Raw genomic sequence first — 57,671 nt, 5'->3', positions numbered from 1 at the left:
ACCGCGGTGACGGCGTCGACCGTGACCCCGGACTCCTCGAGCCAGCGGCGCACGCGGCGTCCGCCGTCGTCATCGGCGAGCCGTGTGACGAGGACCGGAGCGCGGCCGAGGCGACCCAGTGTCAGGGCGACGTTCGCCGGACTGCCGCCCGACGCCTCGTCGACCGCCCCGCCGGCGCGGTGCACGATGTCGACCAGGGACTCGCCGACTACGACGACGCGCGGTGCGGCATCCGTTCTCATCCCTTCACCCCGCTCGCTGCGATGCTGCTCACGAATGCCCGCTGGAAGATCAGGAACACGATCAGCACCGGCAGCGTGATGAGCGACGTGTACGCCATCACCTCGCCCCAGGCGGTGTTGAGCTGGAAGAAGTACTGCATGCCGACCATGACGGGTCGCAGCTCCTCCTTCTGCACCACCATGAGCGGCCAGAGGTACTGGTTCCACGCGGGCAGGAAGGTGAGGATCGCGACGGTCGCGAAGGCCGGTCCCGACAGCGGCACGAGGATCCGGCGGTAGATGGTGAACCAGCTGGCCCCGTCGATCCGCGCCGCCTCGTCGAGCGACTTCGGGATCGTCGAGAAGTACTGCGTGAACAGGAAGATCGAGAACGCGTTCGCGATGAACGGCACGATCTGCACCTCGTAGGTGTTGAGCCAGCCGAAGTCGTACTTGAGCACTCCGCCTTCGATCACGAGCGTCGGCAGCTGCGCCACCCAGTAGACCATCGGCACCGCGATGGTCTCGAACGGCACGATGAGCGTCGCGATCACGATCGCGAGGACGACGATGCGCCCCTTCCACTCCAGTCGCGACAGCGCGAAGCCCGCCATCGAGTTCACGATGAGACCGAGCCCGACGGTCAGGACCGTGACGAACACGGAGTTGAACAGGAACTGTGCGACGGGCACGCGATCGAAGACGCCGAAGTAGTTGTCGAGGCTGATGTCTCCGGTCGGCAGGAACGCGTTCACCGAATCGACGTCCTGCAGGATCTGCGCATCGGGCTTGAGGCTCGAGACGAACATGAACACGAGCGGGAACAGGAACAGCATGCCGAACAGCGACATCGCGATGTACAGGAGGATCTTCCCGCGCCGTCGATGCGACTTCTCGCTGCGGACGGGGCGCGCAGGCGGCGACGGGTGACGTGCGTCGCTCGCCGTGGTGAGGGTTCGGGTCTCGGACATGGGTCAGTCCTTCTCTCGCGTCAGCCGGCGCTGGATGAGCGCGATGATCAGCACGGCGACGAAGAAGATGAGCGAGATCGCGGCGGCATAGCCGATCTCCTGCTGCTCGTAGCCCTTCCGTACGGCGTGGAAGACGATGGTGGAGGTCGAGCCCTGCGGACCGCCCTGGGTCATCACATCGATCTGCACGAAGAGGCCGAGGGCGGCGATCGTGATCGTGACGAGCACGAACACCATCGTCGGGCGAAGGCCCGGCCAGGTGACGTTCGTGAACTGGCGCCATGGGCTCGCGCCGTCCATCCTGGCGGCCTCGTAGAGCTCCTCGGGAATCGTCTGCAGACCCGAGAGCCAGATGATCATGTGGAATCCGACGGCCTGCCAGATCGACATGAAGATGATGGCGCCGAGCGCGGTCTGCGGATCGTTCAGCCAGTCGGCCCCCGACCACAGGCCGAAGGTGAGGGCGTCGATCATCGAGTTGATGAGGCCGTCCTGCTGGTACATGAACTTCCACAGGATCGACACCACGACGATCGAGGTGACGACCGGGATGAAGAAGATCACACGGAAGGCGGTGACCCCGCGCATGCGCCGGTTGACGAGCACCGCCAGCAGCAGCCCGAGAGCCGCCTGCACCGGCACGACCACCAGCGCGAAGACGGCGGTGTTGCCGACGGACTGCACGAACAGCGGGTCGGCGGTGAACGCGCGGGTGAAGTTGTCCAGCCCCACGAAGCGCGGGGGGTTGGGCGAGATGAGCCGCGCGTTCGTGAACGAGAGCGTGAACGCGAGGATCACGGGGATGATGAGGAACAGGACCAGGAGGATGCCGGCGGGGGCGATCATCCCGAGGCCGGCCCAGGTCTCGCGCCCCTTGATGGAGCGGAAACGACGGAGTTCGCGCCGAGGTTCTTCGGCGGCGACCGTCGGTGGAGTGACAGTCATGGCAGGTCTCTCTGAGGATGCGCCGGCGGGGGCATGAGGCCCCCGCCGGCGCGGCGGATCACTGGAAGCCGTACCCGTCGTTCGACGCGATGTTCGCGTCGATGTCCGACACGGCGCGATCGAGCGTCTCCTGCACGTCGGCGCCGCTCATGATGTCCTTCGCGGCGGTCTCGAACGTGGCCGAGATCACGGCGTAGGCGGGCGTCTCGGGACGCAGCACCGCGTACTCCTGCGAGAACTCGACGAACGGGCGCAGGGCGCCGTCGTCGCCGAAGTACTCCGACGCCTGCGCGGCCGCCTCGGTGGCGGGGATCACGACCTGCTTGTCGGCGAACTCGGTGATGTACTCGTCCTGGAAGCTGAACTCGAGGTACTCACGAGCGCCGTCGGCGTCGTTGCACTCCGAGGAGATGCCCCACTGCCACGAGCCGCCGCCGATCTTCGGGCCGTTGCCGAGGTCCGGCGGGGGCAGGATGAGCAGGTCGTCGCCGACAGCGTCGAGCGCGGCGACGGCGTTCCAGACACCCGTGTAGCTGAGCGCCACCTCGTCGTCGACGAACTCCTGGTTGCCGACCGTCCCGCTGTTGTCGGCGTAGCCGTCGGCGAAAAGACCGGCGAACCACTCGCCCCACGCGACCGCGTCGGGTCCGTTGAGCGCGCCGTCCGCGGTGAGCATGGTCGAGCGATCGATCAGGTCACCGCCGAAGCTCTGCAGCAACGGCGAGTACGCGTACGGCCACCATTCGCCGGTGTCCTCGGCGCCGATGTCGATCGGCGTCTCGTACCCGGCATCCTTCAGCGTCGCCAGAGCGGCGCCGAACTCGTCGGCCGTCCACGGCTCCTCCATCGTCGGGATGCGGATGCCGTTGCCCTCGAGCACCGACTCCCGCGCGAAGATGGCGAGCGCGGCATCCCAGTACCCCGCCGAGTAGATCTCGTCCTCCCACACGCCGACCGCGGTGGGCAGCAGCGAGTCGGTGAGCTCGGTGGGCAGCTCGAGCGGCTGCAGGTACCCGGCCCACGCCCAGTTGGGCATGATCGGCCCGTCGAGGTCGAGAAGGCAGGGAAGATCTCCGGATGCCGCGGCGGCGACGATCGCGTCGTTGTAGGCGCCCTGCGGGAACGACTCGTGAACGACCTCGTACTCGTCCTGCGAGTCGTTGAAGTCGGAGATGATCTGCTCGTAGACCTCGAGCTCGGCGGGGTTGCCCGCCGAATGGGTCCACATCGTCAGCTGTGTGCGGCCGTCCGCGGTCGTGGCGTCTCCTTGACCGGCTTGCCCGCAGCCGGTCAAGGCGATCGCCGTGACCAGACCCGCGGACACGAGGATCGGGGTCCTTGTGCGCATTGTTGTGGTTTCCTTTTCTTGGTGACTCACGCCCGCGTGGGTCACCGATCGGTGGCCGCCTCCGGCGGCCTCTCGGTGTGTGAAGCCCGTCGCCGGTTCGGTTTGGCGACTTGCGCCGGCGGCGGGCCTACGGAGTCTCGTCGGATGACGGGACACTCCATGAGGTGCGTGGCGTCCTCATCCCCCTCTGCGCGGACGCCGAGCGCGACCTCCATCGCCCAGCGCCCCATGGCGTAATGGGGCAGGGCGACGGTGGTGAGGGGGGGATCCTGTTCCGCGGCGATGAGCTGCTGGTCGTCGTAGCCGACGACCGAGAGGTCACGCGGAATGTCGAGGCCGCGGCGGTGGGCGGCGATGTACACGCCGGCTGCCATGCGGTCGTTGAAGCAGAAGACGGCGGTGGGGCGTCGCTCGTCGGGCAGGTCGAGCAGGAGGTCCGCCGCGGCGCGACCGCCCAGCGCGGACGTCTCGGCCCGGACGTGGAGGGTTGCATCGACCGGGATGCCGGCTTCGGCGAGCACCTCGACGTAGCCCTCATGACGCAGGGTCGAGGCGATCGGCGTTTCATCGGTGTCGATGTAGGCGATGCGACGGTGCCCGGCCGCGACGAGTTCGCGCACCGCGGCCGCCCCGCCGGCGCGGTCGTCGGGGACGACGCTGCGATGGCCGCCCGCCTCCGGCCGGCAGTCGAGGAACACGGTCTGCGCGGGGAGACCCTGTGGGACGTCGACCACCCGGTGCCACATGCAGGCATAGATCATCGCATCGACCTGCTGCGCCGTGAGCGCGCGGATCGCCTCGCGCTCGATGGTCTCGTCGCCGCCGGTGTCGAGCAGGTAGACGAGGTGTCCGTTTTCGCGGGCGGCATCCTGCGCGCCGGCGAGCATGCGACCGGCGAAGGGCGTCGTCGCGATCTGGTCGGAGATGAGGCCCACCGTGCGCGTCTGCTGGGCGCGCAGACCTCGCGCGACAGAGCTGGGTGCGTAGCCGACCGTGCGGGCGGCCTCGCGCACCCGCTGCCGTGTCTCGTCCGAGATGCGAGACTCCACGTCGTTCATGACGAGCGACACCGTCGTCACCGAGACGCCGGCTGCCGCCGCGACGTCTGAGATCCGTGCCCTTGCCATGTTTGCTCACTCCGGTGTGATAAATCGATTTATCGAACGGGTCGATTATGAACCGACGATCGGCGTCACGTCAAGCACCATGTCTCCGAAGCTCCCTGTCCCCCGAACGGCCGACATGCGCGATCCGCTTGTCCGTGTCACTATGGAGATCGGTGCAAATCGATTTGCATCATCTGATCTCGAAGGAGCTCCAGAAATGAACACTCCCCCGAAGCGCGTCAGGCGCATCCTGATCGGCGGCATCACCGCCGCCGCCGTCGCGGTATCGGCACTGGTCGGCCTGCCCGCCGCTGCCGCCGTCGGCCCGACCACCGCAGCGGCTCTGCCCGACCTGCAGGACGGACCCGAGCCGACCGTCCACACCCAGGAGGCGTATGCCCCCGAAGACGACTTCACCGCCAAGTGGACCCGCGCGGACGCGCGGCAGCTCAAGCGCCTGTCCGACCCGACCGCGGGCTCGAAGCAGAACTCGATGCCCACCGAGCTCACGATGCCTGCCGTCCCGCAGGACTTCCCCGACATGAGCAACGAGGAGGTCTGGGTCTGGGACTCGTGGCCGCTGACCGATGAGGACGCGAACCAGTACAGCGTCAACGGCCAGGAGATCATCTTCTCGCTCGTGGCCGACCGCAACCTCGTGTTCGACGAGCGGCATGTGTTCGCGAAGATCGGCTACTTCTACCGCCCCGCCGGCGTCCCCGCCGCAGAGCGGCCCGAGAACGGCGGCTGGACCTACGGCGGCCTCGTCTTCGACGAGGGCGTGACCGGTCAGATCTTCCCCGACCAGTCGTACAGCCACCAGACCCAGTGGTCGGGTTCGGCGCGCATCTCGAAGGGCGGCGAGATCAAGCTGTTCTTCACGGACGTCGCGTTCTACCGCAACGAGGACGGCAGCAACCGCAAGCCCTACGACCCGCGCATCGCGCTGAGCGTCGGCAAGGTGCACGCCAACAAGAACGGCGTGAAGCTGACTGGATTCGACGAGGTCACCGACCTGCTGCAGGCCGACGGCACGTACTACCAGACCGGCGCGCAGAACGAGTTCTTCAACTTCCGCGACCCGTTCACGTTCGAGGACCCGGCCCACCCCGGTGAGACCTTCATGGTCTTCGAAGGCAACTCCGCCATGCCGCGCGAGAGCGCGACCTGCAACGAGGAGGACCTCGGCTACCGCGAGGGAGATCCCTTCGCAGAGACGGTCGAGCAGGTGAACGCCTCGGGCGCCACGTACCAGATCGGCAACGTCGGTCTGGCGAAGGCGAAGAACGAGGAGCTCACCGAGTGGGAGTTCCTGCCGCCCATCCTGTCGGCGAACTGCGTCACGGATCAGACCGAGCGTCCGCAGATCTACATGAAGGACGGCAAGTACTACCTCTTCACCATCAGCCACCGCGGCACGTTCGCGAACGGCATCGACGGTCCTGAGGGCGTCTACGGCTTCGTCGGCGACGGCATCCGCAGCGACTACGAGCCGATGAACGCCGGCTCGGGCCTCGCTCTCGGCAACCCGACGAACCTGAACTTCGCGGGCGGACAGCCCTTCGCGCCGGACTTCAACCAGCCGATCGGGCACTTCCAGGCGTACTCGCACTACGTGATGCCCGGTGGACTGGTGCAGTCGTTCATCGACACGATCGGCACGGAGGGCGACTTCCGCCGCGGCGGCACCCTCGCCCCGACGGTCAAGATCGACATCGACGGCGCCTCGTCGGCGGTCGACTACTCGTACGGCAACGGCGGGCTCGGCGGCTACGCCGACATCCCGGCGAACATCAACATCAACCCCGGCGGCAACGAGAAGACGCTGCGCTGACCGGAACAGCAGGACGACGGATGCCTCGGCACGGCCTCGTGCCGGGGCATCCGTCCGCCGCATCCCCGCCCGATCCACAACGGAAGGATCCGTCATGCCCGAAGGCGACATCCCCTACACGCCCCGCCGCCGACGCTCCCTCGTGATCGCCGTCGCCGCCGCGCTCGCGGTGCTGGCCGTGGCAGTGGTCGCGGTGCTGGCCATCGGCCTTCCCCGGGAGCAGGACACGCAGACGGCTCCCTCGCCGACCGCGCCGTCGACCGGTGGGTCCGAGCGACCGGCGGAGTGGTCGCCGCATCGGCCGGGGATCCACATCACGCCCGGCGAGAACTGGATGAACGACCCCCAGAAGCCGTTCCTCCTCGACGGCGTGTGGCACTACTACTACCTCTACAACGCCGACTATCCCGACGGGAACGGCACGGCCTGGTACCACGCGACTTCGACCGACCTCGTGCACTGGAAGGACGAAGGGGTCGCGATCGAGAAGTACGCCAACGGCCTCGGCGACATCTGGACCGGCACGGCCGTCGTCGACGAGAAGGGCACCGCCGGCTTCGGCGCCGGCGCGGTCGTCGCCCTGGTCACGCAGCAGGTGGACGGCGTGCAGCGGCAGTCGCTGTTCTTCTCGCGCGACGACGGGTACAGCTTCGAGTCCTACGACGGCAACCCGGTGATGGACAACCCCGGCGTCGCCGACTGGCGCGATCCCCGCGTGTTCTGGGACGAGTCGGCCGGGCACTGGGTGATGGCGCTCGCCGAGCACGACCGGATCGGCCTCTACACATCGCCGAACCTGCGCGAATGGACCTACACGTCGGACTTCGCCACCACCGGGCTCGGAGTGCTCGAGTGCCCCGACCTGTTCCCCATGTCGGTGGACGGGGATCCCGACGACGTGCGATGGGTGCTCGTCGCAGGCGCCAACGGCGCCGCTGAGGGCATGACCACCGGCACCGCCTACTGGGTCGGCGAGTGGGACGGCGAGCGCTTCGTCGCCGACGGCACCGGCCACCAGTGGCTCGATCACGGACCCGACTACTACGCGGCGGTCACGTGGGACGACCCGCGGCTCGGGGAGGAGGAGCGACTCGCGACGCGCTACAGCATCGGGTGGATGAACAACTGGGCGTACGCGGGCCGGTTCCCGACCGAGGGGTGGCAGGGCGGATCCGACTCGATCGTCCGCACGATCACGCTCGGCTCCGAACGAGGGCGAGCCACCTTGCGCTCGACGCCCGCATCCGAGCTCGATGCCCTCGAGGGCGAGTCGCAGCCCATCGACGACGTGCGGCTCGCTGCCGAGAGTGCCGTGGAGCTGGAGGTGCCGGCATCCGGGGCCTACCGCGTGCGGCTCGATGCCTCGGGCGAAGCGGGCGAGCTGCGCGTCAAGGTCCAGACCGGGGACGGGAGCTTCGCAACCGTCGGCTACGACTTCGATGGGCAGGTCGCCTTCGTGACGCGGGACGCCGACGCGGTCGCGGGGAGCATGCCCGACGCGTACCGGCAGGTGCGGACGGCACGCGTCGAGCCGACGGACGGGCGGATCGAGCTCGACATCGTCGTCGACGCCGCCTCGATCGAAGTGTTCGCGGGCAGGGGCGAGGCCGCGCTCACCATGGCGACCTTCGGGACCGCGGGCGAGCGTGGGCTGCTGCTCGAGGGCGCCCGGGGTGAGGTCGTCGTGTCCGACGCGAGCCTCACGCCGCTGCGGGTCGCACCGGTCGCACGCGCACCCGAACGCGGTTAGCGGGACGGGCGGGCAGGCGGCGGGGCGACCGATTCGCGCTCGACGAGCCATCCGCGCACCAGGTGAAGGCCTTCGCCGAGGGGCGGCGCCGTGCCGTCGATCCGGTCGAGCAGGCGCGTCATCCCCCAGCGGCCCATGCCGTCGTGCGGCAGCGCGATCGTGGTGAGGCCCGGGTCGAGGGCATCGGCGACCGGATGCAGGTCGTCGATGCCGACGACCGAGAGTCCGGCAGGAACGGAGATGCCGCGCCGCGCCGCCGCCTGCATCACCCCCATCGCGATCTGGTCGTTGAAGCAGATGACGGCCGTCGGCGGCGCCGGCTGATCGACCAGCCGGCCGCCCGCCTCGCGTCCGCCCGCCGCATCCGAGGAGCAGAACTCGAGTCGGCCGTCGCCCAGAGCGATGCCCGCGTCGCCCAGGGCAGAGCGCACGCCGATCAGGCGTCCTCGGGCCGCGCGGGACTCGTCGATCGTGCCGATGTACGCGACCTCGCGGTGCCCCTCCCTCATGAGCCGCTCACACGCCAAGGTGGCGATCTGCGCCTCGTCGGGCACCACCGCGTCGACCTCCCAGCCCGGCTCCGGCGCGGCGTCGACGAGAACGACCGGCACCTCGTCCGGTACCGCTGGTCGATCGACGCGCTGGTGGTACATGCGCGCGATCAGGAGCCCGTCGACGCGCTGCGCGAGGAAGCGGGCGACGAGGTCGCGTTCCGCTTCCGCGTCACCGCCGCTCTCGGCCACCATGAGCAGCACATCCCGTTCGAGGCCGGCGCGTCGTGCGCCCTCGATGATGCGCCCCGCGAACGGCGTGGCGGCCAGGTCATCGCCGATCAGCCCCACGACGCCGGTGCGGCGCCGACGCAGTCCGCTCGCGACCCGGTCGGGGACGTACCCCAGCTCGCGTGCGACCGCCAGGATCCGTTCGCGGGTCTCGGCATTGACGGCCCGCGCGCCGCTCAGCGCGTGCGAGACGGTCGTCGGCGAGACGCCGGCTGCTGCGGCGACGTCGCTGACCCGCGCGCGTCCACTCCCGGGAGTCGCAGCTGTCGGCATGCATTCAGCCTATGGGTGCGGGTGCGCGCGCCGAGAGGGTGGATTTCCGCACCGGCCGACCACCGGCCGGCCGGAGCGGAGAAGTCATGCCGACGGATGCCGCGGCCGACGTCCGGGCGGCGAGGAGGCCGGTCCTGGACCGCCCCCTCGCCGCCGATGTCAGCCGGAGAACGGCACCACGCTGCCGAACAGCCGGAGCTCGGCGACGCCGAGGATCTGACCGTTCGCGATGCGGATGTAGCGGTACTCGGCCTGTCCCTGCACCGGCCACCGCTGCCATTCGAGCGTCTTCGCGGGAACGCCCGGAGTCAGCCGGGTCCACGTCTGGAGGTCGTTCGAGCCCTCGAGGCGCATATCCGCGATGCGGGACGTTCCGTACCCGTCCTGCCGCACGAGCAGTTCGGCGCCCGTGAGCGTCACGCGGGAGTCGGTGCCGAAGTCCCACACGTTGCCGTAGGTTCCCGCGTTCAGGCGCGTGTCGGAGTGCGTCGCCGCATCGCCGTCGAACATCTTCGCCGCGTACTGGGTCCACGCGGCATCGACGACGCCGTCTGGACGCAGCACGGTCGCGCCGCGGAACGCCTCGTCGAGCAGTCCCTCGTCGGTGGACAGGAACAGCTTCGAGCCGTCGGTGGTCGCGGCGACGGGGTCGGCCGTCCGGCCGTCCGGCGTCGTGAACGCGATCGCGAAGGTGACCGCGGCGCCTGCCTCGGCCGCAGCAGGCACGGCCGCGGAGGCCACCCACTCACCAGGCGCGGGAGACGTGACCTGTGCGGGTTCGCCGAGCAGCGTCACCTCCACCGCGGTGTTGCCCGCCGGGCCCGTCATCCGCAGCTCGACGCGGTCGCCCGCCACCACCCGACCGGCCACGCCGTCCGGCGACGACATCGTGACCGTGTCCATGGCACCGGTCGCCTCGCTGCGCACCCCGTCGATGCGGATGTCGGCGATGCTCCAGATGCCCGGGTACGCCGGATCCGACGGCACCCCCGGCTCGTCGACCTGGAACTTGAGGAACCGGAACCGCTGGTCGCGGACCTCGTCGCGCACCGGGATCCACTCCAGCGCGGCATCCTGTCCCGCATTCGGGTGCTGGGTGAGGAGCGTCCAGGTCGCGCCGTCGTCGGAGCCGTACACATTGGTGCCCTCAGCCCGGTTGGGGAACGTGTCGCGCGCCTGGATTCCGAATGCCTCGGCGGAGACGCGGAAGCCCGGCCCGAAGTCGAACGCGATGCCGGTCACACGCTGATCGCCCCACGACGTCTGGTTGTCGCCGTCTGCGAGCGCCCGGAGCTGCGAGGAGCTGAGCACCGGAGCGGTCACGATCCCGGTGTAGTCGAGCGAGCCGTCCGTCAGCCGCGGGTTGAGCAGCTGCAGCTGCGCGATCGCATCGCCCAGCCGATCCAGCAGATCGGCGAACTCGGCCGGGCTCGCGGTCTTGCGGGCCCGCTGCGCCTGTGACTGGAGATCCTCCACCGGCTGCCACGTCGCCGTCGTGTACAGCTCCGCGCCGCCCTCGATGCGCTCGAGGAGCTTGCCGATCGCCGACGCGCGGTTCGGGGCGACGGTGACCGCGACGGGAAGCGCCGTCACGGTAGTGCCATCGGACGCGGTGACGATCATGTCGGCCCTGCCGCTCTGCGACGGCGTCCAGCTGACGGTGCCACCGGCAAGGTCCGCGCCCGCGGGCGCGTTCTGCAGCTCCAGCTGCGCTTCGCCACCGCCGGTATCCGTGGTCGGGAAGGCCCGCGTCCACGCCTCGCCAGCGACGGCCATGACGTCCACGGCGGGGGCGTCGGCGAACACGGGTGGAGTGAGCACGCCGTTCGCCTGGGCCAGCACGCCCGCGACGTCGACCACGGCGTCCGATCCTGTGGCCTTCAGGAACACGATGTTGTCGCCGACGGCGCCGGGCGCCTTGTCGGCGTTCACGTCGAGCCAGACATAGCGCCACTGGCCGTCGGTGTCGGGCACCACGATCTCTTCGTACTGCTGCTCCTGGGAAGTGCGCGCCACCTGGAGCCGTGCGACCCCGTCGCTGCGGACCCTGACGCCGACCAGGGAGGTCTTCGTCCTGTCGGACCACACCGCACGCCGCACGGCGAGCTGCGCGTCGTCCGCCGCGGCGTCGAGGCGGATGAAAGAGGTGCCGTCCTCGTCCGTGGCGCGCTGCGCTCCCCCGCCGAGCGGCGTGCCGAAGCTCCCCGTCGAGAGCTCGGGGCCGTCGGCGAGCGGCGCGGCCGCGCCGGGGACGTCGGCGAGCTCGGGCGGGAACGCCACCCAGTACTCGGCAGCGGTGTAGTCCGAGCCGCGGTCGTTCCAGAAGTTCTGGACGGCGGAGCCGTAGTAGTACAGCGGTCCGTCACGGTGCGCGTAGAGCTCGGCGACGTGGGGCGCCTCGGCCTCGACGTCGACACCGGCGACATAGCGGTACTGCAGGTACGCCTCGCTCATCGGATCCTGCAGCCGGCCGCGATAGGCCTGCGAGATCGCACCCCCCTCGGTCGCGGGGATGTACGGCACCTCTTCGCCCATCATGAACGCGCCGAAGGTGTCGGCACCGGCGAGGATGCGGTTGTCGAGGAACCGGTAGGGCGACACGGCGTCGGGCGCCGACGAGACGGTGCCGGCGACGGGGTCGAGAGTCGTGCCCTGGTTGTCGACGAGGCGCGCGAGGGCGACGAAGATGTCGACGTCCCCCTGGCCGTGGGCCTGGTCGCGCAGCATCTCCATGTGCTGGACGAACGGCGCACCGGTGGTGTTCCCAGCCGCGTCGGCGGGAATCTCACGGAAGAGCGAGGCGAGGGCGCCGTTGACGTCTCCGCCGTACAGGTCGTGCTCGCTCTGGTAGCCCGCGTTGACCGTGAACCATTCCACGCGCTCCGCGTAGAGGTCGGCGTCGTCGAGGAAGATCGCGGCGGCCACCATGCCGATCACACCGTACAGGTGCTGATTCCACAGCCGGTTCTGGGAGGAGAGGAACGTGTCGAGCACAGGACGCACGAGGTTGTCCTCGAGGCGCTGCTGGTCCTCGTCGGTCCAGCGCAGGTCGTAGCCGTTCAGCGAGTCGTTCGCGGCGTCGGTGCCCCGCACCACCTCGGCGGCGATCAGCATGTAGTACAGCGGCACGCCGGTGTGGATGTGCGCGTCGGCGAAGTAGGCGTACTTGGCCGGGTCGAGGTTGCTCCAGGTGCGCAGCACGTGCAGCGCGTTCGCGCGGTACTGCTCGTCGCCGGTGACGACGTACTCGAGCGCCTGTGCCATGGCACCGAGACTGTCGCGGAGGGCGCTGGAGCGCATGCCGGCGCTCGCGTACGCGTCGTTCTTCGGAGTGTCGGTGGCGTCCTTCGCGTTCTCGGGCACGAAGGTGCGCGCGGCGTACTTGGTCTGGGTCATGGCTTCGTAGTAGCTCGCCCAGGGATCCACGCCGGCGAGCACCTGGGTACGCATGTTCTCGAGGTGGTCCGCGGTGAACCCGACACCGGGATGCGCGAAGCCGGCCTCGCTGATCGTCCGGACGATGGCGGGCACGGATGCCGGAGCCACCGGTTCTTCGGCGGCTGCGGGGCTGGCGACCGCGGGCTGCAGCGCCGTGAGGGCGCCTGCGACCGTCAGGGCCATGACCGTCAGCGCTCCGATCACGCGGCGCGCGGCTCGTCGTTGCTGGATCTTCATCGATCTCTCTTCCTGTCGCCGCGATCGACACCGGTCGCGGATGGAGGATGGATAACGTTTGCCGGTTAACGATGTCGTCCCCGGTGCATCACGTCAAGGGGCAATCAGCGCGCGGGGTCGGGCTCGAAGCGCACGGCGACGCGATCGAGGTCGGCCGTCCAGCCGCGCCCGTCGAGGTCGTCGGCGCGCACGCCGAAGAACAGCCCGGTGAAGCGGAGCCTGGGCCCGTGGTCGTCCGACAGCGTCCATGCGGGATGAACGCCGGGGACCGGCATCCACTCTTCCGAATCGGGCTCGGCCCACGCGCACCGCAGCTCCGGACCGTCGAGCGACAGCCGCAGCCGCAGCGGGCCCGAAGGCACGGAGACAGGCGCGGACCTTGTCGTGGTCGCGCCGTCGCGGCGCACTACGCGCAGGTGCCGGCCGTTGTCGTCGTCGTAGGTCAGCTGCAGCTGGATCCATCCCGACCGGTCGTACCAGGCGATCGGGCCGGCGGTCTCGCGAGGCGTGCGCGGCGCCGCGTCCAGCAGCACCTCGAGCGAGGCGCGGTGCTCCTCGACGCGCGTCAGGATCAGGGATTGGTCGAAGACGGATGCCGCGGAGTGACCGCCCCGCAGCCGCAGCCATCCGGGCCGGGCGCCGAGATCCGCGACCGCGCCGGGCAGTGCTGCCCGCAGCGCCGACCAGCGCCGCGAGTCGAGGGCGTGGGTGTCGAAGTCGTCGGTCCAGCCGCGCGGGCCGGGTGCGGCATCCGTCCCCTCCGCCACACCGGGCGCTGCGACCTCGACGCTCGCATGATGCCCGCCGTCTGCGAGCCGCAGCCAGCCGTCGTCGTCGAAGACGACGTGCTGCAGACAGGTCTCGCGACCGAGCGTGCTGTACCGCTCCCCCAGATGCAGGGTCGGGCGACTCGCCAGGTGCGCGAGCACCCAGTCGCCGCCGGGCGTCTGCACCAGTTCACCGTGCCCCGCCTTCTGGAGCGGATGCCCCGGCGCATCGCGCGTCGTGAGCACCGCTTCGCGCGGGTCGCGCTCGTAGGGTCCGAGCAGGCTGCGGGATCGCGCCATGGTGACGCCGTGGTTCCACCCGGTGCCTCCGGCGGCGATCAGCAGGTAGTACCAGTCGCCGATGCGGTAGAGGTTGGGCCCTTCGACGAGGCCGCTCTCACCGTAGATGCGCACGGCCTCGCCGCTCGTCCGGCGCTCGGCGGGCAGGTACTGCTCCACCACCAGCCCCGAGAACGACGGGAGCTCCGGCCGCTGGTCCCACTGCACGCCGACGATCCAGTGGGTGCCGTCGGGGTCGTGGAAGAACGAGAAGTCGAATCCGCGCGATCCCAGGTGGACCGGCTCGCTCCACGGACCAGTGATGGCCTCGGCGGTGACGAGGTAGTTGTCGATGTCCTTGTCGTCGCCGTCCATGCTGCGCACGATCGAGTACGCGAGCCAGAACTTCCCGTCGGCATGCGTCAGACTCGGCGCCCACACGCCGCCGGAGTCGGGGATGCCGCGCAGGTCGAAGCCGTCGTCGAGTGCGTGGCCGATCGTGGACCACTGCGCGAGGTCGCGCGAATGGTGCAGGCGGACGGCCGGGTGGTATTCGAACGTGCTCGTCGCGAGGTAGTAGTCGTGCCCGACGCGCAGGATCGACGGGTCGGGGTTGAACCCGCGCAGGACCGGGTTGTGGATCACGGGCACGATGCGCCTCCAGGGACGACGGTGTCAGGGCAGGACGGGCATCGGGTGCGCGAAGGGCGCGCCGGCGACGAAGCGTTCGATCTCGGCGAGCGCCACCTCACCCAGGCGTCGCAGTTCGTTGCCCGTCGATCCTGCGAGGTGGGGCGTGAGGAACGCGTTCGGCAGGGTGTAGAGCGGATGCCCCGGCTCGAGCACGTCCGGCTCGGTGACGTCGAGCACGGCCCGCAGCCGTCCGCGCCGGAGTTCGGCGACGAGGGCCTCCTGGTCGACCAGCGCACCTCGTGCCGTGTTGATCACCGTGGCGCCGTCCGGCAGCGCCGCCAGGACGGCAGCCGATACCATGCCGATCGTCGACGGTATCTCAGGTGCATGGATCGAGAGGATGTCGCACCGTGAGGCGAGCGCGCCGAGGTCGGGGACGAGCTCGGCCCCGAGACGCGCCGCGGTCTCGGGGGTGGCATAGGGGTCGTAGAGCAGGACGCGGACGTCGCTGCGCTGAAGCTTCTCGATGACGAGCGTGCCGATGGTCGAGGCCCCGACGATCCCGACGGTCGTGCCGTACAGCCCGGTGCGCGGCAGCTCGGCTTCGCGGTCGATGAACCGCTGCTCGGCGCTGTAGCGGCGCGAGGCCCAGAACGCGTCCTTCGCGGCGAGCGTGATCATCGCGAGGGTGAATTCTGCGACCGGGATCGCATTGGCCACGCGAGCGGTGGAGATGCGGATGCCGCGGCCCGACGCCGGGCCGTCCAGCCCGCCGTTGCCCCCACTCCAGTGCACGATCGCCCGCAGCTTCGGGAACGCGTCCAGGTCGCCGGGGCTGATCTTGGCACCCCAGCCGGCGATCAGCAGTTCGACCCCGGACGGGTCGGGGATGCCGGCGAGCGAGGTGGCGGCATCCGCGGTGTCGATCTCGAGGATCTCGCTCAGCCGCTCCCGCTCGGCGTCGCCGAACACGAACGGCACGAGCGCCGGGTCCATCAGCAATGCGGCCCTCATGCGCCGAGCTCCTCGATGCTCCACCGGTCGCGCCACTCGAGCTCCACGCCGCCATCGCGGATCCGCAGCGGGAGCCACACCGCCGGCGACTCCGCCAGCCGGGACGGATCCCAGCGGTCGCCGATGTACACGTACCCGTCGCCGACGGGCGCCACGACGCTCACCTGCGACTCGAAGGTACAGGTGCCGGGCGGCGCGATGGGTCGCCACGGATCCCACGGGCCCTCCAGCGCCGAGGCACTGGCGTACATGTTGTCGTTCATGCTCCAGCCGGTGAGGTCCGAGCCGAACAGGTAATAGCGGCCCTCGTGACGCACGAGGGTGGGCGACTCGTAGCCGATCGCCGGGTTCGCCTGCTGGCGGAGCGTCGCCACGACCGCCTCGACGCCGAGGTGATCCTCGCGGAGGCGGTAGATGTGCAGGCCGCTGTCGCGGTCCTCCGAGAGCAGGTACCCGACACCGTCCTCCTGGTAGACGCCGATGTCGCGGCTGAGATTGCCCAGCGGACGCTCGCTGCGCACGTAGGTGTAGGGACCCTCGGGGCGGTCGGCGATCGCGAAGCCGACGCGCGCGTACGCGTAGTCGCCCGCCTGCCCTTCGACCGGTCCGTCGACGTGCAGCAGCATCACCCAGCGCCCGTCGGGGCGCTGCAGCACCTTGGGACGCTCGACGACGCGGTCGGGGCCGATGTCGCCGTCAGCCTGGGTCAGTGCGTCGCCCTCGTAGTGCCACTGTGCGAGGTCTTCCGAGGAGTAGCACGCGACGGCCGTGAACCGGTCGCCCGCCGCCTTGTCCTCGCCCCACGCGAGCCACCGGTCGCCGACCCGCTGCAGGCCGATGCCGTGCAGCTGCGCCGTCCGGCCGCGGTCGTCCGTGAACACGCGTCCGGGGACGATCGCGCCGCGCTCAGCCACGGGTCACCCGCAGCACGCGTGCGCCGATCCCTGCGGGCGTCGACACCTCGAGCCCGCCGGGCCCCGCGTCGAGCCCCCACCCGGCTCCATCGGCCGGGAACAGCACCTCGGTCTCGCCCGCGACCCCGGGGATGGTGAATGCGGCGGGAGCGGCATCCCGATCCCACACGAACAGCAGGTCGGCGTCGGCGGTGCGAAGCCCCAGGCAGAGCGCCTCGTCGTCCCACGCGGGAAGCCCCAGCGGCCAGAACGGCAGGGCGGTGGTGAGCGAGTCGCGCAGGTCCTTGTGCAGCGCCACCGCCTCGGCGATGCGCGCCCGCTGGTCGGGCCGCAGCTCGTCGAGGAACCCCGACAGGTACAGCCGGCCGCTCAGCCCCGTCACGAGCGTGAACGCGGTCTCTTCGGCGCTCATGTCGCGGGCCGGGTAGGCCCAGTTGCCGCACTGCTCGGGAAGGATGGATGCCGGCGCCGACGCCGCGATCGGCGGATACAGGCGGAAGTCCTGCTGGTCGCTCGTGGACTGCAGGTGCGTGACCGCCAGCAGCGCGTAGTCGGCGCGCATCGCACCCGAGCTGCAGTTCTCGAGACGCAGCGACGGATGCCGCTCCTGCACCCGCACCAGCCAGTCGCGGAAGGCGCGGGTGTGCGCGAGCAGTCCATCCCCCGCCGTGGTGGCGTGGTGCTCGGTCCCCGCACCCGGGTTGATGTTGTAGTCGAGCTTCAGATAGCGGATGCCGAACTCCTCGACGAGGTGATCGACGGTCGCGTCCAGATGCGCGCGAGCGGCAGGATGCCGGAAGTCCAGGTGGTAGCGGCGGTCCTCCTGCACGCGCTGCCCGAACCGCTGGAAGAACGCCTCGTCGGGGAGCCGTGATGCGGCGGGGCTGTCGACGCCGACGACCTCGGGCTCGAGCCACAGTCCGGGCGCCATGCCGGCGTCGCGGATCGCGTCGATGACGCGCCGCAGCCCGCCGTCGGGGAACCGTGCGGGTGCCTCGCGCCATTCGCCGACGGTCGACCACCAGTCCCCGATCGCGGGGTCGGCGAACCATCCGGCGTCGATGCAGAACACCTCGACGCCCGCCTCGGCCGCGCGGCGCACCAGCGGCAGCAGCTCGTCGGTCGTCGGCTGCCCCATCAGCGTGTTCATGAAGTCGTTGTACACGACCGGAAGGTGCTGCGCGCCGGCCGCACCGCGCAGCCAGCGCCGGTACCGGGTGAGCTCGCCGAGCGCATCGCCTGGGCTGCCCGGACCACCGCGGCTGGCCGGACCACCAGGGCTGCCGGGACCACCGGGGCTCTTCGGCGCGACCGCCAGCACGACCGGCACGGCGGTGAACGCCTCTCCGGGCAGCAGCTCGTGCGCCCACTGGTGCTCGAGATCGGTCGGGCCGAGCAGCGACAGCACACCGCCGTCTCGCGCCTGGCAGAGATCCGCGCGCCATCCCGCACTCGTCTCGATCTGCCACGCCAGCGTCTCGCCGTCGGCGCGAGAGACGTAGCCGCACGGCACGTGCTCGCCGCTCGACCAGCCACCGTGGCTCGTGAGCCCGGCATGCCCGCGCGCGTCCTGCGCGTGGAGGGCGAGCGAGATGTCGGGCAGCAGCGTCCGCAGCGGAACCTCGCTCCACCTGTCCTCGGCGAGCCACTCGCTCGCCGCCGAGCCCCACACCATCTCGTCCAGATCGCGCGCCGAGCGGCCGAACCCGATCGTCGCCGACGAGATCGCGGCGATCACCACGGCCTCGCGTCCGGCGTTGCGGATCTCGCTCTCGATGCGCGCCGTCGAGGTGCCCGTGGGCGCCGTGACGGTGGTGCGCACCTCGATCCCGCTGACGGCGTCGCTCTGCACGACGACGGCGCGCACGGCGTCCGGCTCGGCGATGACCTGCGATCCCTGGACGCGCAGCCGCTCGCCGACGGCCGACCGCCAGTACGCCTGGCTGGTGCGGGCGCGCTGCTCGGTCGACGTGAACACCTCGACGAGACCGACGCCGGGCCGGCCGCTGTGCGTCGACGACGGCACGACCAGCGACGCCGGCGCGTCGTTCCCCCACCGCAGCTCGAACACGCCGACGCGCGCGCGGCTCGTGACCGGTGCCGGTGCAGCGGGTGCGCTCTCGCGCGGGATCAGGACGGAAGGGTGATGGACGGCTTCGGTCACGGAGTCTGTCTCGTCTCGTCGTTCAGCGGAAGACGCAGCGCGTCGTTGCAGATATGGATGCCGGCGCCCACCGTCGCGGGCAGGAAGAGGGCGATCGCGGGACCGATCAGCGGCAGCGCCGTGGCTGCCAGGCCCAGCCCGATGAGGAGGAGCCAGCTGAGCGCGATGTGCGGACGACGCGCGATGGCCTTGGCCGCGGCCGTCACCGTGTCGATCGCGCTGGCGTCGATCGTGCGGTCGGGGCGTTTCGTCTCGCTCGTTCCTCGCTCGCTCAACGACCGGAAGCCGACGACACCCGGTCGTTGAGCGGAGGGCGCTCTAGCGCCCGCAGACGAAACGCCTGCATTCACGGTGGGCGCCGCCGCGACGACGCACACCCCGATCAGCAGCACGACGGCGAGCGCCGCCGCGACCGCGGCCAGCAGCACGACCGCGTCGGCGCCGCCGAACAGGGCCAGGTCGTACTGGAGCACCACCACCACGACGCCCAGCCCGAGTGCGGCCCACCAGAGATCGCGGCATCCGCGCGCGAACGACGTCCAGAACTCCCGCCCGGCGGGCGCGTCGCCGCGTTCTGCCAGCAGCGAGCGGGCACCGCGCAGCAGCGCGTACGTCGCCGGCACGAGCGGCAGCAGCGCCGCCGCTCCCAGCCACACCGCCAGATGCGTGGCCTGCCAGCCGACCAGGGCCGTGAAGGCGAGCACAGGGACGAGGCATCCGATGAACGAGACCGACAGCACGAAGGAGCGGAACACGGTCAGCACTGTGGCCGCGAGCGGGCCATCGAGCGCGAGGAGGGTGCGCACGCGCGACGCCACACCGCCGCGCTGCGAGGTCGTGGGCGCGGCGCTCATCCCTTCACCGCCCCGACCGACATGCCCTTGATGAAGTAACGCTGGAAGGCTGCGAAGATCGCCACCGACGGGATGATCGCCAGGATCGCGCCGGTGTAGATGAGCTGCCACTGCGACGTGAGCAGCCCCACCATCCGGTTGATCGCGACGTTGATCGTGCCGGCCGAGGACGAGTCGAGGAACACCAGCGGGATGAAGAAGTCGTTCCAGAGACCGAGCGCCTGGATGATGACGAACGCCGACGTCACCGGCAGCAGCATGGGGAAGACGATCGCCCAGAACGTGCGCAGGCGCCCCGCGCCGTCCATGTTGGCCGCCTCTTCGACCTCGATCGGGATGCCCTTGATGAAGCTGCAGTAGAGCAGGATGCCGAAGCTCGCCGCCCCGCCGAGATGCACCAGCACCACGCTGGTCAGCGTGCTGTACAGGCCGACCTCGTCGAATCCCTTGACGAGCGGGATCATGCGCACCTGGAACGGGATCATGAGGCCGGCGATGAAGAGGATGTAGACGAACCGCGAGGTGCGGCCGCCGACGCGCTCGATGCCGTACGCCGCCATCGGCACGATCGCGATCAGCAGCACGACCGTGGCGAGCGTGATGATGAGCGTGTTGACGAGCGCCTCGCCGTAGTCCGTCTCCTGGAACAGCTGCACGTAGTTGTCGAGGGTGAACTGCGTGGGCAGCCCCATCGGATCCATCGTGATCTCGCCGTACGACCGGAACGAGTTCAGCAGCGCGTACAGCACGGGGCTCGCGACGATCAGCACCAGCACCGCGAGGACGACCATCACGACGACCTGGCCGGCGGTCAGCCGCTTGCGGCGTCGCGGGCGCCGGCGGCGCGTGTGCTCGGGCGTGACGAGCAGTTCCGTCTCGGTGCTCATGCCTGGATCTCCCTCTTGCGCATGTAGGCGTTCGCCGCCACGGTGCTGACGATCACCACGAGGAACAGCACGATCGCGGCCGCGCTGCCGAAGCCGGCGCGGTACTCGCCGAAGCCGACCTTGTAGATGAAGAACGCCATGGTCTCGCTGACGAAGCCGGGTCCGCCGGACGTGAGGACCATGACCTGGTCGAAGATGGTCCACCCCGCGATCATCGCGAGCGTCATGTTGACCGTGACCGCGCCCGCGAGCATCGGCCACGTGACGTGGCGGAAGACCTGGCGGCTGTTCGCGCCGTCGATCCGCGCGGCCTCGACCAGGTCCTGCGGCACGGACTGCAGGTTGGCGAGGTAGATGAGGGTGGTGTTGCCGCCGAGGGTGAAGCACGTGATGAAGAGGATGACCCACACCACGATCGAGCTGTCGCCCAGCCAGTCCCGCGCCCACTCGGGCAATCCCATGTCACGCAGGAAGACGTTCACGGCGCCGAAGTTGTAGTTGAGCAGGTACTTCCAGATCGTCGCGAGGATGAACGCGCTGACGAGCGAGGGAAGGTACACGGCGGTGCGGAACAGCCCCTGCCACCGGCCGACGTGGTCGAGCATCAGGGCCACGCCGAGCGAGATGGCGTTGATGATGACCGCGGATCCGAGACCCAGGATGAGGGTGTTCTTGACGGCGTTCCAGAACCTGCCGCTCCCGAGGATCTCCTCGTAGTTGGCGACGCCGACGTAGTCGTAGTCGGGGCTGATGCCGTCCCAGTTCGTGAAGCTCAGCTGCAGCGACTGCACCGACGGCACGATCACCATGAGCAGGTACACGACCAGCGCCGGGGCGATGAAGCCGAGCATCACCCAGCGCACTCTCCGGAAGCGGCGTATGCGGCGCCTCTCGCTCGGCGGTCCGGCCGGGACGAACGGGACGTCGTCGGCCGCACCCTCCGGCGCGCCGTCGAGCGGGCCTTCGCCGGTGAGCCGGACGGCGGCGCCGACCACCGCGGTCTGCCCCTGCAGGGCACTCTGATCAGTCATGGAGACCTCCTCGCCTCCGTTCCACGGTGCCCGGGCGGCTGCCCGGGCACCGTGTCACGTGTGGTCTCAGCCCGCTGCGACCGTCTTGTCGAACTCCGCCTGCACCTTGGCGATGGTGTCGTCGATCGACGACTGGCCGTCCTGCATCTCGATGCGCGCCTGCCGGAAGAAGGTGTTGAACGCGCTGAAGGTCGCCAGGTTCGACACGTTCTCGTACCACGCCAGGTTCGGGTTCTCGAGAAGCGCGAAGTAGTCCTTCGAGCCCGGGATAGAGGTGTTGCGCTCGATCTCGTCCGCGGCGACGATGTTCGGCGCCAGCCAGCCCTGCGACTCCATGAGGTTGGCGGTCTCCACCTGGTAGAAGTACTCCAGGAACTCCGTCGCCGACGCGTATTCGGCGTCGTCGTCGGCTGCCTGGGCCGAGATCGCCAGGCCGCCGGCGGTGTCGCCGTTGACCGCGTTCTTCAGCACGTTGATGGCGCCGTCCTCGGCGGGGATGATGAACAGGCCCGCGTTGAAGTCAGGGTCGACCTTGTTGATGTCGTTGAGACGCCCGATGCCGGCCGAAGAGGTCGCCATGACGGCCATGTCGTTCACGAGCAGCGTCGTGGTCTGCGCGTCCGCCGTGGACTGCCAGCCTTCGAGCACGTAGTCGTTGGTGATGTCGAGCAGCTCCTGCAGCGGCTCGCGCAGGTCCTCGACGGTGGCGTCGCCGTTCTGCGCAGCGGTCCAGAACCCGCCCTCGTCGCCGTACTCCGCGAAGTACGGCGCGGCGAGCGGCTTCCACAGCTGGTCGCTCGGCCACACCTCCGCCGCGGCGGTCGCCAGCGGTGCGTCGCCGTTCGCCTTGATGTCGGCGAGCAGGTCGAGGAAGTCGTCGTACGTCTCGGGCACCTCGAGGTCGTGCTCCTCGAAGTAGTCCTTGTTGTAGACGACGTTCAGGCCGATCTCGCCGTTCAGCGCGCTGTACGGCACGGTGTAGACGTTGCCGTCCTCCGCGCTGCCGAACGCCTCCGGCTGGATGAGCTCGGTCACCGAATCGGGGATCGGAGCGAGCTTGCCCGCGTTGACGTACGTGAGGGTGTCGCGCATGTCGACGACGGCCGGCCAGTTGCCGGTGGCATCCATCGTCTTCAGTGCTGTCGCGTAGTCGCTTCCCGCAGGAAGCGGATCGAGCTGCACGGTCGTCGTGTCGCTCTGGTCGTTGAAGGCCTCGACCACGTTGTCGACGACCGAGTTCCAGGTCTCGTCGCCGGTGGCGTAGAGGAAGCGGATCGTGGTCTTCTCGGTCGCCGCGCCGCCCTCGTCGCTGTCGTCCGCCGGGCTGCTGCAGCCCGTCAGCGCGAGTGCCGCGACAGCGATGCCCGCTGCGCCGGCGATCCAGGGCGAGCGGCGGCCCATACGGGCACGCATCCCTGCCCGCGTCATCGCGTCATGCATGTGATCTCCCTTGATTCGTGCCGGAACGTTTCCGTCTCGGAGAGAGTACCTCAAAGTGGACAACGTTTGCCACCTAGTTTCGTAAAGCGCTTTCCACCCTTGCGCACCGGGCCCCGCCGGCCCGCGAGGACCACGGCGGGATGCCGCTCAGGCAGGGACGAGCGGCGTGCCGTGGAGGATGGGCGTCGCGCTGAGCGCGATCGTCTCGGCAGGGTCGACGCCGTTGTCGAGCGCGAGCGCCAGCGCGAGCGCCGCGCCGCCGAAGTGCTCGAGCGGCACCTCCACCGTGCTGAATCCCGGCAGCACATCGCCGAGCATCGGCACGTGGTCGAACCCGGTCACCTCGATGTCGGCCGGCGTCGAGATGCCCAACTCGCGCAGTCGCGCGATCACGCCGACGGCCATCGCGTCACTCATCGCCGCGATCACGTCGAGCTCCCCGAGCCGGTCGCGGAGCTGCTCGACCGCGCGGTAGCCCCCGTCGCGCGAGAACTCGGTGTGCACGATGTCGCGCTCCTCGACCGCGATGCCGCGCGCTGCGAGCCCCTCGGCGAATCCCCCGACGCGTTCCAGGGCGGTCACCTCGATGTCCGGACCTGAGACCATCGCGAAGCGCCGCTTGCCGGCATCCGCGAGTCCTTCCGCGAGAAGTCGCGCGGCGTGACGGTTGTCGACGGTCACGGTCGGGAATCCCAGGTCGTTGTCGCCGATCACGACGATGCGCGCACCGTGGTCGCTCAGCACCTTCAACTGGTCCTTCACGGCGGCCTCTCGCGTAGCATCCGTCGTCCGGCTCGTCGCCATGACGACGGCCAGGTGACGCTCTCCGCGCAGCTGTGCCAGCAGGTCGATCTCGCGCGCCGAGTCGTCACGCGTCGTGCGCACCGCCACCGAGACGCCCTGCTCCTCGGCCGCGTGCATGATGCCGGCGATCATCGTCGCCGAGCCGAAGTCGTCGATGTCGCCGACGATGAACGCGACCGTGCGCGCGCGCCCGCCTTTGATCGCCTGCGCCGCCGGGCTCACCGAGTAGCCGAGGGCGCGAGCCGCCTCTTCCACGCGGCTGCGCAGTTCGGGCGACCCGCTCTGCTTGCCGCGGACGCCGCCGTTCAGCGCCCGCGACGCCGCGGGAACCGACACTCCCGCCAGTCGTGCGACGTCCGCGAGGGTGGCAGGCTTGGCGCTCTTCGACATTCGTCTCCCCGGGGCGTGCGCGTGCAGATAACGCTATCCAGTATCCCGGATCCCGACCCTGGGGTTGCGCTCGCGCAGCCCCAGGCTCGCGACGAGTGCGCGGCACCGAGGTTCAGCGCACGACGGCGGTGACGGTCGCAAGCCGGCTGAGCACGTCCTGGCTGACAGAACCGAGCAGGAAGCGTGCCAGCGCGCCGCGTCCGTGCGACCCGACCACCGCGAGGCGCGCCGAGGCTGCGAGGTCGTTGATGATCTGCGACGGATACCCCCGCTCGACACGACGCTGGATCTCGAGGTCGGGGTACTGCGAGCTGAGCCCGGCGAGCGACAGGCCGAGGGCCTCGGCGGTGAGCTTCTCCATGTTCTCGAGATACTCCGCGGGGTAGACGGCCGCCATGTTGCGCGGCGCCTCGAGCGGGGTCCACACGGCAACGGCAATCAGCGGCTCACCCAGGCGATCCGCCTCCGCGGCCGCGAACGCGATCGCCTTCTCCGACGCGGGTGAGCCGTCGACGCCCACCACCACCCCGGTGCGCTTCGACACGTCCACGTCGGGCACGACCACGACCGGGCACTGCGCCCCGGCGGCGAGCCGCTGCCCGTGCGCGCCGCGGCGTCCCCCGGATCCGCCCTGGTGATCGCTCCCGAGCACCAGCAGCGACGCGTGGGCCGAGGCATCCGTCAACACCTCGACCGGATTGCCGCGATCGACCCTCATGTACACCTTCAGACCGAGCCGAGGGAGAGCGGATGCCGTGGCCTCGACGCGTTCGCGCGCTTCCGCGACCGCGCGCTCGAGGACCTCGTCCTCGCCGATCGCGCCGACCGCGCCGCCCACGACCTCGATGAGCTTGAGGGGAAGGCGATGGGCCGACGCGCGTCTCACCGCCCATTCCACCGCCCGCAGCGCGGCGGGCGCGTCTGTGACTCCGACGACGATGGGTTCGACCACGATGTCTCCTCTCGGATGCCCTCAGAGTAGTGGTGACGAGGAGCGCGGCCGGGAGCGCCGTCTGCGCGCTGTCGAGGGAGCGCGGCCGGGTGCGCCGCCTCAGCCCTGCCCGGGCCACGGCCCCCAGGGCCAGCCATTGCCCGGGCCGGGGTCCGGTCCGGGTTCCGGTTCCGGTTCCGGTTCCGGCTCCGGCTGCGGGTCGGGCTCCGGCTGTGGGTCGGGCTGCGGCTGTGGGTCGGGCTGCGGCGACGGGGCGGACGGCGTCTGCGGCGCAGAACCCTGGTCCGGCGCGGGTGCTGGAGCCGACGTCTGGCCTGTGGACTGCTGTGACCGCTGCCGCTGCGCCGCGCGTTGCTGCTCCAGCTCGCGCAGTCGCTGCTGCTCGGCGGCGAGCCGCTCCTGCTCGCCGCGCAGCGCAGCCACCGCGCCCGCGTACGAGCCCATCGCCGCGAGGGCGCCGGCGTCCTCGCGTGCCGCCGCGGCTGCCGCCGCTGCGCCGAGCACAGCGGCTCGCAGCTCGGCCCCGGGCAGCGGGTTCTCGGCGGCGATCCGATCCGCAGAGGTCGGCAGCGTCGCGCCGAGCGCGAGGAGCGCCGCGTGCAGCGCATCGATCCGGCCCTGCAGCGCCGCGGAGCCGGCGCGAACATCGGACGCCGCAGCGACGAGGTCGGCGCGGAATCCATCGGCGTCGTCCGTGGCAGCGGCGACGGCCTCGACATCCGTCGTGTCGGCTCCCGTCCGCGCCGATGCGTCCGGGCCGGCGACGGGCGAGACGCCGCCCTCCGCGATCAGCTCGTCGAACGCCACCTGCGCTTCCTGAAGCGCCGCGTCGTCGCTGATCCCTCCGAGCTGGGCGAGGACGGGTTCGGTGGCGGCGACAGCGGCGTCGCCGGCAGCGCCGAGCGCGGCGTCCTCGACGATCGCCGCGTCGAGGTCGGCTTGCGCCGCGACGACGCCCGCTTCGGCCACGTCGAGCTCCGCGACGGCGGCCGCGAGGCGGTCGCGGGCCATGGCCGACTGCACGGTGACGGTTCCGGCGGTCGCGAGAGCTCCGACGACGATGACGGATGCCGCCACCAGCCCCCAGCGCGCGGCCGCACTCCGTCGTGCGGGGCGTCTGGTCCGGGGCGCGGTCCCGGCCGAGTTCGGCGGTGCCGGCCGCTGCGCCTCGACGAGTGGTGCGACCGCGAGCGCTGCCGTGCGCGGAGGGAGGACCTGATGGTCGACGGGGGCGGGCGCTCGGCCCTCTGGACCCATCGCGGCGAGCGCGCGGGGACTGTCCCCTGATCCGGGCGCGCTCGCCGCGGGTCCCCCAGTGGCGAGGGAATCGCCGCCGGTTTCGGCGGTTACGGCAATGGCCGCGGCGACGCCTGTCGGCAGGGTCGCAGCGACAATGGGGGGCGGAAGCGGCGGGGCCGACGTCGCCGGGCGAGCGATCGGCGTCTCGGACGATGCCGCCACGGCCGGAGCCGGCTCCGCCGGGCGAGCGCTGGGCGCCTCGGACGCCGCCACGGCCACAGCCGGCTTCACCGGGCGGACGATCTGCGCGTCGGGCGACACCGCGACGGCGGGCGCCGGCGCCGGAGCCGGCGCGACAGCCGTGACACGGGCTGGCGAGACCGCTATCAGGGCGCCCACGGTCGGCGCGGTCGCCGGAACCGACGCCGCGGCGGCACCGTGATGCGCCATGATGCGGGCGCTGGCAGCGGCGACGGCAATCGGCTGCTGCCGTTCCCCCATGCAGAGCGGGCCGAACAGTCGGGCGAGCGCCGCTTCGCGCTCGCGTTCCGCCTCGAGGTCGTCGTCGTGCTCGTCGTGTGGCCGCGACGGACCGCCCTGCGGTGCGCTGGTCTTCCCCCGAAGTCCCATGCTCACCTCCGTCCTCATCGCTGAGAGGACGCCAGTGTACGTCCGCGACGGCGCGTGCAGCATGGGGGTTTTCCCCTGGTCAGTGGGGTCACCAGATCGGGACGGTCACCCTGTCGGGTCGACCGCCCACCGCCGGCGCCGCGCCGGCGCCGCGCAGCCCCAGGAAACAAGACGAATCCCGAGAGGGTAGAGTTCCGCACCGACCGGCGGCGGAAATCTACCCTTTCGCGAATCCTCGGTTACAGGGCCAGTCGCTCCCGCACGACCTCGGCGAGCGCGTCCGCGTGGCGGCGGGCGTCGTCCTCGGACCCCGCCTCGACCATCACGCGCACCATCTCCTCCGTGCCCGACGGCCGCAGCAGCACGCGCCCCGAGAGGCCGAGCTCGGCGGTGGCGCGGGCGACGGCATCCTGGACCACGTCGTCGGAGCCCGCACGCGTGCGGTCGACCCCGCGGACGTTCACGAGCACCTGCGGGTACACGGTCATGATCGAGGCGAGCTCGGCGAGAGTCTTGCCCGTGCGGGCCATCTCGGCGACCAGGTGCAGGCCGGTGAGCACACCGTCGCCGGTGGTCGCGTACTCGCTCATGATGACGTGGCCGGACTGCTCGCCGCCGAGCGCGAAGCCGCCCTCGTTCATGCGCTCGAGCACGTAGCGGTCGCCGACGGCGGTGGTCTCGACGCGGATGCCGTGGGCCGACATGGCGCGGTGCAGGCCGAGGTTGCTCATCACGGTGGCGACGAGCGTGTCGTCGGCGAGGCGACCGCGGCTCTTCATCGACACCGCGAGGATCGCCATGATCTGGTCGCCGTCGACGATCTTGCCGTTCGCATCGACCGCGAGGCAGCGGTCGGCGTCACCGTCGTGCGCGATGCCCACGTCGGCGCCGTGCGCCACGACCGCCTTCGACAGCACGTCGAGGTGCGTCGAGCCCACGCCGTCGTTGATGTTGAAGCCGTCGGGGTCGGCGCCGATGACGGTGACCCGGGCACCCGCGTCGCGGAAGGTCTCAGGAGAGACTCCGGATGCCGCGCCGTGCGCGCAGTCCAGCACGACGTGCAGGCCGTCGAGGCGATTCGGCAGCGAGCCGAGCAGATGCACGACGTAGCGGTCTTCGGCGTCGGCGAACCGGCGGATGCGGCCGACGGCGGCGCCGGTCGGCAGCAGCTTCTGTCCGTCCATGGCGCGCTCGATGCGTGCTTCCACGATGTCGGGCAGCTTGACGCCGCCGCGCGCGAAGATCTTGATGCCGTTGTCGGCGGCGGGATTGTGGGATGCCGACACCATGACGCCGAAGTCGGCATCGATGTCGGCGATCAGGAAGGCCGCCGCGGGCGTCGGCAGCACGCCGGCGTCGTAGACGTCGACGCCCGAGGATGCGAGCCCTGCCTCGACGGCGGCCGAGAGGAACTCGCCCGACACCCGGGGGTCGCGCGCGACGACCGCGCTCAGGCGCTTGCCGGCGGCGCGACGCGCCTCGGCAGTACGGCCCTGGCCCAGGACGACGGCGGTCGCCTGGGCCAGGGACAGTGCGAGATCGGCGGTGAGGGGGCCGTTGGCCAGCCCCCTCACCCCGTCCGTGCCAAAGATCGGCATACGGAGGTGAAGCCGATCAGCGCTTCGAGTACTGCGGAGCCTTGCGGGCCTTCTTGAGACCGGCCTTCTTGCGCTCGATGACGCGGGCGTCGCGCGAGAGGAAGCCGGCCTTCTTGAGGGTCGGGCGGTTGTTCTCGGTGTCGATCTCGTTCAGCGCACGGGCGATGCCGAGACGCAGCGCGCCGGCCTGGCCCGAGGGGCCACCGCCCGAGATGCGCACGATGACGTCGTACGCGTCGGTGAGGTTGAGCACCGTGAACGGGTCGGTGATGAGCTGCTGGTGCAGCTTGTTCGGGAAGTAGTCCTCGAACGCACGGCCGTTGACGGTGATGGTGCCCGAGCCGGGGATGACGCGCACGCGGGCGATGGCCTGCTTGCGACGGCCGACGGCCGCACCCGACACCGAGAGCACGGGGCGCTCGACGGGGGTCACGGTCTCGTCGAGCGGGGTCTCGGTCGAGTAGTTGGTGGTTTCTTCTTCGATGTTCGCCATCAGTGTGTCCTTGTCTCTGCGGCGCTTACTGGGCGACCTGGTCGAAAACGTACGCGGTGGGCTTCTGCGCGGCGTGCGGGTGCTCGGCACCGCGGTACACCTTGAGCTTCGCCAGCTGGTCGCGGCCGAGCGAGTTCTTCGGGAGCATGCCGCGGACGGCCTTCTCCACGGCGCGGACGGGGTTCTTCTCGAGGAGCTCCGAGTAGGTGACCGACTTGAGGCCGCCCGGGTAGCCCGAGTGGCGGTAGGCCTTCTTCTGCTCGAGCTTCTGGCCCGTCAGGGCGACCTTCTCGGCGTTGATGATGATGACGAAGTCGCCCTGGTCGATGTGCGGGGCGAACGTCGGCTTGTGCTTGCCGCGGAGGAGGACGGCGGCGTGCGAGGCGAGACGGCCGAGAACGACGTCAGTCGCGTCGATGACCAGCCACTCGCGCTGGGCTTCGCCAGCCTTGGGGGTGTAAGTGCGCGTCACAGTAGTGCTGCTTTCTTGATTCGAACGGAGAGGTTCGTGAATCCCACTCCGGGGTGGTTCCTTGCTTCGGTCGTTGAGCGAGCGAAGCGAGACGAAACGCCTGGGAACACGCCAGTGGAGGGCTCACGTTCGTGGTGCCGGGTCAGCTGAGCAGGCACCAAAGATCCATAGTACGCCAGACGGATGCCGCAGCCAAACGCGCGCAATACCGCGGGTTCTCACCATGCGAGCAGCGCCACGCCGCTAAGGCGTCGGCTCGGTGGGTGGCGGCGGGGGTGGTGGGGCCGGCGCTGGGTCCGGGTCCGGTGCGGGCGCGGGCGCTGGGTCCGGTGCCGGGGCGGGCGCTGGGTCGGGCGCCGGTGCGGGGGCTGGGGCCGGTGCGGGTGCTGGCGCCGGGGCAGGCGCCGGCTCGGTCCTCGGCTGGGGCGCGGGCGCGGGATTCGGGGCCGTGGAACGGCGCGACGTGCCGACCTGCTCGGCACGCACCTGGTCGGCGCGCAGGGCCGTTACGGCCGCGGCATACGCGAGCAGCTCGCCATCGCCGCTGCCGCCCGCGGCTTGAGCGGCGACGACTGCGGCCGCCGCGGCGATGACGGCGTCGCGGAACGACCGCAGCGCGAGCGGATTCTCCAGACTGATGGCCTCCGCCGTCGCCGGCAGGCTCGCCCCGAGCGCGCGCTTCGCCTCGGCGAGCGCTGTGGCCTTCTGGGTCACCCCCTCGGTCGCGGCGACGACCTCCGCGGTGACGTCTTCGACGGTGGCCGCATACTCGCGCGCGTCGGACGCCGCGGCGTCGGCAGCAGTGGGGTCGTCGATCGTCTCGACGGCCGGCGGGGTGTAGTCCGCGGGCCTCTCGGGCAGCTTCGTGTTGTCGAGAAGCGCGACGAGCGCCACGTGGGCCGCTGTCGCTGCGTCGAGCGTCGGCTGATCGGCCATGCCGGCGACAGCCGCGAGCGCCGGGCCCGCGCTGTCGGCAGCAGCCCGGGCAGCGGCTGCCGTCGTCTCGTACTGGGCGTACGCAGCATCCAGCGCCGAAACGGGCTCCTTCGCGGCGTCGGCGGCGTTCTGGAACTCCACAACGGCCGCGCGCAGCTCTCCCTCCTGCGCGGGAGTGATCTGCGCGACGTAGACGCTGCCCGCGAGGAGAAGACCGACGACGGCCACCGCGACTCCGACGGCCCACCACGCCCCTCTCCTCCAGACGCCCCGGCCGTGGGGCGTCGACGCGAAGTGGCCCTCGAGCTGCGGCGTGGCGGCCGCCGACTTCGCAGCTCGCTTGCTCTGACGTTTCGTGCGCGGCGCGGAGGTCGGCTCGACGGGTGCGACGACCGCAGCCGCGACGGTGGGTCCAGTGATCGGCGGTTCCGCCGGGTCGTCCTCTTCGGCGAGCTCGCCGAACAGGGCCTGTATGTCGGCGTCAAGGAACGGATCCTCCTCGCCGTCAAGAAAGGGATCCTCCTCGCCGTCAAGGAAGGGATCCTCCTCGCGGTCAAGGAAGGGATGCTCGTGGCCGTCAAGGAACGGATCCTCGGGGCCGTGAAGGAACGGATCCTCGTCGCCGTCAAGGAACGGTTCCCCGTCGCGGTCAAGGCGGAAGAGGTCATCATCGCCGTGCGGGGCAATCAACGCGTCGACATCCTCCGGGGGAGTTCGCAGATCCTCCGGCAGCACCGCCGCTTCCGGATCCTCGACTGGGTCGACCCCGATCGACGAGTCGGGGCTCGGCACGGCGGGCCTGGCATCCCTCGACGAGTCAGGCGTCGCCACCACGTGCGCGGCATCAACCGACGGCCCGGGCGCCGGCACCGCGGGCGCGGTAACGACCGCCGAGTGAGGCTGCAGCACGGCGGCCGGCTCTTCGCGATCCGGTTCGGCAGTGCGAGCACTCAATGTCGGCGCATCAGGTTGTGCGGCTTGACCGAAGAATGCTGCGAGGCGCTCGTGGGCGTCGGCCTCTTCGACCGTGTCGGTCGGCCGCCCTGTGCTCGCGGAGGCCCCCCCGAAGAACTCATCGAGCGCGCGCCCGTTACTGTCGGCATCATCCGAGGGGATGCCGCCGTCGCGGCTCGGGCTGCCGCTCTTCGGCTTGCGGACCAACGTCGCGCGCCTTCCTTTGTCAGGGCTGGGCGGGCTAGAGTAACTGTCTCTACGCGGTACCCCACTAGCGCTTGCGGTGAGCGGCCCCATCGTGTACGAGGGCAACGACAACGGATATCGGGCGGTTTATCGCGGCCACCGTTACGCGAGATATACAGGCACCATCGGCACGACCCGAGGAGCCGCGCCCACGCGGTCTTGCGCACAGGCAGCCGCCCCACCGGACCCTGCCCGCGCACTCGCCCCGCTCCCAGGAAAGCGCCCGCCGGTGCGGTATCGTAAAGCGTTCTCACCAGGAAGGGCGATTTCTGTCGCTCACCCCGCCGAGAGTTGGGAGCCTTCGGGGAGATGATCGTCAGGTGACAGTCCGCGCACGCCGCGCATTCATGGAGCGCTGAGCCATGGCCATCGATGAGCTCCCTGCTCACGTTGAGCGGCCGTCCCTCGAGGTCCAGCAGAGGGCGGACCTTCGCGAACTCCTCTCGCCCGCCGCCCGCGTTCGGCGTTGGCAGCGCCTTTTCGCCAGGGTTCTCTCGATTACCGACACACTCGTGATCGCGATCACCGTGTCCGGCGCGCAGTTCATCCGGATCAGGTCCGACACACGTCTCGTGATCGCCGGCATCCCTGACGAGGATGTCGCCGTCGCTTACTCGGTCGTGTCGATCGTGATGGTGCTCGGGTGGGCGCTGTCCCTTCGCCTGTTTGGTACCCGCGACTACAAGGTCATCGGCACCGGAACCCTGGAGTACAAGCGGGTCACCAACGCAACCTTTGCCTTCTTCGGCGTGTTCGCGATTCTCGCCTTCGCTTTGCAGGCGCCGATCGGCCGCTCCTACCTGCTCGTTGCCCTTCCCGCGGGCTGGGTGCTTCTCATCCTCAGCCGTTGGCTGTGGCGCAAATGGCTCATCGGGCGTCGCCGGCGCGGACGACTCCTGAGCCATGCCCTGCTCGTGGGTGATCGCACGAGCTCGCTCCATGTTGCGGAGCAGATCCAGCGTGACCCCGGCTGCGGCCTCGAGATCGTCGGTGCGATCACCGAGCGCGGCACTACCTCCCACGGCCTGACCGCCGATATCCCCGTGATAGGCGGCTGGGACCACCTTCTCAGTCACGTAGACCGCGCGCGCGCCGACACCGTAATCATCACCGGAAATCACACGCTCACTCCTCGGCAGCTGCGCGAGCTCGGGTGGGGCCTTGAGGAGCGTAAGGCCAGCCTGATCGTGGCACCGGCTCTCACCGACGTCGCGGGCCCCCGCATCCATTCGACCCCCGTCGCTGGCCTCCCCCTCATCCACGTCGACTACCCCGAGCTCACCGGCATCGACCGCTTCCTCAAGCGCGCTTTCGATGTGTTCGGCGCGCTCGTCCTCATTTTGCTTGCGTCGCCGATCATGGTCGCCGTCGCGATCGCGGTGAAGTCCACGAGTCGCGGTCCCCTGTTCTACGGGCAGGAACGCATCGGCCGCCACCGCGTGCCGTTCAAGATGTGGAAGTTCCGCTCGATGATCATCGGCGCCGATGACCAGTTGAAGGGTCTGCTGGATGCACAGGGGACCTCCGACCGTCCGCTGTTCAAGGTGGCGAACGATCCTCGGATCACCCCCGTCGGTAAATTCATCCGCCGCCACTCCCTGGACGAACTCCCGCAGTTCTTCAACGTCCTCGCTGGCTCGATGAGCCTGGTAGGACCACGCCCGCAGGTTGCTGCAGAGGTGGCACTCTACGAGGACGGCGCACACCGCCGCCTCTTCATGCGACCGGGAATCAGCGGACTCTGGCAGGTCAGTGGGCGCTCGGACCTCGACTGGGATGACGCCATAAGGCTTGATCTCTACTACGTGGAGAACTGGTCTCTCACGGGCGACTTGGTCATCCTCTGGCGCACGCTGCGCGCGGTTACTGCAAAGGATGGAGCCTATTAGAGGGCAGGCGTGCCGGAAGACGATCAACTTGGTCTGGCCGTGCCAGCTGATTCTCCCATCGAACGTGATTACCAACGGGTCCAAAGCTGATTCCATTCCGCCCCGGGTCCCCGAATACTTCCCCGATTCACACCCGCAGCGTTGGGCTGGTACCGTACCTCCCGACCATCTCCAAGGAAAACTGTGACGTCGACCCCTCAGATCGACGCGACATCGATGTCGCAGGAATCTTCTCCGCCAGGTTCACCCGCTATGAAGCGCGCCCTCTTCAGGGCGGCCGGGGAGCTCGGGGTAGGAGCCCGGCAGGGGCCGCGCCAGGAAGGCAGCGTCGCTCGCGGTCCAACTGACTCCTACTGGGTCGAGAACCGGCCTCTCATCGGAGGCCTCCAGATCCTCGCGAAGACGCTAAGGGCAATCGATGCGGTCAACGAGACCATGCGACGACGGCCAGGTTTACGACACGAAATACGGAGACGGCATGACCGACTGGACTGTGGTTACGGTCACCTACAACAGCAGTAAACATCTTCTTCGGCACTGGACCGGTTCACGTGCTGAACGCGACTTCCGGTGGGTGGTCGTAGACAATGGATCCACCGACGACACGCTTCAGATCGCGATGCAATTCGCTGACGAGGTGATCAAATCTGGTGGGAATGTAGGCTTCTCGGCCGCGAACAACATCGGTCTCCGCAGCGTCGACTCCAAGTTCGTAGCCTTCGCCAACCCCGATGTGGCGGTCCCGGGCCATGGCTGGCAGGAGGATTTTGCACGCGCGATTGAACGGTCCGCCGGCGTTGTAGCCCCGCAGCTTCGCAACGCGGACGGTACGTTTCAAGCGAATGCGCGCGGTCTCCCGTTCTTCTCCTCGAAGGTACGCAACAGGTTATCCCCCAACTCTGCGACAGGACTCCAGTACGCACGCGCAGGCTTCACGCATCAGACGTACTGTGCCTGGGTAATGGGTGCTGCGGTCGGGGCCAAGACTGAAACCATTCGCGCCCTGGGCGGGTGGGACGACGAGTATTTCCTGTACTACGAGGACCACGATCTCGGCCTGAGAGCTTGGCGACAAGGCATTCCTGTCTCGGTAACGCCCGACGTTCAGTGGACACACGACTGGCAGCGAGCGACTACCAGGCTAAGTGCGCCAGCGTGGCGAGCGGAGCTTTTCTCGATGCGGAAGTTCTACGGCGATCACCCCGCATTCAGGTGGGGGACGCTCAATAGCCCGCGCGCTCTTGCGAGAGTCCGCGCCGCCGACTATGGCGAGATGACCAGCCTGCTTTGGCGTTCGTTGGACAAGGCGGAGAGAGTCGTTACATGAGGACCATCGCGTTCTATTTGCCCCAGTTCCACCAGATCCCGGAGAACGACCAGTGGTGGGGGGAAGGCTTTACCGAATGGACCAATGTAAGGAGAGCCCAGCCGCAGTTCGATGGCCACGATCACCCACGGCAAGCAGGCGCCCTTGGTGAATACGATCTCAGCAATCACGACTACCTCCGTGCGCAGGCCGAGCTCGCTCGCGACAACGGTGTGGACGGGTTCTGTCTCTACATGTATTGGTTCAACGGACATCGGCTGCTCGAGCGCCCGTTAAACGGATGGCGCGACGACGGCTCGCTGTTGCCCTACTGCATTAGTTGGGCGAATGAGAGTTGGACCCGGCGCTGGGACGGTAAGGAGCGCGACGTTCTGATGCCTCAGGACTATGCCCCGGGATTCATCGATGGTCTCGTTGCCGACCTCCTTCCGCATTTCCGAGCGCCGCACTACATGTGCCAGGGCGGTGAGCCCATTCTTCTCGTGCATCGTGCGGAACTGATTCCCGATCCCATCGAGTTCACCAGAGCACTCAGACAGCGCGTTCGTGACGCTGGCTTCCAGGGGATTCACCTTGTGGCGTCCGAAACATCCCCGGGACTTCGCCCACAATCGGTGGGATTCGATGCCGTGGCGGAGTTCCCCCCTGTGGGGGCGAACACGCTCGCGTCTGCACACATCGCTCCACTGCCCGGCATTCGTCGAGACTTTCGTGGCCGCCTCATGTCCTACGAGCGTCTTTCTCGAAGATTCTTGTCGCGCAAGCCAGTTCCCTTCGTCCGATACGCAGGAGTCGCGCCGGGATGGGACAACACAGCTCGTCGGGGCACAGCCGCCACCATCTATGTCGGTTCCACTCCCGGGCTCTACCGCGAGTGGCTAGCGCGAGCGCGAGCGAGTGAGCAAGCCGCTCGGGCCGAGCGCGGCCTCGTCTTCATTAACGCTTGGAATGAGTGGGCGGAAGGCGCCTACCTTGAACCCGACCGGTCGAATGGCGACGAATATCTTAAAGCGACAAGGATAGAGGGGAGCCCGGAGTTGATCATGTCCAATCGCAGAGGGGTCTCGCGGGCAGCCCTATGGTCCGTTCCCCACTTGCGCAGTCTCGCCCTTACCGCCGCGGCAAGCGGACTGGCAGCCAAGCGACGTGTCCAGAACTGGGCACGATGACGTTGGTGGACAAGACCGGGGGTCTTGGCGACCGCGGAAGCAGAGGGACGCCAGCTGATGTCGAGTAATCCCGATGAAGCCTCGCTCGGCCGGCATGCGGTCCGCGGTGCGTCCCACACGCTAACCGCACAGCTCGGAAGAGTGGTACTTCAGATAGCGACGACCGTGATCCTCGCTCGTTTGCTCGAAGCGGATGACTTCGGCCTTTTTGCAATGGTAAGCGCCTTCACCGGAGTCGCATTGGTCATCGGGGACTTCGGCCTATCGCTCGCCGCTGTCCAAGCTCGCGAACTGGGGCGCGCAGTTCACTCGAATCTGTTTTGGATCAATCTGTCGCTCGGTTGCGGGCTGTTCGCCGTATATTGGCTTGGCGCCTACCCGCTCGCGGCGTTCTATAACGAACCCCTCGTCGTTGCGGTGACGCAGGGGCTCGCCTTTGTGTTTCTTATCAACGGGTTCTCCGCTCAGATGCGAGTGAACGCAATACGCCAAATGCGATTTGGGCAGATAGCGCTTGTGGACTTCGGCGCGCAAATCGGAGCGCTCACTGGCGGGATCGTACTGGCGCTCGTGGGCGCTGAATATTGGGCACTGGTGGGTGCGCAGATCGCACAAGCGATTGTCGCTGCGATCGGTCTAACGATCGTAGGGCGCTGGCTACCGGGGTGGCCAAATCGCCGTGGGAGCATACGTGCCATGGCGGGCTTTGGCGCTCACACTTCAGCCGCTCAGATTCTCTCGTATGCCGCCGGGACAGTGGATAAGATCCTCATCGGCCGGTTCATCGGCCCGAGCTCACTGGGTTATTACGATCGAGCATTCCAACTTCTTCAGCTTCCGATGACGCAACTCCTTTCCCCATTAACGAACATCGCCGTCCCAATTTTGTCGAAAGTCGACGCCGATGACCAACGATTAGCTCGCACCGCTCGCTCAATTGCTCTCATTCTCAGCTACGGCTTTGGCACACTTTTGTTTCTGATAATCGCGCTAGCAACCCCAGTCGTCGAGATCGCTCTGGGGCATGACTGGTCGCCTTCTGTACCCATTCTTCAGATCCTATGCATCGGCGGCTTGTTTCAGGCTATTGGATACCTGTACTTTTGGCTATTCTTATCTCGAGGGCTGACTGCAATGCAGTTGAGATATAGCGTAATCGGGCGCTCGATCCAGATCGCGCTAATAGTCGCCTGTGTGCCGCTCGGTGTGCTGGGCGTTGCAGGCGGCGTCGTAGCTGGGCAGGCAATTAACTGGCTCATACTCACTGTCTTCGCACTGCGGCACACAGGCGTCGCCGTCAAAGTAATGCTATCTGCAATGTGGCGGCCAATAGTAGCGAATCTGGTTGTCGCCGGCGCAGTGAGCCTAGCAGGCACATTCTGGCTGTCTTCGATGCTTGCAGTTGTATGGCTTGCGATCGGGCTGGCGCTCTATACGGCCCTATTCGCGGTAATTCTGATCGTGCCCGCCTTCAGAGGCGATGTAGCTCATGTCCTTCGTATTGTTAGATCGCGCGGGGCCCAGCTCCCACGCTTTGAGGATGAGGTCTAGTGTCACCTATAGGTCTGTTCTGGTGGTCGCCGATTCATTCGCCCAAACTTCTCCGGATCGAAGCCAGAGATTGCGCACAGGCTTGGTGGAGGCTCGGAACTCGTACCGCGCGTCCATTCATGAATTTTGGGGATGAGCTCTCCCGAGTCGTTCTTTCCTATGCGACAGATCGTCCGGTAAGGTGGTCGCGCGCTCGCAATGCGGATATCGTCGGCATCGGGTCGATTCTTGAGCTTGCAATCTCCGGTCGTTCAGGAGCCTCTGTTTGGGGAACCGGCCTACGCGGACCAATCACTAAAGAAGAGGTCCCCGGTCAGAATGGATTCGCGAACTTTCTCGCGGTGAGAGGGTCACTCACCAGAGAGCAACTGAATCTTCCGTCAACGGTCCCGCTGGGGGACCCAGGGCTGATCATTTCTCAGATGGTCGACCCTCGACCGATCAGTTCCCGGCGCGGAGTCGGGCTCCTGCCGCATTTCAGAACCTGGAACACTGGCGAAGGCAGGCGGCTAATATCTGCGTACGCGGCTTCCGGATCGCACGTACTGGAGCCTTCGATGGCCCCACTCGTGTTAGCCAAGGCGATTGCTCGGTGTGAGTTTCTCATCACTTCAAGTCTTCATGGCTTCATCCTCGCGCATGCCCTCGGTGTCCCAGCTCAATTGGTGCAGGCGTCCGAGCAAGAACCGGAGTTCAAATACGCCGACTATCTCAGCGCGATGGGGACTGCTCACCAAGCGGCCAGAGCATCCGATCTGCTCGATCCGGTCGCTCAGCGCAGGGCGTGGCACCGGCTGGAGCCGGAGGCACCCGCACTTAGGGAAACAGCGCTGCACTTGGCAGAGTCGCTAGTTTCGGCGGCTCGGGCATGGGAGCCTGGCGCAGTTCCCGAGGTTCCCGATGAGTGAGGCCTCCTCTGCCGACGGCAAACTCGGTGCAACCAGCAGTGGTGCCATCTGCCTCGCTGTGTTCAGGCCGAATGCGGTGCTGCTTCGAAGGCAACTCGAGTCCATTCGCGAACAATCACACCGCGACTGGCGATGCCACGTTGGCATCGACGGATCGAATGCGGGCGCCGCGCGGCTTATTCACGAAATTATCGGGGACGACGACCGCTTCGTTGTCCACGAGTATGAAAACAACGTTGGCTTCTATCGCAACTTCGAACGTATCATCCGCCAAATCGACCCCCGCGTCGAGTGGTTCGCGCTCGCCGATCAAGACGATTACTGGTATCCGGACAAGCTTTCGCTTCTCGTTGCGGAACTCGGAGTTGAAACCACGATGGCGGCTTCAGGACAAGCCCGAATCGTTGATTCCGAGGGCGGCACGTTGGGATTCAGCAATCGCCGCGACGTCTCGCTCGCCGGTCTCATGTTTGATAACCAGGTCACGGGTAGTTTGGCGATGTTCCGGACCAGCGTTCTGGCAACCGCCCTGCCCTTTCCAGCCCCAACGCACGCCGCCTATCATGACCATTGGCTGGGGGTTGTCGCGTCATCTGCAGGCCGCGTGACATTTCTTGCTGACATCGTGCAGGACTACGTGCAGCATGACAGCAACGTCCTGGGAGAAGAACAGGATCTGCGCGTGCTCGGTCGGCTAATGCGGCTACGAAACCGCGCTACGAACGACGAACCAATCCTTCGCTATCTGGCGGTACACCGGTGGAATTGGCGAGTGCGCATGGCGAGAAGGATCCTGGCTTCGAACGCTGACCGTGATCGGTTAGCCGCGGTCATCCCAATAGCTGATGGGAGAATCAGTTGGCGGCTCCTGTGGCTGGCTGCTGGCTTATGCCTGGCTGGAGAGGTTTCCCCTTTGCGTGCGACTGGTCTGCTCGCGGGCTCGCTTGCCTGGCGACGCCAAGACATCGAGGAAGACACGACTTCGTAAGGGGGCATCACATTGAGAATCACAAGCATTACACCCTTTGTGCCCTATGAAGGTATTCCCCATGCAGGGGGCGAATACCTCCGCAGGCACATCCAAGCGCTTGAGGCGAGCGGCCACGATCTAACCATCGTGGCACCTGCCAGTAGCGAGAACATCCTCGCCGCAGAACGATGCCAACCGGGTGTTCGGGTGGCGCTCTACCACGTTGATCGTCTGCTAACCGACGCCAAGCGCACCGTTCGTGAGCGCCTCTTCGCATTGCGGCGCCTCGCGCCCCACGCATCCGCGATTATGCGATCGCCAGAGGCGAAGGCAGCCATTGAAGACGCCGACTTGCTCGAGTTTCAATGGACGGAAAGCGCTTGGATTAGGTTCTCGGCTAGCCACGACTCTGTGCTATACGCCAAGCCACACGTCATTGTTGCCCACGATGTCATATCCCAGCGAGAAGCTCGGTCTCGGGATACGGCGCCGCCTTACTCCCCAGTGCGAGCTCTTCGCCAAGTCAAGTATTGGACCTCGATGCGAGATGAGCGCCGCTTGATAGGGGCCGCGAATGGCGTGCTCACCCTGAGTCAAAAAGATGCCGACCTCATGCAAACTTTATACGCACCAAGAGTAGTGAATTGGGTCAATCCCCCGCTCGATTTTCAAATCCCTATCGAGCCCCCATCGGTGAATCAGCCAGCCCGAATATTGTTCGTCGGCGCGTTCGACCGGACCGAGAACGCACACGCAGCGCACTGGTTGTTGGACAATGTCTGGCCGCTCGTTCGGCAGGTCTTTCCTGATGCGAGGGTGGTGTTGGCAGGGTCGTCGCCAGATGTTCGGTTGCAGAAGCGAGGCGAGGCGGACTCTTCGGTCGAAATCACCGGTTATCTGGACAGCCTAGATGGTGAATACCGACGCGCGAGCGTGATAGTTGTCCCGCTACATCAAGGCGCCGGGGTGAAGTTCAAGACAATTCACGCTCTTCTGGCGGGCCGTCCGGTGGTCAGCACACGGATCGGGATCGAAGGAATACTGGACCCTGACTCGCCGCTGCTTTGGGCGATTGCCGACGATGCTGAGTCGTTCGCGCACGGAATTATATCCGCGCTAGGCAGGCCAGATGACGCCGCGCGAGTCGCGACCGAAGCAAAGGCGTGGGCGGGCAAGATGTACAGCGATCGGAACTTCCAGGCTGATATCTCCAAAATCTATTCCGGTTATCACCGGTAGTTGATACCACGGTCACCGGTTGGTCATTTGCGGCCCTCGAGACAAACTGGCGCCCCTTCACACCGCGGGTTTGATTGGAGCCTGTACCGCTTTCTCCGACACCTGATCTGAGGCGCTGATCGTCTCGGACGGGAGTCAGTGGGGATGCCCGCACCATAGTCGCCGGAGTTGCGGCGGAAGGCTTGGACCTGGTCGCGCAGGCTGGGCCAGTCGCGGCCGCGGCCCGGAGTCTCGGAGTCAGTGAGTCGTGTCTGCGCCGGTGGATGGCGCAGGACGAGGTTGGCAGTGGTTATCACGAGACCTTACGAGCGCGGAACACCGTGAGCTGGTTGAGTGCGCCGACGCGGAAGAGCTTCCTCCCAGATAGGGTTCGGGACTACTGCACTAGTAGGTGACATGTTCTGGCTTGCCCACCGGGGGCCCGGAAGGATGTTGCTGTGCCCAAGCCGTACCCGAGCGAGTTCTGAACCGTCCCCGGTTCTGTGCCGCTCCTATGCGGGTTCCAGCACCGGGTGGGCTGGTGTTTCGTGGTCAGCGTAGTACGCGGCCTCGTACTCGTCGGCCGGGACGTCGCCGAGGGCGGAGCACAGCCGGCGCACGCTGTACCAGTTGACCCATCCCGCGGTGACCCATTCGACGTCGTCGATGGTCCGTAGCGGCCCTGATCGGAAGGGGGATCCGTCTCTGATCACTTCGTTCTTGAACAGCACGATCGTTGACTCCGCGAGGGCGTTGTCGTATGCGTCACCGATCGACCCGATCGACACGAGCGGCAAGGATCGCATCGATCACGCCGCGTCCTGCAGAGCACCGTCGCTGAGTTGGGCTCGCTTCCACGCCCCGATAGGTCCGCTCGCGACCCGCACGCCCTGCTCACGCAGGACCTGGCAGATCGACCCGACCGAGCGGCCGTTGGCGCGCTGCTCCTCGATGAACGCGAGGATCAGCGGCGTCGGGGGTCGAGTTCCCCGGCGAAGAAAAGCGCCGCGTCCCGCTGGATCGCGTTCGTCTCACGCAACTCCCGGTTCTCCCGCTCCAGCCGCCGGATCCGCTCCGACTCACTCGAAGACACCCCCGCACAGTCGCCGGCGTCAACCTGAGCCTGCCGCACCCCGCGGCGCAGCGATTCCGCCACGAACCCAGCCGCTTTCGCGACCGACTCGCACGCGGTCGTCAAATTCGGGTAGTCATCGAGGTGATCGAGCACGAGCCGGATCGCACGCTGCTTGGTCTCCTCCGGAATCCTCTTCGGCATGATCAACATCTTCCTTCCAGACTCGAAAGCAACGGCATCAATCCGGGGACGGTTCACACCACGGGACTCGACTCTCATCGTTGGGGTGTAGCACTTCTTGTAGCGAATCGAGCGGGTCTGCTGCATGGCTGACTCCACCTCCCGGCGGGTTGCCTGTACGGCAGCGTCGGGTGGACGGATGCTGGCTCGGCGTACGGTTCTCGATCTGGACTGGGGTACGCAGTCGGAGTCACCGGGGAGGCGCTGGCTATTCCACCACCACACGTGCCCGCCATCTGAAGCCTCCCCGTCGCTCACCGACGAGCCCGAGCGCAGCAGGTGACTTCTTCGGACCATGGGCGTTGCGCGCCTGGTCCGATCAGGCTGGAACTCGATCCGTCGAACCGCACGGCTGCTTCATCGCATATCGGAGAATCAGGTACCAGGTGTAGACGATGAAAATGTTTTCGACGCGAAGAAGGATGCTCTCTGAAACGGCATAAGCCATCGATGCCGTAACGAATGCTAACTCGAGCGTCATCCCACGACTCGACATATTCATCATGGATGCGGCGAAGATCACGCTGAACGCGACAAATATGACAATTCCGCCCCCAACAAGTAGGTGGAGATAAGAATTGTCAACGGTAGAAACCGTACTCGTCTGTTTCACCGTCTCGCTCCATAGCAGATCGAGGGGCTGGACCGACTCAAGGAAAGCTCCGTAGAGGCTGGGCCGATAACTCAACGTCTCATTAAGCGAAAGGACGTATCGCTGTGATGCAATCCAAAGGGAAATTGCCAGGTAGATTGCCGGTTGAATGGCGAGCAAAACCCGTACGATCTTCGATCGGATCGCGAGAGGCATGACAATGGCGAGCCCGCAGAATATGAGCAGCGCAACCAGGCCCCCTCGCCCGTTGGTCTGCGTGTAGTAATAGAACATCGCGGCCAGCGCTCCCGCAGCGACCACCCAGCGGGAGCGCGTGTTCCAACGAAACGCGAAGTAGATGAGCACTGCGGCGGCACTGTAGGCGATATTCATGAAGAACGGTACACCGTCCGTTCCGAAAGTCCACCTCTCGCGATCCATTACAAGCGCCGTGGAGGACACGAGGACTTCATTCTGCGTAACTCCAGTAGCGAGAAACACAAAAACCAAAATAAAGGAGAGCAGGGCGGCGCGCACGGCGGCTTTTCCGAGCGCCAGTTCTGGGATAGACCACAGTGCAGGGATCAAGAGGAGAACAAAGACGATCGAGAGCTGGTCTGTATTGCCTGCTATGAGAAGCAGCGAAAAGCTAAGCAGCGCCAGAATCACCATCCAGACCGGAACTATGGCGCGCCGGAGATAGAGCGCGGCGACGGTGATCGCCAGGACACCTACCCGAACAACGTTCCTCAGCGGGGAATCCTCTGGCACGATCGTTTGGATCAATACGGCGTTGACTGCGATCGCAAGCAACGCGACGTTGACCCATGCCGTCATTCCTCGCTCACCAAGGTGAGGTCCGTCTCGAATGAGTGGCACGGCGCCTGCTCGTGTAATCGTGCGCTCCGACCTCACAGTGTGGGCTCCGCGATCCGGGCGGGCCATATCAAATTAACTCCACTAACGTCGCTAAACTCGGATTAGCAGACACTGGGCCGCTTTGCGCCACCCAGTCCCGGGCGGTGTACGCATTGAGCCCGAGCCCCCAGCTCCCTCCGATTGGTCGCGGCCGGGCGCGTACCGCACCTCCACCCAGCACCGACGTCACGCCGCTATCGTAACCGCTGATTCCTGACGAACGCGGGGCCTGCCGAGTGACGGCGCGTGCGAGTCAGTACTCGACATCACGAGCTTACTTCGCCGCGCCGTCTCGTTACAGCACGGAAACCGCCCTCGCGAGTCACTCCGCCGAAGGCGCACGACCGGTCGCGGGCGAGGCCTCTTGACGGGATCTCACTACCTCCACCGATACAGGCACCCCTTCGACCCCGAGCGTTGGGGCGAATTCCACCAAGTGCCGCCGGACCTCACAAACTCGGCGGCAGGAAACTTGAGACGGGATCAGCGGGCCCGGGGCTGGCCAAGCCGGGTATCTGCTGGGAATCAACCTGGATAGAGAAGGCTGATGGCCCGTCCGCTTCTCACCGGGGGAACCGGTTTAGGCCAAGGCGGGATCCACTCGTCGGTGGGTCGCTCGGGGTCACGTAGCATCGTAACGGGTGCCAGATCACCCCCGGAAGCGAGTCATGTTCGAGATCCTCACCGTATGCACCGGCAACATCTGCCGGTCGCCGCTCGCCGAGACGCTGCTCAGGACGCGGCTCGCCCCGTACCATCCGCTGGTGCACAGCGCGGGGACGATGGGGCTCGAGAGCGCCCCGATGACGCCCGAGGCTGTGCGACTCGCGCTCGGTCTAGGCATCGCTCAAGATCTCGCGGCCAACCACCGGTCGCGGTATCTCACCGACGCCGAACTGCGCTCCCCCGACCTGATCCTTGCGATGAGCCGTGAGCACCGCCGGCGGATCGTCGAGATCGCACCCGGGCGTCTGCGCTCGGCGTTCACCGTGCGCGAGTTCGCGCGGCTCGCGGCCGACACTTCCGACGAACAGATCGCTGCGGCATCCGCCACCGGCGGAGTCGACGGACGGGCACGAGCCCGCGCCGCGGTCGCCGCCGTCGCCGCACAGCGCGGGATGAGCGCCCCGCCCGCAGACCCGGGCGACGACGACGTGATCGACCCCTACCGGCGGTCGTGGGAGACATACCAGCTCTCGGCATCGCAGCTCGTGCCTGCCGTCGACCAGGTCGTGCGGGTCATGTCGATCGCCATGACGGCGCGGTAGCGGGGCTCGACCCGCAAGCTCACTCAGCGGCCGAGACCGGGCGTAAGGCGCGTTTCGTCTCGCTCGTTCCTCGCTCGGTCAACGACCAGGACACGATGGAGATCTCGGGTGGAGACGTCAGCCGCCGGAGCCGTCGCCTTGGCCGGGATCGGCGGGCGGCTCGACCGGCGGATCGGTACCCGGGTCGGTCGGCTCGATCGGGTCGGTCGGGTCCGTGGGTGCCGTCGGGTCGGTTGGCGTCGTCGGGTCGGTCTCCCCGCCGCCGGACTGCTGCTGTTCCTGCCGCCGGCGTTCCTCTTCCTCACGCGCTAGGCGCTCGGCGATCTCTTCCTCGGCGCGCAGCTGATCGTCACGGAGTGCAGTGACCGCGGTCGAGTATGCAGGCAGCAGCGTCACCGACTCCGGCGTCGCGAGCGCGCTCGTGGCGACAGCATCCGCGGTCTGCGTCACGGCCTCGCGGAACGACTCGTCGGCGTCGGGATTCTCGTCGATGATCGTCTGGGCGCTCGCGGGCACCGTCGCCGCGAAGGCCGCCATTGCAGCTGCGAACGTGCGGCCGAGCGTGAACAGCTGCGACCGCAGATCGTCCACCGACTCGGCGACCTCCGACACCTCCGTCGAGCGGGTCGACACCCCGTCGATCGCGGCGCCGATCGATGTCAGAGACTCTTCGTCAACCGGCGGTAGCGCGAACTCGCCGACGGGCGCGGGGACGACGAGCGCTTCGAGCGCCGCGAGGTAGTCGGCTCGCCCTTTTTCGGCCGAAGCGAGCGCGGCATCGTCGCTCATGCCGACGAGCTGCGCGAGCGGGAGCTGGAACTGCTGTGCGACGGCGATGCCGTCCGCACGGGACTGGTCGACCCGGCCGATCGCGGCGTTGACGGCCTGGGTCTCGTTAGCGAGCACCGCTTCGCTCTGTGAGAGCGTGCGCAGGGCATCGGTCTCTGGCGAGGCCGACGCGATCACGATCCACGCAGTGACACTCGCCAGCACGAGCGCCAGCACCGCGAGGAGGGCCGTCACGACGTTCAACACGTCGACGGTGTTGCCGGCTCGGCGTATTCGTGTCGGCCCCGCCACCGGCCCGCTGCCCATGGCCATCGCGCGACCCCGAGCGCCGACGAGCGCCTGCAGTGCGGGAGTGTCGTCGAGAGGGACGGATGCCGCAACGTCCGGGGTGCGCGACTTCGAGAAGAGCCGCTCGACCCGCTCCGACTCCTCGGGGCCCGTCACCGCAGGCACAGCCGCCTGGGCGGAGGTGCCTTCGGGGAAGAGGCGGGAGAGCGAGCTCATGAGGGCCGTTCGGGATGTGCGAGGATCGAATGTGCTGGTGAGCACCGGCATCCGGCGCCGGGATTCAGAATAGCTTGGGGCGCTCGTACGGCCGTAGAACTGTGGGGGACCGTTGCAGCTGAGAGACTACCTTGCGCTGTTCCGACGCAGCTGGCTGCTGATCGTGGCATGCACGGTCATCGGTGGTTCGCTCGGCGCGATGACGGCGCTACTCTCCCCCACGCTCTACCAGTCGACCGTGCAACAGTTCGTCTCGGTCCGCAACAGCGGCGCTGCGTGGGACCTCGCCCAGAGCACCAGCTATGCCCGTCAGGCGGTGACGAACTACGTGCGCGTGGTGCCGACCGCGATCGTGCTCGATCCGGTCATCGAAGACCTCGGTCTTGACATGACCTCAGGCGAGCTCGCCGGGCAGGTCTCGGCATCCGCCCCTCTCAACACCCAGGTGATCACGATCACCGTCACCGACGAGAACCCGAGCCAGGCGGCGCAGCTGGCCAACGCGATCGGCGAGAGCCTCGCGACCGCCGTCGCCACCGAGCTCGAGGCGCCGACCGGCACCGACGCCGAGAGCAAGGTGCGGGTCGAGACGATCTCGGCCGCGAAGGTGCCGACCCAGCCGTCGTCGCCCAATCTTCAGCTCGACCTCGCGCTCGGCCTGCTCGTCGGCCTCGCCGTCGGAATCGGTCTCGCCGTACTGCGCTCTGTGCTCGACACCCGGGTGCGGACGATCCAGGATGTCGAGGGCATCGTCGACGCGCCGATCCTGGGCGGCATCCCCTTCGACCCCGACTCCGCCGAACGGCCCCTCATCGTGCAGGTGGCGCCCCGAGATCCACGCGCCGAGGCCTTCCGCCGCGTGCGCACGAATGTGCAGTTCCTCAGCGTCGACTCCGGTACGCCAGTCTTCGTGGTCACGAGTTCGGCACCAGCCGAGGGGAAGTCCACGACGGCCGCGAACCTCGCGCTGACACTTGCCGAGACCGGGATGCGCGTAGCGCTCGTCGACGCCGACCTGCGCAAGCCTCGCGTCGCCGACAACTTCCACATCGAGGGTGGCGTCGGCCTCACGGACGTACTCGCCGGGCGCGTGCCGCTGTCGGCCGTCATGCAGCCATGGGGGCGCAGCAAGCTGTTTCTGCTCCCGGCCGGCACGTTGCCGCCGAACCCGGCGGAGCTGCTCGGCTCCCGCGCCATGTGGCAGATGCTCGAAGAGATGCGCCGCGCGTTCGACTACGTCATCATCGACGCCCCGCCGCTCCTCGCAGTGACCGATGCGGCTGTGCTGACCCGGCTCACCACCGGTGCGATCCTCGTAGCCGCTTCGGGCTCTACGCGCAAGCCTCAACTCGCCGCCGCGGTGAATTCCATCGCATCGGCCGACGCGAAGCTGCTGGGTGTCGTCATGACCAAGCTACCCACGAAAGGCCCCGACAGCACGGCGTACGGCCAGTACACGTACGGGGTGACGCACACCGCCTCCTAGCGGCCTCTCAGCTGCGCGGCAGGCCCTGTGCGAGAATGGCCGACGGCGCTCGCTCTGACCTTCGCGCCTGACGAAGAAGGAAAACCAGCCACGTGGAACTGCGCGACTACATCAGGATCCTGCACAAGAACTGGGTCATCATCCTGGTGCTCACTGTCGCCGGCGGCGTTGCCGGAGCGGCGTACTCATTCCTGCAGGACCCGAAGTACCAGTCGACCACGCAGCTCTACGTCTCGGTGCGCTCCGAAGGTGCCGCGACCGGCGACCTCGTGCAGGGCACGACGTTCGCGCGCCAGATCGTCGCCAGTTACGTGGATGTCGTGAACACGGCACTCGTGCTCGACCCGGTGATCCAAGAACTCGGGCTCGACATGACCGCGGCTCAGCTGAGCACCCAGGTCTCGGCATCCGCCCCCCTGAACACCGTGATGATCGACATCACGGCCACCGACACCGACCCCGAGCAGGCCGCCGCCATCGCCGATGCGACCGCTGCCAGCCTCACGAGCGCGGTGCAGACGACGCTCGAGCAGCCGGCAACGCCGGATGCGGCCAGTCCGGTGCAGGTCACGACGGTGCAGCCCGCCGTCGTGCCAACGGAGCCGTCGAGCCCCAACGCGCTGCTCAACATCGCGCTCGGGACGCTTCTTGGCCTCGCCATCGGTATCGGCATCGGCGTGCTGCGCACGGTGCTCGACACACGCGTGCGCACGCTGCACGACATCGAGCAGCTCACCACTGCGCCCCTGCTCGGGGGCATCGCGTATGACCCGAGCGCACAGAAACGTCCCCTCATCGTGCACGCTGACCCGCGCAGCCCGCGCGCCGAGTCGTTCCGGTCGCTGCGCACGAACCTGCAGTTCCTCAACATCGAGGGCGGTCCTCGCTCGTTCGTCGTGTCGAGCGCCGGCCCCGGCGAAGGCAAGTCGACGACAACGGCCAACCTCGCGATCGCCCTCGCCGAAACCGGCGCGCGCGTCGCCCTCGTCGACGGCGACCTGCGTCTGCCGCGCGTCGCCGACTACATGGGCATCGAGGGCGGCGTCGGCCTCACCGACGTGCTCATCGGCCGGGTCGAGCTTGCCGACGCCCTGCAGAAGTGGGGACGCGGCCAGCTCTTCGTGCTCACATCGGGTCCCGTACCGCCGAATCCGAGCGAACTGCTCGGCTCTGTGGCAATGGACCATGTGCTCGCCGCGCTCACCGAGCACTTCGACTACGTGCTCATCGACGCGCCGCCGCTGCTGCTCGTCACGGACGCCGCCGTGCTGAGCAAGAAGACGCGCGGTGTGATCCTGGTTGCGGCGTCGGGCAAGACAAATAAACACGACCTCACGGGAGCCATCCGCAGCCTCGAAACCGCCGGCGGCCAGCTGCTCGGCCTCGTCGTGACGATGCTCCCGACGCGCGGGCCAGACAGCTACGGCTACGGCGCGTACACGTACGGCTCGACGCACGACGCCGACGGCACGAAGACGACGTCGGGCAAGCAGCGCAAGAGCGCCAAGGCTCGGAAGCGGACCAAGACCCCGGCCTGAGCCCAGCTCGGAGACTCGGTTCCAGCGATTCGCTGTTCGTCGATGTGGGCGGCGGTGCGTGCGCGGGCTGTGTCTCCAGCGACCTCGCACCGCTCAGGCCGACGCTTCCCTGCGGCTGATCGCCATTGCGGGGGTGGATTGCCCGTGCGCGGTACGTGCCGCGTTTGCCCTGCGGGTGTCAGCCCGCCTGCGAGAACAGCGCCTCGCAACTCGCGTCGACCGTGACGGCCGTGTCGCGCGCCGTCGGTGTGTGACGCAGGTTCAGCGGACCGAGCTCCCCTTCCGGGAACGCCACCGTGTACGACACGGTCACCGTCTCGTCCTTGGGCACGAAAACGGTCTTGCTGACGGCGGTGTTGCCCTTCTCGACACCGCTGCGCTCCCACCGCTGAACGTCGCCGGCCGCCGGGGTCGTCTGCGTGATCTGCGCACCATGCGGCGCGAAGAACAGCACGTCGAGCATCATCGTCGTTCGCGGCAACCCGTAGCTGCCGTTGCGCCAACCGAGCGTGTAGTTGCTGTGGATGTCGTCGGTGATGCTGTTGTGCAACGTCATCGTGGTCGTCATCGTGCGCGCCGCCGCGTCGCACGTCGCCGTGATCGCGGAGGTGAGGTGGTAGTCGAGCTTGCTCACCGATGAGTTGTTCAGGTAGATCCCGACCTGGGTCTGCGCGACGTTGTCGGTCGCGAGGGCGCCGTCTACCCCCAGCTCCACCGCGAGCGCCTGCGCCTCGGGGTTCGTGAAGGCGAGGTTCACACGCTGCTCGTTCGCGGACTGCTCGAGCGCGGCGAGCATTTTCATCGGATCCCACGATGCCGCGGTCAGGTGATCGAAGACGCGCTTCGCGGTATCTGCGAAGAAGATGTCAGACGCGGCGCCGTTCGGAAAGCGCTCATACGACTCGCTGAGCAGCACCGGCACCGCGTTCTCCGCGGTCAGCTGCTCTCCTGAGGCGAGCGTGACCGGGCCGGCCACGGCCAGCATGTGCGACAGCACGACCGGATCGATCGAGATCACGCCGTCGAACGTCGCACCGGTCGTCGCCGTCCACAGCGACTGGAACAGCTGCGCCGTCGTCGGGAAGTCGGGTGTGAACGTGTAGTCCTGCGAATGCCGCGTGAGCGTCGGAAGATAAAGGCCCGTCGTTTCGGCCGGCAGAGACATGTGCTCCTCGTCCTGTGTGCCGGCCGCGTAGAACGTCGCCGAGCTCGCCTGGTCGGCATAGCCCAGCTTTCCGTCGGTCATCGTGAGGATCATGCTCGCCGCCGGGTTTCCGCCCGTCGCGCGGATCTCGGCATTGTTCTGGAAAATGATCAAATATGTCTTCGTTCCGCCCGATCCGGCCATGTCGAGCAGGGTGGGCAGGTACTTCTCGGCGATATCGATGGCAGGTGCCGCCTGATCGATGATCGTCGTGATCTGGTCGATCGGCTCGGCGACCTCCGGCAACAGCGACGATGAGTCGATCGGCGCCACTTCCGCCTGGGCTGCCGTGAAGGCCGCGGCGATCTCGGGGATCGATCCCTGCACCTGCCGGAACGGCTCGAGGTTGATTCCACCCCCCTCGACGGCGAGCTTGTCGAGATCGGCGGTCGCCATGAACTGCATGCCCGGCGGCAGCGCGCGGTCCACGAGGATGTCGACTGCCCGCGTGACCCGCTGCACCGCGTCGACGTTCTGGCCGACGAACGGCACTTTGGCGGCGACGTTCCAGAGCGGCCCTTCGACGATCTCGGCCGCGACGGCGACGTTCTGGGTGATGGCGTCAGCTGTCGCCTGCACCTGCGCCTGATCGGCGGAACCCAGCTCCGTGCTGAGGGTCGAGAGCTGGGTCTTCGCCTGCTCCAGCGCGGCGCGGGCTGTCTTCACCTCAGAGAGGAACTGCATCCCCACGATGGCGGCGACGACGCCGAGGATCAGCAGGACGCCCACAACGACCCATGGCCACACCCGGCGCTTGCGTCTCGGGCGCGGGGTCGCGGCATCCGTCGACTCCACCGGCTCTGCCGGGGCCGACGCCACCGACGTTGCAGGCGCTTCCGCGGCAGCGCGGGCGTGACGGCGCAGCTGACCCTCGGTCGCAGGCAGGGGAGACGTGTCTTCGAGACGCACCGTGCCATGCTAGTGGCCACTGATTGAGAGACCCCGGTGAGCAAGGCGTCGCGCCGAGGCGTCGCTGCGTCTGTCTGCGATCGGATCCAGATACCTCGGCGCGGTCCAAGCCGGCGAGGCGCCGTTGGCGCACTGTTGCCGCACCTGCACCCCGGCGACGTCGTCGCCGCGAAGTCCACCATGCCGGTGGGCACGGCGGTCGAGCGCCTAAGCTTGATGGGCGCCACCACCTCGCCCAACCGTCCCGGAGCCTCGTCCCCACCGTGATCCGAGTCATCGCCACCGTCGCCCTTGCGTTCGTCGCGGTCGCCGCTACCGCGGCCGTCACGCTGTACGCGCTCCTCGTGATCGACTCCCGCGAGTCCGTGCGGCACTACTACGGCGACACCCCAGCACCCGAAAGTCCTGAACACCGGGCTTAACCGAGACGAAACGCGACAGTAACCCCCCGTCGGCGAGATCGCCGTAGCGTGGCACCTAGATGGGGCACTGCCGCCCGGAGCCGGAAGGGAACGGCCCCGGGCGTTTTCTTTGGGCTTGGGGGAGCACCGTGCACACCAGTAGAGGCAGACGAGTCACAATCCTGGCAGCCGCGATCACTCTCGGCCTCGGCGGAGGAGCACTCGCCGTCGTCCACGCGGCGTCGGCCGAGACCAGCGCGGTCATCGGCGAAGCGAGTGTGGTGCTCGACTTCACGACGCCGGGCGAGGTGGACATCTCGGTGTACACCCGCAACCTCTCGTCCGTCCCGGCGTGGGGCGCCGCACGCGTCACCGCTCCCGGCGGCGAGGTGTACACATGGGGGCCGAGCCGCTACGAACCGGGCGAGGTGCGCAACTACGACGCGACCGTCTACGGTCACACTTGCGACGAGTTCCACGACGCGTCCGCGATCGCCTACGGCTACGCCACCCCTGACGACGCCGAGCCGTCATGGACCACCGGACTCATCGCCTACCCGAGCCCGCTCATCACCGTCATCGGCTGTGACGTCACACCGACCCCGACACCGACACCAAACCCGACTGCGACCGTGACCCCAGTGACGCCGGGAGCCACGCCGACACCGACCCCGACCACATCGACCCCGGGAGCGACTCCCACGCCCACCCAGACGGCGACGCCGACTCCCACCCCGACGACACCCGTGTCGACGGGGTCGGCGACGCCTGTGCCGTCGGCGGCGGCGACCCCCACGTCGGCCGCTGCCGACGGCGCCCTTGCAGCCACCGGCGCCGCCGTCGGCTGGACCGTCGCCGCGACCCTCGCCGCCGTGGCGGCCATCACCGTCGGAATCGCGCTGAGCCGGCGCAGGAGAACCTGAGCGCGCCGAACCTGATGACAGCGGTCGAGAAGTCGCGCATCGAATGGATGGACGTCCTCCGCGGGACGTCGATCATCCTCGTGGTGTTCAATCACGCCGTGCTCTTCGCGAGCTCCTCCCCTCTCGGCGCACCCGAGGTCGCGTGGGTGCTCAACACCGTCTTCTCCCCCGTGCGCATGCCGCTGATGGTGTTCCTCTCGGGACTTCTCGTCAGCGCCTCACTCGCCCGCGGCCCGCGCGCCTACGTCACCGGCAAGGTGCGCCGCGTGCTGTACCCCTACCTCGTGTGGTCGGTCATCGCGCTCGCGCTGCTGTACGGGTTCGGCATCCGTGAAGGGATCGTCGGCGGCGTCACCGCGCACGTCGTCACCGCCTGGGACCTGCTGCTGCCGCTGTACGACCCGGTCGAGCACCTGTGGTTCCTGTACGACCTGTTCCTCTTCTATATGATCGCGCTCGTCACGCCCCGCGTGCCGCCGCTGTGGATCGCCGCCGGCGCGCTCGTCGCCGCCGCCCTCGTGCCCGACTTCGGCGCCCGGCGGTTCTTCTTGCTGCTGGTGTTCTTCATGATCGGCGTGTGGTTCTCGCAGCACGTCGGCGCGCTCGAGCGCACCCTCGCGCGCCGCTGGGTCATCTGGGGCTGCGCGGCACTCGCCCTCGCCACCGTCGCCGCGGCGGCCGTGGGCGTCGGCTTGCGGTACACCGCCCTGTCGGCGCCGTTCGCCGCCGGCGGCATCGGTATCGCGATCGTGATCGCGCGCCGCATCGGATCGGCACGGATGCTGCGACCCCTGCGCGCCGTGGGGCGCGACTCGCTGGTGTACTACATCGTGCACTGGTGGCCGGCGAGCGCCGGCGTCGCGCTCGGCGCCCTCACCGGGAACGCCTGGATCGCCCTCGCCGTCGGCTGCGCGTTCGGGCTCGGCGCGGGCGTCGTCATGGTGCGGCTGCTGCGCGTGCTGCCCGCCCTCGACCTGCTGTTCGCGTGGCCTTCCCGCCATACAATCGCGACCACCTCGTCATCCGGAAAGCTGTCCACCTCCGACGGAAGGCCCCCACGATGACCGCGAACCCGCTCAGCCGCCGCTCCTTCGTACGACTGCTCGCCGTCGCCGCGCCCGCGGCGGCCACCGCCATGTGCGCACCCGCCCAGACCGCGGCGTCGCCGTCGGCGACGGCATCCGTCCCCTCGGCCTCCGCATCTTCCGTTCCGACCGCTGCGCCCGCAGCCATCGTCGGCGCTGCCCGCCCCGCGGTGATTCGCTCGTTCGGACCCAACGGCACCCACTGGCCCGCCCACACGCCCTGGATCGGCGACCCCGTCACGACGGTCGAGGTCGCCTGCACGTGGGCGGCCATCCGCACCGCGCTGCTGGCGGTCACCGCATCGAAAGCCGCCGCCGGCGTGCACATCAAGGTGCGTCCGGGCACCCTTCCCGGCCTGGGCGCGTCGTCGGGATCGAAGGCTGTGCTGCAGGGCCTGGGCAGCGCCCAGTGGAGCAAGAACGTGCTCGTCTCGCCCCGCGACGGCTGGGGCTCGGTGATCATCACCGAGCCGGCGCGCCTGCGCGAGGTGTACGGCGTCACCTTCGCCCGCATCAACGGCGTCGACGTGCTGCTGACCAACTGCACGCGCAGCGCCTGGGCGCAGTCCACCATGTCGGACGGCCTCAGCATGGCCTCGTCGTACGGCGCGACGACCCGCGAGTGCGGGGCCTACGAGATCGTCATGGGCAACGCGAAATCCGACATCTCGGACCCGCTCGGCTACGCCGCGGGCGCCGACTGCGTGCTCACCGACAGTGTGTGGGACGGATGCTACTCGGCACCGGTGTTCCGGCCCACCGGCGCCACCGACCACGTCGACACGATCCAGATGTACGGGTCGGGCTGGTACCGGGGGCTCACCGTGCGCGACACGACCTTCTTCGGCTCGCTCAACTGCGCCCTGCAGATCGGCGGCATGCGCAGCGACGACCCGAGCACGGGCACGCCATTCCTCACGCTCGACCACAGCATCATCACGTCGCAGGCCACTGCGATCCGCGCCCGCTACCCCAAGCCCGCCGACGCCGACGCCCCGAAGCTCGCGCAGGCCCTCAACGGGATCGGCGAGGACTTCCAGCTCTACGCCAAGGACTCGTACATCTTCGGCTCGATGTACCGCAGCAAGTGGGGCGGCGTCTCGAACACCAAGGTCTCGTACGCGGAGGCGACCACGCGCAACCCTGTCGCGTCGGGCCGCTGGACCTACGACAGCTCGATGGATTCATGGGGCGCCGGCCAGTTCGACGCCCTGGTGCCCGCCCCCACCGACGCGTACCTGAAGTCGATCTGGAAATGACCGACCTGGCTCACCGCGCGTCGCGCGGCATCGTCGTGACCATGGGCGGGATGTGGGGCAAGACCCTCATCCAGATGGCCGCGATCATGCTGCTCGGGCGCCTCTTGAGCCCCGAAGACTTCGGTCTGGTCGCGATGGTCACGGCGATCTCGGGAATCATCGACCTCGTCCGCGACTTCGGCCTCACCGGTGCGATCATCCAGGCGCGCGAGATCTCGGAGCGCGCCTGGCGGAGCCTCTTCTGGCTCGCATTGAGCCTCGGCGTGGTGATGGGCGGCATCCTCGCGGCATGCGCGCCCCTCATCGCGACCCTCTATGGCGAGCCCCAGCTCGTGCTCATCACGCTCGTGATCGCGCCGAGTCTCATCGTCAACGGACTCACCATGCCGCTGCAGGCGCGCGCGACCCGCGACCTGAAGTTCGCGCTGCTGGCCCGCATCGACGTGGTCTCGATGGTGGGCGGTGTCGCGGCAGCGATCACCGCGGGTCTGCTCGGCTGGGGGTACTGGGCGCTCATCGTCATGGTCGGCACCGGACTGGTCGTGCGGCTCGTGATGCTGTGGCTCGCGATGCGCCCCCGGCCCGGCTGGCCACGCATCCACCGCGACGTGCTGCCCCTCGTCACGCGCGGCGGGAGCATCTTCGGCGCCGAGCTGCTCAACTACGTCGAGCGCAACGCGGACACCGTGATCATCGGCCACCAGCTCGGGCCAGCCGTGCTCGGTCAGTACTCGCGCGCGTACGCGCTCTTCCTCATGCCGCTGCAGCAGCTGAACGGGCCGATCGGGCGCGTCGCCCTGCCCGTGCTCAGCAAGCTGCAGGACGACGGCGACCGCTACCGCCGCTACATCCGCGGCGCCCTGCTCGTGATCGGCTATCTCACGCTGCCCACCTACGCGATCCTCGCGACGGTGTCGGAGCCCCTGTTCGCCATCCTGCTCGGCCCCGGCTGGGAGCAGGCCGCCGTGCTGTTCAGCATCCTCGCCATCGCCGGCATCGCGCAGGGCATCGGCAAGGTGCGCGGCTGGCTGTTCATCACCATGGGCCGCTCGCATCAGCAGCTGCTCTACGACCTCATCGCGCGGCCGCTCGTGGTCGTCGGATTCTTCGTCGGAATCTGGTGCGGCGGGATCTACGGACTCGCCCTGACCTACGGCATCCTGTCGGCCCTGCTCCTGATTCCCGGCTTCGCTTTCGCGATCCGCGGCACCTTCGTGCGCGGCGGCGACATCGTCTACCCCGTGCTGCGCCCACTGCTGTTCGCGCTGCTCGCCTTCGGCTCGGCGTTCGCCGCGACCCGCGCCGTCGACCTCATCCCGATTCTCGAGATCATCGTCGGCGGCGCCGCGGGCGCGCTCGTGCTGGCGCCCCTGCTGCTGATCCCCGCCTACCGGCGCGACGCGGCCCAGATCATGGGCTTCGTGAAGCAGATGCGCAAGCCGAAGGACCGTGCCACGGGTGCGGAGAACGGCGACATGACGGATGCCGCACCCGTCGGCGCAGCGGGAGCCGACGCGTTCGAGAGCGTGCTGCTCGAAGACGCCGCCACCCCCGAGGACGTGCTCGACGCCGAGATCGAGAAGAAGCAGCTCGAGCAGAACCGCTGACACCGTCGACCCGGTCGTTGAGCGAGCGGGGAACGAGCGAGTCGAAACGCCCCGGACACTCCCGCACACTCCAGGCGTTTCGTCTGCGGGCGCCAGAGCGCCCTCCGCTCAACGACCGACATTCCCGGTCGTTGAGCGAGCGAGGAACGAGCGAGTCGAAACGCCCCTGACCCTCCCGCACACTCCAGGCGTTTCGACTACGGGCGCCAGAGCGCCCTCCGCTCAACGACCGGGGGCAGCCTCTCCCCCGGTCGTTGAGCGAGCGAGGAACGAGCGAGTCGAAACGCCCCTGACCCTCCCGCACACTCCAGGCGTTTCGACTGCGGGCGCCAGAGCGCCCTCCGCTCAACGACCGACATTCCCGGTCGTTGAGCGAGCGAGGAACGAGCGAGTCGAAACGCGGCTGACCCTCCCGCACACTCGGGGCGTTTCGTCTGCGGGCGCCAGAGCGCCCTCCGCTCAACGACCGGGGGCAGCCTCTCCCCCGGTCGTTGAGCGAGCGAGGAACGAGCGAGTCGAAACGCCCCGGACACTCCCGCACACTCCAGGCGTTTCGACTGCGGGCGCCAGAGCGCCCTCCGCTCAACGACCGGAAATCCCGGTCGTTGAGCGAGCGAGGAACGAGCGAGTCGAAACGCGCCTGACCAACGAGCAACGCCGGGCTCTCCTATGGCGAGGGCGGTGCCGAGCCGCGCTTGCTCCAACCGATCACAGCGTCGATGCCGCCGGCCATGAACGCCTCGCGCTTGCCGTGGCTCCATCCTTGAATCCGCTTCTCCCAGGCGAAGGCCTCGTCGATGCGCGCGAACTCCTGCGCCCACGCGAGCTCCACCGGCAGCCGACGCCGCGTATACGCAGAGCCCATGCCGGTGTTGTGCGCATCGAGGCGTCGGGCGAGGTCGACGGTGCTGCCGACGTAATACGTGCCGTCGGCGCACCGCAGGATGTAGACGAAACCCATGCGTTCATCCTGCTCGCGGTGGCAAGCCGCGAGCCGGGGCAGTGGCTCTATGTGGATGCGCCGGGGCCGCGGCGCGATGTGGAGGAGTCGCTGGGCCTGAACACTCCCGGACACTCCACGCGTTTCGACTGCGGGCGCCAGAGCGCCCTCCGCTCAACGACCGACATTCCCGGTCGTTGAGCGAGCGAGGAACGAGCGAGTCGAAACGCCCCCAACCCGGCGCACACCCCGACACTCCCGCACACTCCACGCGTTTCGACTGCGGGCGCCAGAGCGCC

At 68.1% G+C, this 57,671-nt stretch carries 42 protein-coding genes and 1 pseudogene (1 of these 43 running past the window's edge); 16 read left to right on the top strand and 27 right to left on the bottom strand.

Annotated elements, in window-relative coordinates:
* The 5 genes in view from B2K11_RS04255 to B2K11_RS04235 are tightly spaced (at most 58 nt apart) and all read right to left on the bottom strand, a layout consistent with a single transcriptional unit that may run on beyond the window.
* On the bottom strand, positions 1-242 hold the start of the coding sequence (locus B2K11_RS04255; protein WP_163617032.1) for a carbohydrate kinase. The gene continues 703 nt to the left of window position 1, outside the view; 242 of the gene's 945 nt are visible here — the first part of the coding sequence; it begins with the start codon at positions 240-242; the stop codon falls past the left edge of the window.
* A complete protein-coding gene (locus B2K11_RS04250) occupies positions 239-1,192 on the bottom strand; it encodes a carbohydrate ABC transporter permease (RefSeq protein ID WP_163617031.1) in 954 nt (317 codons plus the stop codon). The genes B2K11_RS04255 and B2K11_RS04250 overlap by 4 nt, the downstream gene beginning before the upstream one ends.
* A 3-nt stretch (positions 1,193-1,195) precedes the next feature.
* Complete coding sequence (locus B2K11_RS04245; RefSeq protein WP_163617030.1) at positions 1,196-2,137, bottom strand: sugar ABC transporter permease; 942 nt, start codon at positions 2,135-2,137, stop codon at positions 1,196-1,198.
* A 58-nt stretch (positions 2,138-2,195) separates the two neighbouring features.
* The gene (locus B2K11_RS04240) at positions 2,196-3,485 is read right to left on the bottom strand and encodes an extracellular solute-binding protein (RefSeq protein ID WP_163617029.1); all 1,290 of its coding nucleotides are present in this window, start codon (positions 3,483-3,485) and stop codon (positions 2,196-2,198) included.
* Between the two features lie 41 nt (positions 3,486-3,526).
* Entirely contained in the window at positions 3,527-4,612 is a 1,086-nt protein-coding gene (locus tag B2K11_RS04235) for a LacI family DNA-binding transcriptional regulator (RefSeq protein ID WP_163617028.1), read from the bottom strand.
* A gap of 196 nt (positions 4,613-4,808) precedes the next feature.
* On the opposite strand from B2K11_RS04235, the gene B2K11_RS04230 reads away from it, so the two are divergent.
* The gene (locus B2K11_RS04230; RefSeq protein WP_163617027.1) at positions 4,809-6,425 is read left to right on the top strand and encodes a glycoside hydrolase family 68 protein; all 1,617 of its coding nucleotides are present in this window, start codon (positions 4,809-4,811) and stop codon (positions 6,423-6,425) included.
* 94 nt (positions 6,426-6,519) lie between these two features.
* Positions 6,520-8,175 carry a glycoside hydrolase family 32 protein gene (locus B2K11_RS04225; protein ID WP_163617026.1) on the top strand — a complete coding sequence of 552 codons (1,656 nt, stop codon included), beginning with the start codon at positions 6,520-6,522 and terminating at the stop codon, positions 8,173-8,175.
* Here the strand turns inward: B2K11_RS04225 and B2K11_RS04220 are convergent.
* From B2K11_RS04220 to B2K11_RS20430, 17 genes are all read right to left on the bottom strand, one after another.
* Positions 8,172-9,230 carry a LacI family DNA-binding transcriptional regulator gene (locus tag B2K11_RS04220; RefSeq protein WP_163617025.1) on the bottom strand — a complete coding sequence of 353 codons (1,059 nt, stop codon included), beginning with the start codon at positions 9,228-9,230 and terminating at the stop codon, positions 8,172-8,174. The genes B2K11_RS04225 and B2K11_RS04220 overlap by 4 nt on opposite strands.
* Before the next feature lie 159 nt (positions 9,231-9,389).
* The gene (locus B2K11_RS04215; RefSeq protein WP_163617024.1) at positions 9,390-12,905 is read right to left on the bottom strand and encodes an alginate lyase family protein; all 3,516 of its coding nucleotides are present in this window, start codon (positions 12,903-12,905) and stop codon (positions 9,390-9,392) included.
* A 104-nt stretch (positions 12,906-13,009) separates the two neighbouring features.
* Positions 13,010-14,602, bottom strand: a complete 1,593-nt coding sequence (locus B2K11_RS04210; protein ID WP_239525715.1) for a family 43 glycosylhydrolase — start codon at positions 14,600-14,602, stop codon at positions 13,010-13,012.
* A 24-nt stretch (positions 14,603-14,626) separates the two neighbouring features.
* The gene (locus B2K11_RS04205; protein ID WP_163617023.1) at positions 14,627-15,598 is read right to left on the bottom strand and encodes a hydroxyacid dehydrogenase; all 972 of its coding nucleotides are present in this window, start codon (positions 15,596-15,598) and stop codon (positions 14,627-14,629) included.
* Positions 15,595-16,512, bottom strand: a complete 918-nt coding sequence (locus tag B2K11_RS04200; protein ID WP_239525714.1) for a family 43 glycosylhydrolase — start codon at positions 16,510-16,512, stop codon at positions 15,595-15,597. Before B2K11_RS04200 ends, B2K11_RS04205 begins: the two co-directional genes overlap by 4 nt.
* Positions 16,505-18,676 carry a glycoside hydrolase family 36 protein gene (locus B2K11_RS04195; RefSeq protein ID WP_239525713.1) on the bottom strand — a complete coding sequence of 724 codons (2,172 nt, stop codon included), beginning with the start codon at positions 18,674-18,676 and terminating at the stop codon, positions 16,505-16,507. Before B2K11_RS04195 ends, B2K11_RS04200 begins: the two co-directional genes overlap by 8 nt.
* Positions 18,673-19,530 carry a hypothetical protein gene (locus B2K11_RS04190; protein WP_163617022.1) on the bottom strand — a complete coding sequence of 286 codons (858 nt, stop codon included), beginning with the start codon at positions 19,528-19,530 and terminating at the stop codon, positions 18,673-18,675. The genes B2K11_RS04195 and B2K11_RS04190 overlap by 4 nt, the downstream gene beginning before the upstream one ends.
* Entirely contained in the window at positions 19,527-20,417 is an 891-nt protein-coding gene (locus B2K11_RS04185) for a carbohydrate ABC transporter permease (RefSeq protein ID WP_239525707.1), read from the bottom strand. Before B2K11_RS04185 ends, B2K11_RS04190 begins: the two co-directional genes overlap by 4 nt.
* Positions 20,414-21,448, bottom strand: a complete 1,035-nt coding sequence (locus B2K11_RS04180; protein ID WP_163617021.1) for a sugar ABC transporter permease — start codon at positions 21,446-21,448, stop codon at positions 20,414-20,416. Before B2K11_RS04180 ends, B2K11_RS04185 begins: the two co-directional genes overlap by 4 nt.
* 66 nt (positions 21,449-21,514) lie before the next feature.
* The gene (locus B2K11_RS04175; RefSeq protein ID WP_239525706.1) at positions 21,515-22,888 is read right to left on the bottom strand and encodes an ABC transporter substrate-binding protein; all 1,374 of its coding nucleotides are present in this window, start codon (positions 22,886-22,888) and stop codon (positions 21,515-21,517) included.
* Between the two features lie 147 nt (positions 22,889-23,035).
* A complete protein-coding gene (locus tag B2K11_RS04170; RefSeq protein ID WP_163617020.1) occupies positions 23,036-24,082 on the bottom strand; it encodes a LacI family DNA-binding transcriptional regulator in 1,047 nt (348 codons plus the stop codon).
* Between the two features lie 112 nt (positions 24,083-24,194).
* On the bottom strand, positions 24,195-25,034 hold the full coding sequence (locus tag B2K11_RS04165; RefSeq protein WP_163617019.1) for a universal stress protein: 840 nt from the start codon (positions 25,032-25,034) through the stop codon (positions 24,195-24,197).
* A gap of 99 nt (positions 25,035-25,133) precedes the next feature.
* Entirely contained in the window at positions 25,134-26,903 is a 1,770-nt protein-coding gene (locus B2K11_RS04160) for a hypothetical protein (protein ID WP_163617018.1), read from the bottom strand.
* A gap of 239 nt (positions 26,904-27,142) precedes the next feature.
* Entirely contained in the window at positions 27,143-28,501 is a 1,359-nt protein-coding gene (gene glmM, locus B2K11_RS04155; RefSeq protein ID WP_163617017.1) for a phosphoglucosamine mutase, read from the bottom strand.
* Positions 28,502-28,517: 16 nt separating this feature from the next.
* Positions 28,518-28,994 carry a 30S ribosomal protein S9 gene (gene rpsI / locus B2K11_RS04150; RefSeq protein WP_163617016.1) on the bottom strand — a complete coding sequence of 159 codons (477 nt, stop codon included), beginning with the start codon at positions 28,992-28,994 and terminating at the stop codon, positions 28,518-28,520.
* A 25-nt stretch (positions 28,995-29,019) separates the two neighbouring features.
* Positions 29,020-29,466 (bottom strand): 50S ribosomal protein L13, encoded by a 447-nt coding sequence (gene rplM / locus B2K11_RS04145; protein ID WP_163617015.1) that lies wholly within the window; start codon positions 29,464-29,466, stop codon positions 29,020-29,022.
* Between the two features lie 243 nt (positions 29,467-29,709).
* Positions 29,710-31,563, bottom strand: coding sequence for a hypothetical protein (locus B2K11_RS20430; RefSeq protein WP_204260002.1), 1,854 nt, complete (start codon positions 31,561-31,563; stop codon positions 29,710-29,712).
* Between the two features lie 551 nt (positions 31,564-32,114).
* Here B2K11_RS20430 and B2K11_RS04135 point away from each other — a divergent pair.
* The 6 genes from B2K11_RS04135 to B2K11_RS20810 all read left to right on the top strand — a co-directional run bounded on the left by B2K11_RS04135 (position 32,115) and on the right by B2K11_RS20810 (position 40,655).
* Positions 32,115-33,491, top strand: a complete 1,377-nt coding sequence (locus B2K11_RS04135) for a sugar transferase (protein ID WP_239525705.1) — start codon at positions 32,115-32,117, stop codon at positions 33,489-33,491.
* Positions 33,492-33,969: 478 nt separating this feature from the next.
* A complete protein-coding gene (locus B2K11_RS04130) occupies positions 33,970-34,818 on the top strand; it encodes a glycosyltransferase family 2 protein (protein ID WP_163617013.1) in 849 nt (282 codons plus the stop codon).
* Positions 34,815-35,987 (top strand): glycoside hydrolase family 99-like domain-containing protein, encoded by a 1,173-nt coding sequence (locus B2K11_RS04125; RefSeq protein ID WP_163617012.1) that lies wholly within the window; start codon positions 34,815-34,817, stop codon positions 35,985-35,987. The genes B2K11_RS04130 and B2K11_RS04125 overlap by 4 nt, the downstream gene beginning before the upstream one ends.
* 24 nt (positions 35,988-36,011) lie before the next feature.
* Positions 36,012-37,538, top strand: coding sequence for a lipopolysaccharide biosynthesis protein (locus B2K11_RS04120; protein WP_163617011.1), 1,527 nt, complete (start codon positions 36,012-36,014; stop codon positions 37,536-37,538).
* Between the two features lie 900 nt (positions 37,539-38,438).
* Positions 38,439-39,434 carry a glycosyltransferase gene (locus B2K11_RS04110; RefSeq protein WP_163617009.1) on the top strand — a complete coding sequence of 332 codons (996 nt, stop codon included), beginning with the start codon at positions 38,439-38,441 and terminating at the stop codon, positions 39,432-39,434.
* Positions 39,435-39,956: 522 nt separating this feature from the next.
* Positions 39,957-40,655, top strand: coding sequence for a glycosyltransferase family 4 protein (locus B2K11_RS20810; protein ID WP_345770752.1), 699 nt, complete (start codon positions 39,957-39,959; stop codon positions 40,653-40,655).
* 491 nt (positions 40,656-41,146) lie between these two features.
* On the opposite strand, the pseudogene B2K11_RS04100 reads toward B2K11_RS20810, so the two are convergent.
* Both B2K11_RS04100 and B2K11_RS04095 read right to left on the bottom strand, forming a co-directional pair.
* Positions 41,147-41,910, bottom strand: a pseudogene (locus B2K11_RS04100) (hypothetical protein).
* Positions 41,911-42,268: 358 nt separating this feature from the next.
* Positions 42,269-43,378, bottom strand: coding sequence for a hypothetical protein (locus B2K11_RS04095; protein ID WP_163617007.1), 1,110 nt, complete (start codon positions 43,376-43,378; stop codon positions 42,269-42,271).
* Between the two features lie 722 nt (positions 43,379-44,100).
* Between B2K11_RS04095 and B2K11_RS04090 the strand changes: the two genes are divergently transcribed.
* Positions 44,101-44,727: a low molecular weight phosphatase family protein gene (locus B2K11_RS04090; protein ID WP_239525704.1), complete on the top strand. Its 627-nt coding sequence runs from the start codon at positions 44,101-44,103 to the stop codon at positions 44,725-44,727.
* Between the two features lie 117 nt (positions 44,728-44,844).
* Here B2K11_RS04090 and B2K11_RS20580 read toward each other — a convergent pair whose 3' ends face one another.
* Positions 44,845-46,020, bottom strand: coding sequence for a hypothetical protein (locus tag B2K11_RS20580; protein ID WP_163616997.1), 1,176 nt, complete (start codon positions 46,018-46,020; stop codon positions 44,845-44,847).
* A gap of 199 nt (positions 46,021-46,219) precedes the next feature.
* On the opposite strand from B2K11_RS20580, the gene B2K11_RS04080 reads away from it, so the two are divergent.
* Positions 46,220-47,506 carry a polysaccharide biosynthesis tyrosine autokinase gene (locus tag B2K11_RS04080; protein WP_163617006.1) on the top strand — a complete coding sequence of 429 codons (1,287 nt, stop codon included), beginning with the start codon at positions 46,220-46,222 and terminating at the stop codon, positions 47,504-47,506.
* A 92-nt stretch (positions 47,507-47,598) separates the two neighbouring features.
* Positions 47,599-49,044 (top strand): polysaccharide biosynthesis tyrosine autokinase, encoded by a 1,446-nt coding sequence (locus tag B2K11_RS04075; RefSeq protein ID WP_163617005.1) that lies wholly within the window; start codon positions 47,599-47,601, stop codon positions 49,042-49,044.
* A gap of 178 nt (positions 49,045-49,222) precedes the next feature.
* Here the strand turns inward: B2K11_RS04075 and B2K11_RS04070 are convergent, their stop codons facing one another.
* Positions 49,223-51,157, bottom strand: coding sequence for a DUF4012 domain-containing protein (locus tag B2K11_RS04070; RefSeq protein WP_163617004.1), 1,935 nt, complete (start codon positions 51,155-51,157; stop codon positions 49,223-49,225).
* A gap of 263 nt (positions 51,158-51,420) precedes the next feature.
* On the opposite strand from B2K11_RS04070, the gene B2K11_RS04065 reads away from it, so the two are divergent.
* The 5 genes from B2K11_RS04065 (at position 51,421) to B2K11_RS04045 (ending at position 56,432) form a co-directional block, all read left to right on the top strand.
* Entirely contained in the window at positions 51,421-51,579 is a 159-nt protein-coding gene (locus tag B2K11_RS04065; RefSeq protein ID WP_163617003.1) for a hypothetical protein, read from the top strand.
* A gap of 128 nt (positions 51,580-51,707) precedes the next feature.
* Positions 51,708-52,481: a hypothetical protein gene (locus B2K11_RS04060; protein WP_163617002.1), complete on the top strand. Its 774-nt coding sequence runs from the start codon at positions 51,708-51,710 to the stop codon at positions 52,479-52,481.
* Positions 52,482-52,495: 14 nt separating this feature from the next.
* Complete coding sequence (locus tag B2K11_RS04055) at positions 52,496-53,545, top strand: acyltransferase (protein ID WP_163617001.1); 1,050 nt, start codon at positions 52,496-52,498, stop codon at positions 53,543-53,545.
* Positions 53,542-54,825 (top strand): hypothetical protein, encoded by a 1,284-nt coding sequence (locus B2K11_RS04050; RefSeq protein WP_163617000.1) that lies wholly within the window; start codon positions 53,542-53,544, stop codon positions 54,823-54,825. Before B2K11_RS04055 ends, B2K11_RS04050 begins: the two co-directional genes overlap by 4 nt.
* The gene (locus tag B2K11_RS04045) at positions 54,822-56,432 is read left to right on the top strand and encodes a lipopolysaccharide biosynthesis protein (protein ID WP_163616999.1); all 1,611 of its coding nucleotides are present in this window, start codon (positions 54,822-54,824) and stop codon (positions 56,430-56,432) included. Before B2K11_RS04050 ends, B2K11_RS04045 begins: the two co-directional genes overlap by 4 nt.
* A gap of 667 nt (positions 56,433-57,099) precedes the next feature.
* On the opposite strand, the gene B2K11_RS04040 is transcribed toward B2K11_RS04045, so the two are convergent.
* Positions 57,100-57,393, bottom strand: a complete 294-nt coding sequence (locus B2K11_RS04040; RefSeq protein ID WP_163616998.1) for a GIY-YIG nuclease family protein — start codon at positions 57,391-57,393, stop codon at positions 57,100-57,102.
* Positions 57,394-57,671: the final 278 nt, after the last annotated feature.

The organism is Microbacterium sp. B35-30 (genome assembly GCF_010634855.1).
In the GTDB taxonomy this organism is placed as follows: domain Bacteria; phylum Actinomycetota; class Actinomycetes; order Actinomycetales; family Microbacteriaceae; genus Microbacterium.
The sequence above is the reverse complement of the archived record's forward strand: the minus strand, read 5'-3'. Positions and strand labels throughout refer to the sequence as shown.

Excerpts from the sequence above, each read along its gene's own strand:
- glmM (WP_163617017.1), bottom strand. The coding sequence starts at position 28,501 with ATGCCGATCTTTGGCACGGACGGGGTGAGGGGGCTGGCCAACGGCCCC.
- B2K11_RS04235 (WP_163617028.1), bottom strand. The coding sequence starts at position 4,612 with ATGGCAAGGGCACGGATCTCAGACGTCGCGGCGGCAGCCGGCGTCTCG.
- B2K11_RS04225 (WP_163617026.1), top strand. The coding sequence starts at position 6,520 with ATGCCCGAAGGCGACATCCCCTACACGCCCCGCCGCCGACGCTCCCTC.
- B2K11_RS04130 (WP_163617013.1), top strand. The coding sequence starts at position 33,970 with ATGACCGACTGGACTGTGGTTACGGTCACCTACAACAGCAGTAAACAT.
- B2K11_RS04050 (WP_163617000.1), top strand. The coding sequence starts at position 53,542 with ATGACCGCGAACCCGCTCAGCCGCCGCTCCTTCGTACGACTGCTCGCC.
- B2K11_RS04230 (WP_163617027.1), top strand. The coding sequence starts at position 4,809 with ATGAACACTCCCCCGAAGCGCGTCAGGCGCATCCTGATCGGCGGCATC.
- B2K11_RS04040 (WP_163616998.1), bottom strand. The coding sequence starts at position 57,393 with ATGGGTTTCGTCTACATCCTGCGGTGCGCCGACGGCACGTATTACGTC.
- B2K11_RS04245 (WP_163617030.1), bottom strand. The coding sequence starts at position 2,137 with ATGACTGTCACTCCACCGACGGTCGCCGCCGAAGAACCTCGGCGCGAA.
- rpsI (WP_163617016.1), bottom strand. The coding sequence starts at position 28,994 with ATGGCGAACATCGAAGAAGAAACCACCAACTACTCGACCGAGACCCCG.
- B2K11_RS20810 (WP_345770752.1), top strand. The coding sequence starts at position 39,957 with ATGCGAGATGAGCGCCGCTTGATAGGGGCCGCGAATGGCGTGCTCACC.
- B2K11_RS04240 (WP_163617029.1), bottom strand. The coding sequence starts at position 3,485 with ATGCGCACAAGGACCCCGATCCTCGTGTCCGCGGGTCTGGTCACGGCG.
- B2K11_RS04175 (WP_239525706.1), bottom strand. The coding sequence starts at position 22,888 with ATGCATGACGCGATGACGCGGGCAGGGATGCGTGCCCGTATGGGCCGC.
- B2K11_RS20580 (WP_163616997.1), bottom strand. The coding sequence starts at position 46,020 with ATGAGCTCGCTCTCCCGCCTCTTCCCCGAAGGCACCTCCGCCCAGGCG.
- B2K11_RS04045 (WP_163616999.1), top strand. The coding sequence starts at position 54,822 with ATGACCGACCTGGCTCACCGCGCGTCGCGCGGCATCGTCGTGACCATG.
- B2K11_RS04170 (WP_163617020.1), bottom strand. The coding sequence starts at position 24,082 with ATGTCGAAGAGCGCCAAGCCTGCCACCCTCGCGGACGTCGCACGACTG.
- B2K11_RS04250 (WP_163617031.1), bottom strand. The coding sequence starts at position 1,192 with ATGTCCGAGACCCGAACCCTCACCACGGCGAGCGACGCACGTCACCCG.
- B2K11_RS04095 (WP_163617007.1), bottom strand. The coding sequence starts at position 43,378 with ATGACGGCATGGGTCAACGTCGCGTTGCTTGCGATCGCAGTCAACGCC.
- B2K11_RS04215 (WP_163617024.1), bottom strand. The coding sequence starts at position 12,905 with ATGAAGATCCAGCAACGACGAGCCGCGCGCCGCGTGATCGGAGCGCTG.
- B2K11_RS04220 (WP_163617025.1), bottom strand. The coding sequence starts at position 9,230 with ATGCCGACAGCTGCGACTCCCGGGAGTGGACGCGCGCGGGTCAGCGAC.
- B2K11_RS04110 (WP_163617009.1), top strand. The coding sequence starts at position 38,439 with ATGAGTGAGGCCTCCTCTGCCGACGGCAAACTCGGTGCAACCAGCAGT.
- B2K11_RS04180 (WP_163617021.1), bottom strand. The coding sequence starts at position 21,448 with ATGACTGATCAGAGTGCCCTGCAGGGGCAGACCGCGGTGGTCGGCGCC.
- B2K11_RS04055 (WP_163617001.1), top strand. The coding sequence starts at position 52,496 with ATGACAGCGGTCGAGAAGTCGCGCATCGAATGGATGGACGTCCTCCGC.
- B2K11_RS04160 (WP_163617018.1), bottom strand. The coding sequence starts at position 26,903 with ATGGGACTTCGGGGGAAGACCAGCGCACCGCAGGGCGGTCCGTCGCGG.
- B2K11_RS04205 (WP_163617023.1), bottom strand. The coding sequence starts at position 15,598 with ATGAGGGCCGCATTGCTGATGGACCCGGCGCTCGTGCCGTTCGTGTTC.
- B2K11_RS04125 (WP_163617012.1), top strand. The coding sequence starts at position 34,815 with ATGAGGACCATCGCGTTCTATTTGCCCCAGTTCCACCAGATCCCGGAG.
- B2K11_RS04185 (WP_239525707.1), bottom strand. The coding sequence starts at position 20,417 with ATGAGCACCGAGACGGAACTGCTCGTCACGCCCGAGCACACGCGCCGC.
- B2K11_RS04190 (WP_163617022.1), bottom strand. The coding sequence starts at position 19,530 with ATGAGCGCCGCGCCCACGACCTCGCAGCGCGGCGGTGTGGCGTCGCGC.
- B2K11_RS04080 (WP_163617006.1), top strand. The coding sequence starts at position 46,220 with ATGACGGCGCTACTCTCCCCCACGCTCTACCAGTCGACCGTGCAACAG.